Annotated in this window: 53 protein-coding genes (2 of these 53 running past the window's edge); 22 read left to right on the forward strand and 31 right to left on the reverse strand. The window is 67.1% G+C overall.

The genetic code is table 11. The features are described from left to right. From N825_RS09220 to N825_RS09230, 3 genes are all read right to left on the reverse strand, one after another. A protein-coding gene (locus tag N825_RS09220; RefSeq protein WP_037449987.1) for a tRNA-binding protein crosses the window boundary here: on the reverse strand, positions 1-41 show its 5' end (the start). The gene continues 313 nt to the left of window position 1, outside the view; the window shows 41 of its 354 coding nt (coding positions 1-41); the start codon lies at positions 39-41; the stop codon falls past the left edge of the window. Positions 42-161: 120 nt separating this feature from the next. After that, complete coding sequence (locus tag N825_RS09225; protein ID WP_037449990.1) at positions 162-614, reverse strand: phasin family protein; 453 nt, start codon at positions 612-614, stop codon at positions 162-164. 144 nt (positions 615-758) lie between these two features. Continuing rightward, positions 759-1,409 (reverse strand): TetR/AcrR family transcriptional regulator, encoded by a 651-nt coding sequence (locus tag N825_RS09230; RefSeq protein WP_051511796.1) that lies wholly within the window; start codon positions 1,407-1,409, stop codon positions 759-761. Between the two features lie 256 nt (positions 1,410-1,665). On the opposite strand from N825_RS09230, the gene N825_RS09235 reads away from it, so the two are divergent. Continuing rightward, positions 1,666-2,535, forward strand: a complete 870-nt coding sequence (locus tag N825_RS09235) for a sigma-70 family RNA polymerase sigma factor (RefSeq protein ID WP_051511799.1) — start codon at positions 1,666-1,668, stop codon at positions 2,533-2,535. A 142-nt stretch (positions 2,536-2,677) separates the two neighbouring features. Here N825_RS09235 and proC read toward each other — a convergent pair whose 3' ends face one another. From proC to N825_RS09250, 3 genes are all read right to left on the reverse strand, one after another. Then, positions 2,678-3,493, reverse strand: a complete 816-nt coding sequence (gene proC, locus N825_RS09240) for a pyrroline-5-carboxylate reductase (protein ID WP_037449993.1) — start codon at positions 3,491-3,493, stop codon at positions 2,678-2,680. A gap of 3 nt (positions 3,494-3,496) precedes the next feature. After that, positions 3,497-4,003: a type III secretion system chaperone family protein gene (locus N825_RS09245; RefSeq protein ID WP_037449995.1), complete on the reverse strand. Its 507-nt coding sequence runs from the start codon at positions 4,001-4,003 to the stop codon at positions 3,497-3,499. Positions 4,004-4,202: 199 nt separating this feature from the next. Beyond that, complete coding sequence (locus tag N825_RS09250; protein ID WP_051511802.1) at positions 4,203-4,610, reverse strand: accessory factor UbiK family protein; 408 nt, start codon at positions 4,608-4,610, stop codon at positions 4,203-4,205. Positions 4,611-4,849: 239 nt separating this feature from the next. Here N825_RS09250 and lgt point away from each other — a divergent pair, with 239 nt between their 5' ends. From lgt to pth, 7 genes are all read left to right on the forward strand, one after another. Further along, positions 4,850-5,725 carry a prolipoprotein diacylglyceryl transferase gene (lgt, locus tag N825_RS09255; RefSeq protein WP_051511803.1) on the forward strand — a complete coding sequence of 292 codons (876 nt, stop codon included), beginning with the start codon at positions 4,850-4,852 and terminating at the stop codon, positions 5,723-5,725. After that, positions 5,722-6,861 (forward strand): class I SAM-dependent methyltransferase, encoded by a 1,140-nt coding sequence (locus tag N825_RS09260; RefSeq protein ID WP_051511805.1) that lies wholly within the window; start codon positions 5,722-5,724, stop codon positions 6,859-6,861. The genes lgt and N825_RS09260 overlap by 4 nt, the downstream gene beginning before the upstream one ends. A gap of 55 nt (positions 6,862-6,916) precedes the next feature. Beyond that, complete coding sequence (pgeF, locus tag N825_RS09265; protein ID WP_037449997.1) at positions 6,917-7,687, forward strand: peptidoglycan editing factor PgeF; 771 nt, start codon at positions 6,917-6,919, stop codon at positions 7,685-7,687. 312 nt (positions 7,688-7,999) lie between these two features. After that, the gene (locus tag N825_RS09270) at positions 8,000-8,935 is read left to right on the forward strand and encodes a ribose-phosphate pyrophosphokinase (RefSeq protein ID WP_037449998.1); all 936 of its coding nucleotides are present in this window, start codon (positions 8,000-8,002) and stop codon (positions 8,933-8,935) included. Positions 8,936-8,968: 33 nt separating this feature from the next. Beyond that, positions 8,969-9,103, forward strand: a complete 135-nt coding sequence (locus N825_RS40760; RefSeq protein WP_281174357.1) for a hypothetical protein — start codon at positions 8,969-8,971, stop codon at positions 9,101-9,103. Further along, positions 9,096-9,716 carry a 50S ribosomal protein L25/general stress protein Ctc gene (locus tag N825_RS09275; protein WP_037450000.1) on the forward strand — a complete coding sequence of 207 codons (621 nt, stop codon included), beginning with the start codon at positions 9,096-9,098 and terminating at the stop codon, positions 9,714-9,716. The genes N825_RS40760 and N825_RS09275 overlap by 8 nt, the downstream gene beginning before the upstream one ends. Positions 9,717-9,720: 4 nt before the next feature. Then, positions 9,721-10,296 carry an aminoacyl-tRNA hydrolase gene (gene pth, locus N825_RS09280; protein ID WP_037450002.1) on the forward strand — a complete coding sequence of 192 codons (576 nt, stop codon included), beginning with the start codon at positions 9,721-9,723 and terminating at the stop codon, positions 10,294-10,296. On the opposite strand, the gene N825_RS09285 is transcribed toward pth, so the two are convergent. Continuing rightward, the gene (locus N825_RS09285) at positions 10,293-10,517 is read right to left on the reverse strand and encodes a hypothetical protein (protein WP_051511806.1); all 225 of its coding nucleotides are present in this window, start codon (positions 10,515-10,517) and stop codon (positions 10,293-10,295) included. The genes pth and N825_RS09285 overlap by 4 nt on opposite strands. 197 nt (positions 10,518-10,714) lie before the next feature. On the opposite strand from N825_RS09285, the gene ychF reads away from it, so the two are divergent. Both ychF and N825_RS09295 read left to right on the forward strand, forming a co-directional pair. After that, the gene (gene ychF / locus N825_RS09290; protein WP_037450004.1) at positions 10,715-11,815 is read left to right on the forward strand and encodes a redox-regulated ATPase YchF; all 1,101 of its coding nucleotides are present in this window, start codon (positions 10,715-10,717) and stop codon (positions 11,813-11,815) included. 154 nt (positions 11,816-11,969) lie between these two features. Beyond that, positions 11,970-14,384 carry a sensor domain-containing protein gene (locus N825_RS09295; RefSeq protein WP_198038244.1) on the forward strand — a complete coding sequence of 805 codons (2,415 nt, stop codon included), beginning with the start codon at positions 11,970-11,972 and terminating at the stop codon, positions 14,382-14,384. Between the two features lie 4 nt (positions 14,385-14,388). Here the strand turns inward: N825_RS09295 and N825_RS09300 are convergent, their stop codons facing one another. From N825_RS09300 to petA, 5 genes are all read right to left on the reverse strand, one after another. Beyond that, positions 14,389-15,219, reverse strand: a complete 831-nt coding sequence (locus N825_RS09300; RefSeq protein ID WP_051511807.1) for a VOC family protein — start codon at positions 15,217-15,219, stop codon at positions 14,389-14,391. Further along, positions 15,219-15,764, reverse strand: a complete 546-nt coding sequence (locus N825_RS09305) for a DUF924 family protein (protein ID WP_157619066.1) — start codon at positions 15,762-15,764, stop codon at positions 15,219-15,221. The genes N825_RS09300 and N825_RS09305 overlap by 1 nt, the downstream gene beginning before the upstream one ends. Before the next feature lie 87 nt (positions 15,765-15,851). Then, positions 15,852-16,616 carry a cytochrome c1 gene (locus N825_RS09310; protein WP_037450008.1) on the reverse strand — a complete coding sequence of 255 codons (765 nt, stop codon included), beginning with the start codon at positions 16,614-16,616 and terminating at the stop codon, positions 15,852-15,854. A gap of 1 nt (position 16,617) precedes the next feature. After that, positions 16,618-17,877: a cytochrome b gene (locus N825_RS09315; RefSeq protein WP_037450011.1), complete on the reverse strand. Its 1,260-nt coding sequence runs from the start codon at positions 17,875-17,877 to the stop codon at positions 16,618-16,620. Positions 17,878-17,897: 20 nt separating this feature from the next. Next, positions 17,898-18,467 (reverse strand): ubiquinol-cytochrome c reductase iron-sulfur subunit, encoded by a 570-nt coding sequence (gene petA / locus N825_RS09320; RefSeq protein WP_037450013.1) that lies wholly within the window; start codon positions 18,465-18,467, stop codon positions 17,898-17,900. A 258-nt stretch (positions 18,468-18,725) separates the two neighbouring features. Between petA and N825_RS09325 the strand changes: the two genes are divergently transcribed. Both N825_RS09325 and hemF read left to right on the forward strand, forming a co-directional pair. Beyond that, positions 18,726-19,277, forward strand: coding sequence for a tRNA (cytidine(34)-2'-O)-methyltransferase (locus N825_RS09325; RefSeq protein WP_281174358.1), 552 nt, complete (start codon positions 18,726-18,728; stop codon positions 19,275-19,277). Positions 19,278-19,293: 16 nt separating this feature from the next. Continuing rightward, the gene (hemF, locus tag N825_RS09330) at positions 19,294-20,166 is read left to right on the forward strand and encodes an oxygen-dependent coproporphyrinogen oxidase (protein WP_037450016.1); all 873 of its coding nucleotides are present in this window, start codon (positions 19,294-19,296) and stop codon (positions 20,164-20,166) included. 197 nt (positions 20,167-20,363) lie between these two features. Here the strand turns inward: hemF and N825_RS09335 are convergent, their stop codons facing one another. The 5 genes from N825_RS09335 to N825_RS09355 are packed head-to-tail and all read right to left on the reverse strand — an operon-like array spanning position 20,364 to position 23,554. After that, the gene (locus N825_RS09335) at positions 20,364-20,792 is read right to left on the reverse strand and encodes a hypothetical protein (RefSeq protein WP_037450019.1); all 429 of its coding nucleotides are present in this window, start codon (positions 20,790-20,792) and stop codon (positions 20,364-20,366) included. After that, the gene (locus tag N825_RS09340) at positions 20,789-22,012 is read right to left on the reverse strand and encodes a CCA tRNA nucleotidyltransferase (protein WP_037450022.1); all 1,224 of its coding nucleotides are present in this window, start codon (positions 22,010-22,012) and stop codon (positions 20,789-20,791) included. Before N825_RS09340 ends, N825_RS09335 begins: the two co-directional genes overlap by 4 nt. Before the next feature lie 5 nt (positions 22,013-22,017). After that, positions 22,018-22,320 (reverse strand): DUF6111 family protein, encoded by a 303-nt coding sequence (locus tag N825_RS09345; RefSeq protein WP_037450025.1) that lies wholly within the window; start codon positions 22,318-22,320, stop codon positions 22,018-22,020. Then, complete coding sequence (locus tag N825_RS09350; RefSeq protein WP_051511809.1) at positions 22,314-23,042, reverse strand: CoA pyrophosphatase; 729 nt, start codon at positions 23,040-23,042, stop codon at positions 22,314-22,316. Before N825_RS09350 ends, N825_RS09345 begins: the two co-directional genes overlap by 7 nt. Continuing rightward, entirely contained in the window at positions 22,982-23,554 is a 573-nt protein-coding gene (locus N825_RS09355; protein ID WP_084164579.1) for a DUF1285 domain-containing protein, read from the reverse strand. Before N825_RS09355 ends, N825_RS09350 begins: the two co-directional genes overlap by 61 nt. 181 nt (positions 23,555-23,735) lie before the next feature. Here N825_RS09355 and N825_RS09360 point away from each other — a divergent pair, with 181 nt between their 5' ends. From N825_RS09360 to N825_RS09375, 4 genes are read left to right on the forward strand one after another with little or no spacing between them, the layout of a single operon-like run. Further along, positions 23,736-24,743, forward strand: a complete 1,008-nt coding sequence (locus N825_RS09360; RefSeq protein WP_037450027.1) for an AAA family ATPase — start codon at positions 23,736-23,738, stop codon at positions 24,741-24,743. A gap of 18 nt (positions 24,744-24,761) precedes the next feature. Then, complete coding sequence (locus tag N825_RS09365) at positions 24,762-25,733, forward strand: DUF58 domain-containing protein (protein WP_063833704.1); 972 nt, start codon at positions 24,762-24,764, stop codon at positions 25,731-25,733. 4 nt (positions 25,734-25,737) lie between these two features. Next, the gene (locus N825_RS09370) at positions 25,738-28,485 is read left to right on the forward strand and encodes a DUF4159 domain-containing protein (protein WP_037450029.1); all 2,748 of its coding nucleotides are present in this window, start codon (positions 25,738-25,740) and stop codon (positions 28,483-28,485) included. 52 nt (positions 28,486-28,537) lie between these two features. Beyond that, on the forward strand, positions 28,538-30,631 hold the full coding sequence (locus tag N825_RS09375; RefSeq protein WP_157619067.1) for a hypothetical protein: 2,094 nt from the start codon (positions 28,538-28,540) through the stop codon (positions 30,629-30,631). 57 nt (positions 30,632-30,688) lie between these two features. On the opposite strand, the gene N825_RS09380 is transcribed toward N825_RS09375, so the two are convergent. From N825_RS09380 to ybaL, 6 genes are all read right to left on the reverse strand, one after another. Further along, the gene (locus N825_RS09380; RefSeq protein WP_051511810.1) at positions 30,689-32,149 is read right to left on the reverse strand and encodes a hypothetical protein; all 1,461 of its coding nucleotides are present in this window, start codon (positions 32,147-32,149) and stop codon (positions 30,689-30,691) included. Positions 32,150-32,223: 74 nt separating this feature from the next. Further along, positions 32,224-32,898 (reverse strand): nickel pincer cofactor biosynthesis protein LarB, encoded by a 675-nt coding sequence (gene larB, locus N825_RS09385; RefSeq protein ID WP_198038245.1) that lies wholly within the window; start codon positions 32,896-32,898, stop codon positions 32,224-32,226. After that, the gene (gene larE / locus N825_RS09390; protein ID WP_037450039.1) at positions 32,895-33,686 is read right to left on the reverse strand and encodes an ATP-dependent sacrificial sulfur transferase LarE; all 792 of its coding nucleotides are present in this window, start codon (positions 33,684-33,686) and stop codon (positions 32,895-32,897) included. Before larE ends, larB begins: the two co-directional genes overlap by 4 nt. After that, on the reverse strand, positions 33,683-34,852 hold the full coding sequence (gene larC, locus N825_RS09395; protein WP_084164583.1) for a nickel pincer cofactor biosynthesis protein LarC: 1,170 nt from the start codon (positions 34,850-34,852) through the stop codon (positions 33,683-33,685). The genes larE and larC overlap by 4 nt, the downstream gene beginning before the upstream one ends. Then, positions 34,849-36,177, reverse strand: coding sequence for a nickel-dependent lactate racemase family protein (locus N825_RS09400; RefSeq protein ID WP_051511858.1), 1,329 nt, complete (start codon positions 36,175-36,177; stop codon positions 34,849-34,851). Before N825_RS09400 ends, larC begins: the two co-directional genes overlap by 4 nt. A gap of 103 nt (positions 36,178-36,280) precedes the next feature. Then, positions 36,281-38,038 (reverse strand): YbaL family putative K(+) efflux transporter, encoded by a 1,758-nt coding sequence (gene ybaL, locus N825_RS09405; protein WP_051511813.1) that lies wholly within the window; start codon positions 38,036-38,038, stop codon positions 36,281-36,283. 171 nt (positions 38,039-38,209) lie between these two features. On the opposite strand from ybaL, the gene N825_RS09410 reads away from it, so the two are divergent. After that, entirely contained in the window at positions 38,210-38,434 is a 225-nt protein-coding gene (locus N825_RS09410; RefSeq protein WP_245613060.1) for a helix-turn-helix domain-containing protein, read from the forward strand. 26 nt (positions 38,435-38,460) lie between these two features. Next, positions 38,461-39,507 (forward strand): AI-2E family transporter, encoded by a 1,047-nt coding sequence (locus tag N825_RS09415; protein WP_037450044.1) that lies wholly within the window; start codon positions 38,461-38,463, stop codon positions 39,505-39,507. 69 nt (positions 39,508-39,576) lie between these two features. Here N825_RS09415 and N825_RS09420 read toward each other — a convergent pair whose 3' ends face one another. Further along, positions 39,577-40,098, reverse strand: coding sequence for a hypothetical protein (locus N825_RS09420; protein WP_037450046.1), 522 nt, complete (start codon positions 40,096-40,098; stop codon positions 39,577-39,579). Between the two features lie 228 nt (positions 40,099-40,326). On the opposite strand from N825_RS09420, the gene nhaA reads away from it, so the two are divergent. Continuing rightward, positions 40,327-41,532, forward strand: a complete 1,206-nt coding sequence (gene nhaA / locus N825_RS09425) for a Na+/H+ antiporter NhaA (protein WP_037450047.1) — start codon at positions 40,327-40,329, stop codon at positions 41,530-41,532. 50 nt (positions 41,533-41,582) lie between these two features. On the opposite strand, the gene N825_RS09430 is transcribed toward nhaA, so the two are convergent. The 7 genes from N825_RS09430 to N825_RS09460 form a co-directional block, all read right to left on the reverse strand. Then, positions 41,583-42,545 (reverse strand): substrate-binding domain-containing protein, encoded by a 963-nt coding sequence (locus N825_RS09430; RefSeq protein ID WP_037450050.1) that lies wholly within the window; start codon positions 42,543-42,545, stop codon positions 41,583-41,585. A gap of 42 nt (positions 42,546-42,587) precedes the next feature. Further along, complete coding sequence (locus N825_RS09435) at positions 42,588-43,595, reverse strand: ABC transporter permease (protein WP_084164585.1); 1,008 nt, start codon at positions 43,593-43,595, stop codon at positions 42,588-42,590. 1 nt (position 43,596) lies between these two features. Beyond that, entirely contained in the window at positions 43,597-45,144 is a 1,548-nt protein-coding gene (locus N825_RS09440) for a sugar ABC transporter ATP-binding protein (protein WP_084164587.1), read from the reverse strand. Beyond that, positions 45,141-46,412: an ROK family protein gene (locus N825_RS09445; protein WP_198038246.1), complete on the reverse strand. Its 1,272-nt coding sequence runs from the start codon at positions 46,410-46,412 to the stop codon at positions 45,141-45,143. The genes N825_RS09440 and N825_RS09445 overlap by 4 nt, the downstream gene beginning before the upstream one ends. A 664-nt stretch (positions 46,413-47,076) precedes the next feature. Continuing rightward, a complete protein-coding gene (locus N825_RS09450) occupies positions 47,077-50,229 on the reverse strand; it encodes an efflux RND transporter permease subunit (RefSeq protein ID WP_198038247.1) in 3,153 nt (1,050 codons plus the stop codon). Beyond that, positions 50,226-51,410: an efflux RND transporter periplasmic adaptor subunit gene (locus N825_RS09455; RefSeq protein WP_051511816.1), complete on the reverse strand. Its 1,185-nt coding sequence runs from the start codon at positions 51,408-51,410 to the stop codon at positions 50,226-50,228. The genes N825_RS09450 and N825_RS09455 overlap by 4 nt, the downstream gene beginning before the upstream one ends. An 87-nt stretch (positions 51,411-51,497) precedes the next feature. Further along, positions 51,498-52,136 (reverse strand): TetR/AcrR family transcriptional regulator, encoded by a 639-nt coding sequence (locus tag N825_RS09460; protein ID WP_037450053.1) that lies wholly within the window; start codon positions 52,134-52,136, stop codon positions 51,498-51,500. Positions 52,137-52,358: 222 nt separating this feature from the next. Here N825_RS09460 and N825_RS36325 point away from each other — a divergent pair, with 222 nt between their 5' ends. From N825_RS36325 to N825_RS09480, 3 genes are all read left to right on the forward strand, one after another. After that, positions 52,359-53,738: a DUF4384 domain-containing protein gene (locus N825_RS36325; RefSeq protein ID WP_051511818.1), complete on the forward strand. Its 1,380-nt coding sequence runs from the start codon at positions 52,359-52,361 to the stop codon at positions 53,736-53,738. Positions 53,739-53,790: 52 nt separating this feature from the next. Then, positions 53,791-54,873, forward strand: coding sequence for a Gfo/Idh/MocA family protein (locus N825_RS09475; protein ID WP_051511820.1), 1,083 nt, complete (start codon positions 53,791-53,793; stop codon positions 54,871-54,873). 233 nt (positions 54,874-55,106) lie between these two features. Next, a protein-coding gene (locus N825_RS09480; protein ID WP_051511822.1) for a type I secretion system permease/ATPase crosses the window boundary here: on the forward strand, positions 55,107-56,376 show its 5' portion. Its footprint extends 905 nt past the window's final position; 1,270 of the gene's 2,175 nt are visible here — the first part of the coding sequence; the start codon lies at positions 55,107-55,109; the stop codon falls past the right edge of the window.

A 56,376-nucleotide genomic window follows, 5' to 3' on the forward strand; every position in this document is an offset into this window, starting at 1 on the left:
AAATCGTCGAAGGTGATGTTCGTATCCGCGGTGTCCGCCATCGGGAAGCTCCTTCTTGATCCGTCCGTCCTCAGGGGCGCCACGCTACCGGCGGGGCGGCCAAAAAACAAGGCCGCCGCCGGTTGCCCGGCGGCGGCCTTGAATCCCCGAAAATGCGGAGATTACTTGGACGCCTTGACCTTGGCGACGACGACCTTCAGCTCTTCCAGGCTCTCGGTGACGCGCTTGTTGATCACGTCGGCGGCCTCCGAGTTGGACTTCGAGACCAGCTCGGCCAGCTCGCGGGTGTTGGCCAGCGCCTTTTCGAACGCGACCTTGACCAGGTCGGCCTGCTTGGCGACCTTATCCTCCGGCGAACCGGCGGCCAGCAGCTCGGACACGATCGAGGTGGTCTGCTCGATGGTCTGGCGCAGGATCTCGGACTGACGGCGGGCAACGGCCTGGAAGCCTTCGAACGCCAGCTGGTTGGCGGCGGTCAGGGCCTGGATGTTCTTCTGCTGAGCGGCCACCATGGCCTCGACATCGACGCCGGGGACCTTGAACTGGGACATCATCTTGGAAACGTCGGTGAACTTGGAGACGTCGACGTCGAAAAACGGATTAGCCTTTGCCATTTACCATCCCCCTAATGAGTGCCCCTTGAAGAGCGTCTGTCGTTGCCGCGCCGCAGCAGGATTGATGCCGCATCATGCAGATTGCGCAAAACTTCGTCAACTTCTTTTGTGCAGCGCAACAAAAATGTTGATGGCGGCGTTTTGTCAGACTGGGGTCCCGGGCAAAGGGTCCGAGCCCGAGGTAGAGTCCTCATCGGTACCGGTTTGGTCCCCACGCCTTCCCCGTGACCGCAGGGTCCTGGAGAATTGCTCCGCCTGCCGCAGCCGCGCGTCGAGCGCCGCCATGGTGCGCGACAGATCGGCGCTGTCGTCCGTCAGCCAGACCCGCATCACCGCCAGATAGATCACGCCCAGGCCCTTGACCCTGACGGCGCCCACCAAGCCATCCGCCGGGACGCCGGCCGCCTCCAGCATCCAGGCGAGCGACCGCCGCAAGGCGCAGGCGTGGATCGCCGCCGCGACCGGATCGCCGCGCAGGTCGCGCGACACGGCGTCGACCGCCGCCCGGTAGGGCGTCAGCGCGTCGAAACGGCGCATCATCACGTCGAACACGCGGTCCCGCAGGGTCTCCGTCCCATCGTCCTGTCCACCTTCGGACAGGACCAGCTCGTCGATCTGGCGGGTGAAACCCCTCAGGATGTCGCTTTTGCCTGGAAAAGTCCGGTAGATGTCCGCCAGCGACAGCTTCGCCTCGGCGGCGATGTCGGCCATGGTCGTGGCCCGCCATCCCTTCTGGCCCGCCAGTTTCATGGCGGCGTCGACGATTTGGCGCGACAGATCAGCTTTCTTGGCCATGATGCCTTTGAATCCCGTGCGGTTCCTCGTTCCAGCCACTAAGATTGGGCCGGCGGGCGCGATGCCAAAGGCCCCACCTGACAGTCGGGTCGTTTTCCCGCGTGTTTTCGGTGGGAGTACGCGCCAGATCCAATTGGCGATGTCATGGGAACCGGCGTGACGATCGAGGTGATCAGGAGTTGACTGTGTGCATGAGCATGCGATGCTGCCGCGCCTCCGGCTTCGGGCATGATAACCGTATCGAGCATGACGACCCATGAGCGCTTCGTTCGGCTGGGCCTCCGGTTGCCTCACGACATTGGCTCACCGGCTGCCCTATCTTTCCCCAGATGAGGAACGCGATCTCGCGCTGCGCTCGGCCGCCGGCGACGAGCGGGCGGCCGAGCGGCTGGTCGAGACCCATCTGCGCGTGGTCGTCCGCATCGCGCGAAGCTATGGCCGTTTCGGTCTTCCCGTCAACGAGTTGATCCAGGAGGGCACGCTGGGCTTGATCCAGGCCGTGCGCAAGTTCAACCCCGACGGCGGGGCGCGGCTCGGGACCTATGCGATGTGGTGGATCAGGGCCGCGATCCAGGACTACGTGGTGCGGTCGTGGTCGCTGGTCCGGGTCGGCAAGACCGCCGCGCACAAGGCGTTATTCTTCGCTTTGAAGCGGGTCGCGGCCGAGCGGAGGACATCTTCCGACAAGCTGGACGAGGCTGCGCTGACGGTTCTGGCCAGCCGTTTCGACATGCCGCCCGCCGAGGTGTCGGGCCTCGCCCACCGGATCGCCCGGCTGGACCGCTCCCTCGACGTGCCGGCCCATGACGCGGACGGTGACGAGACGGAAAGCCTGCTCGACCAGTTGCCCGCCGACCAGCCCTCCCCCGAGGAACTCGTCGAGCAACGCAGCATCGGCCGGGTCTGGCATGGCCTGATCGACCGGGCACTCGCCATGCTGCCGGCGCGCGAGGCGGCGATCATCCGCCACCGCCATATGAGCGAGGTGGCTCCGACCTTCGAGGCGATTGGCCGGGAACTGGGCATCTCCAAGGACAGGGTCCGCCAATTGGAGAAGCGCGCCCTGGCGCGGCTGCGCGAACTACTTCAGCCCCTGGCGGCCGCCCACGGCTTGCCGGGGAACTGATCGCGCAATGCGCCTAACGACTTTCAGTTGATGATGTGGTGAAACCCATGGGTCGGCTACAGCGAAGCGGCAGCCGACACCACTCCCGACGCGCCTGCTTGTCGGCTGCCGCTTCGCTGTAGCCGACCTACGATGAAATTGATTACCCAGCCAGCTCGCGCGATCGGGCGGTGGCCGCCGCGATGGCGCGGTCGAACAGCGGCTGCACGCCATCCTCCGCCATCAGGACCTCCAGCGCCGCCTGCGTCGTCCCGTTGGGGCTGGTGACGTTCCGGCGCAGGGTCGCGGCGGGCTCGCTCGACCGGATCGCCAACTCGCCGCTGCCGGCGACCGTCACCCGCGCGATCCGCGTCGCCAGATCCTCCGGCAGCCCGGCGGCCACGCCCGCTTTCGCCAGCGCCTCGATCAGCAGGAAGACATAGGCGGGCCCCCCACCCGACACGGCGGTGACGGCGTCGAGCAGCGCCTCGTCCTCGACCCAGGCGACCTGGCCGACGGCGGCCAGAAGCGTGTCGCACAGCTGCCGCTGGCCCTCCGTCACGGCGGCGTTGGCGACCGCGACGGTCATGCCGCGGCCGACGGCGGCCGGCGTGTTTGGCATCGCCCGCACGATGGCGGCATCCGCGCCCAGGCGTTCGGTGAAATAGCCGATCGTCTTGCCCGCCGCGATCGACAGGAAGACGGTGTCCGGCCGGGTGAAGCGGGCATAGCCCGGCACCACCTCGTCCATCACCTGCGGCTTGACCGCCAGGACGACCACATCCGGGTCGAAGCCAGCCGGTATCCGCGACGCGCCGGCGCACCGGACGATCTTGCGGCCCCCCGATCCCGCGTCCGCCCCGAAGGCGCCCTGCGGTTCGACGACGACGACGTCATCCACCGTTCCGGCGGCGAACCAGCCATCCAGCATGGCGCCGCCCATCTTGCCACAGCCGACCAGGAGCAGTGAGCAGCCCATCGATCAGGCCTCCCCAACCGTGTCGAGGATCGACGCCGTCACCGCCTCGGAAGCGGTCTTGCCACCGGAGATGACGAACTGGAAGGCGGGATAGAAACGCTCGCACTCCATCAGGGCGATCTCGACCAGATCCTCCATCTGCTCGACGCTGGCGCGGGGCGCGCCGCGCAGGAGCGAGGTGTGGCGGAACATGGGGGTATGCTCGTCCGGGCAGATGTCGAAATGGCCAAGCCACATCTTGCCATTGACCTGGGCCAATAGCTCGTTGAGGTCGTGGCGCCGCGCCTTGGGCGCCTTCATGTCGAACTGGCAGGAGAACTGCATCGCGCTGACTTCGGGTTGCCAGACGAAGTACAGGCGGTAATCACACCAGCGCGCGGCGATCTCGACAACCAGTTCGTCCTCGTGGGAGCGATCGAACGGCCACTCGTTGGCGACGACGATCTCCTCGACGATCTCGAGGGGATTGAGCGTTGTGGCGGACGTTTCTTCGACGGCGACAGCCGGCATGCCTGCGACTCCTTGATCGCGCGATTAACGGCGTATGCCCCGTGTCAGCCACATGGTGTCGGGTGGTTCGCAATGCCCCGAGATGGTGTATCCAGGCGGACGTATCCAAGCGGACAAGGGGCTACTACCGGCAGGACCGTGACAGAACGGTCCCACGCTCGCAATAGAATTCCGTAAAGTTGAGGACGACCTGTAGGGATCAGCCGACTTCGGAGGGCGATCCGTCCTGGCCGGTGCCCAAATCCTTGGCTGAACCCGCGGCCGACCCGGTGGATGAACCAGGGGTGGTGCCGGCGGAATGGGTGGCGGCGGGGCGCTTCGGCCCGGGCGCGCCGGCGGCCAGCTCGCGCTCTGCCACCAGTGTCGCCACCAGCGCCTCCAAGGCGGTCACCCGGTCGGCCAGTTCCTCCTCGCCCGTGCGGGCCTTGACGGCCATCTCGCGGGCGGCCTCGAATTCCTCCCGGCTGACCACGTCCATCCGGCTGAGGATCCGCTCGAACTGCTGGCGCACCTGTGCCTCGACCTCGCCACGCAGACCGGTCAGCGCGCCGACCGCGCCACCCGCCACACGGGCCAGATCGTCGAGAAGCTTGTTATCGACCTGCATGAGATCCGTATCCTCGCAAAAAGGGCCATCATTATGGACACCGGCTCCCGCCGACGCAACGCCGCATTCCGGGGCGGCGTTGGCGGACGACATTGGCCGGTGATGGCAGGGCCGTCTTGCGGCGGCGCGTCACACGGGCTTATAAGGGCGCCGAACCCCGGCGGATCAACCCGTCTCCAGGCCGGTTCCGCGGGCTACGCGTCCCGAGGGCGGTCGCCGCATCGAAACCGAACCGCCCAATGCTCGCCATCCTGTTCCCCGCCATCGACCCGGTCGCCCTCCAGATCGGCCCCATCGCGATCCGCTGGTACGCGCTGGCGTACCTGATCGGCTTCGTCGCCGGCTGGCGCTATTGCATCGCCCTGGCGCGGAAGGACGACAGGCCGCCGACGGCGCTGGATTTCGACGACTTCCTGACCTGGGCGGTGATCGGCGTCATCCTGGGGGGCCGCCTGGGCTATGTCCTGTTCTATAACACCGGCTACTATCTGAACAACCCACTGGAGGCGCTGGCGGTCTGGCACGGCGGCATGTCGTTCCATGGCGGCCTGCTGGGCGTCGTCGCGGCGATCCTGCTGTTCTCGCGCCGCCGCGGCTTCTCGCCGCTGGCGCTCGGCGACCTGATCGCCTGCGCCGCCCCGATCGGCCTGTTCTTCGGACGCCTCGCCAACTTCGCCAACGCCGAGCTGTGGGGTCGGGTGGCGGACGTGCCCTGGGCCGTGATCTTTCCTGGGGAAAGGGCCGGTGGCCTGCCCCGTCACCCGAGCCAGCTTTACGAGGCGGCGCTGGAGGGCCTCGTCCTATTCGTCGTGCTGGCGATCCTGGCGCGCCGCCCGTCGGTCCGGGCGCGCCCCGGCCTGCTGGCCGGCGTCTTCTTCATCGGCTACGGTCTGTCCCGCATCCTGGTCGAACACTTCCGCGAGCCCGACCCGCAGTTGGGCTTCCTGCTGGGCGGCAACGTGACGATGGGCCAGATCCTGTCGGTCCCGATGGTCCTGTTCGGCGTGGCGCTGATCGTGGTGGCGCGCCGCCGACCCGCCTTGGCTGGCGCCGCCGATCGGCCGGCCGCCTCCGCGGGGACGGCGCCCCATCCGGACGCGCGGGATGGCCGATGACGGCGGGCGATCCCACCCGCGATGACGATTCCGGGCAAGGCGGACTGACCGCCCACCTCCGGCGGCGGATCGCGGTCGAGGGGCCGATCTCCGTGGCGGCGTTCATGGCCGAGGCGCTGGGGCACCCCCGGCATGGCTATTACATCACCGCCGACCGGTTCGGCGCCGCCGGCGACTTCGTCACCGCGCCGGAGATCAGCCAGATGTTCGGCGAGCTGATCGGCCTGTGGTGCGCCCATACCTGGACGGAGATCGGAGCTCCCGATCCCGTCAACCTCGTTGAACTGGGACCCGGCCGCGGCACCCTGATGCGCGACGCGCTCCGCGCCGCCGCGATGGTGTCGAAGTTCCGCGACGCCGCCGCCGTCCATCTGGTCGAGACCAGCCCCGTCCTCCGCGAGAGGCAGAGGGCGATGCTGGAGCCCGTCTTGAAGGGGAACGGGCCGACGTGGCACGACACCCTCGCGACGGTACCCGACGGCCCTGTGCTGGTGATCGCCAACGAGTTCTTCGACGCCCTGCCGATCCGCCAATTCCAGAAGACCGCCCATGGCTGGACCGAGCGGATGGTCGATGTAGACGACGCCACCGGCGGCTTCCGCTTCGTGCTGGACCGGCGGCCGGGTCCCGTAGAACACGCGATCCCGCCCTCGGCGCGGACGGCGGCGCCGGGCAGCGTGTTCGAGACCTGCCCCGCCGCCACGGCCATCGCCCACGAATTGGGCGCCCGGCTCGAGAGGTCGGGAGGCGCCGCCCTGATCATCGATTACGGCCATCCGCGTTCGGCCGTGGGCGAGACCTTGCAGGCGGTGCGCCGCCATGCCTTCGCGCCGGTCCTGGACGCCCCGGGGTCGGCCGACCTGACGGCGCACGTGGATTTCGAGGCGCTGGCCAACGCCGCCCGGGATGCTGGAGCGCGCGCTTGGGGTCCCGTCACCCAAGGCGCTTTCCTCGCGGGGCTGGGCATCCGCGAGCGGGCGGCGCTGCTGCGTCGGCGGGCGACGCCCGGGCAGGCCATCGACATCGATTCGGCGGTCCATCGCTTGATCGACGACACCGGGATGGGCACATTGTTCAAGGTGCTGGCGCTGACCGACCCGCGGCGGCCGGCGCCCGCCGGGTTCGAACCGGCTTGATCCGAGACACGATCCCATTCCCGCCCGTCCCTGAACCGATCGCTGGATCCCGACCTTGATCACACTTGGCGCGCTGAACGACATCCCGACCATCCGCCACGGATTCTTCACCCGCGAGGGCGGCGTCAGCTCGGGCATCTACGGCTCGCTGAACTGCGGCGTGGGCTCCAGCGACGATCCGGCCAACGTGACCGAGAACCGCCGCCGCTGCGCCGCCGCGTTCGACTTGCCCGCGGATCGGTTGATGACGCTGTATCAGGTCCACAGCCCCGATGTCGTCACGGTGGAGCGGCCGCGCGCCGCTGGAGAGCCGCCGCCACGCGCCGACGCCCTGGTTACCTCGACGCCGGGGATCGCCTTGGGCATCCTGACGGCGGATTGCGTCCCGATCCTGTTCGCCGACGCCGAAGCTGGCGTGATCGGCGCCGCCCATGCCGGGTGGAAGGGCGCCAAGGCGGGCGTCATCGAGGCGACAGTCCAGGCCATGACGGCTTTGGGGGCAAGCGCCGAGCGGATCGTGGCCGCGATAGGCCCCTGCATCGCCCAGCGCTCGTACGAGGTGGGCCCTGAGTTTCCGGGACGGTTCCTGGACGAGGATCCGGCCAACGCCGACTTCTTCGCGCCGGCGCGGCGGGAGGGCCATTCGATGTTCGACATCGGCGGCTATGTCAGCCGGCGCCTGGGACAGGCCGGTGTCGGGATGATCCAACGCTGTCCGAACGACACCGTGTCCGAGGAGGACCGGTTCTTCAGCTATCGGCGGGCCACCTTGCGCGGCGAGCCGGACTATGGCCGCGGCATGTCGGTCATCGTCCGCCAGAACTGAGAGGCGCCCTCATGCCTTACGTGGTGATGCTGATAGCTTTCTGCGTCCTTGGATTGATGGTCAGCTGCGTGGTGTGAGCGCGGGCGGATGAGAAACCGGGTTGTCCACAAGGTTTTGGAACCCGCGGCAGCCTTCGGTCGTTGAGGTTCCATCCAAGCCCATGTGCCGGGCGCATGGGGGCCGAGACCACAGTCATGGAACATTTACATGACAGGGACGCGCTGATATGTTCCCGCCCGATTTCCCGTTGCACCGGGTCCGTTCGGGCGGAGCTGCGGTAACGGCACTATTTCCAGAAGAGAGCCGCGAAGTATGAAAGTCATTGCCGGCAACAGCAACCGGCCGTTGGCCGAAGCCATTTCGGCCGCACTGAACGTGCCGCTGACAAAGGCAAGCATTCGTCGGTTCTCGGACATGGAAGTGTTCGTCGAGATCCTGGAAAACGTCCGCGGCGAGGACGTGTTCGTCATCCAGTCGACCTCGTACCCGGCCAACGACAACCTGATGGAGCTGCTGGTCACCATCGACGCGCTGCGCCGCGGTTCCGCGCGCCGCATCACCGCCGTGCTGCCCTATTACGGCTATGCCCGGCAGGACCGCAAGACGGGTCCGCGCACGCCGATCTCGGCCAAGCTGGTGGCGAACCTGATCACCATGGCGGGCGCCAACCGGGTGCTGACGCTGGACCTGCACGCCGGCCAGATCCAGGGCTTCTTCGACATCCCGCTGGACAACCTGGAAGGCGCCCCGGTCTTCGTGCGGCACATCCAGGAGACCACCAAGGCCGGCGAGCAGCTGGTCATCGTGTCGCCCGACGTCGGCGGCGTGGTCCGCGCCCGGGCCATCGCCAAGCGGCTCGACGCCGATCTGGCGATCATCGACAAGCGCCGCGAGCGCGCCGGCGTTTCCGAGGTGATGAACATCATCGGTGAGGTCGAGGGCAGGCGCTGCATCCTGGTGGACGACATCGTCGACAGCGGCGGCACCCTGTGCAACGCCGCGACCGCGCTGATGAAGGAAGGCGCCAAGTCGGTCAGCGCCTATGTCACCCATGGCGTGCTTTCGGGTGGCGCTGTCGCCCGCGTGTCGTCGTCGCCGCTGGAGATGCTGGTCACCACCGACAGCATCCAGGCGACCGAGGCGGTCCGCGTGTCGCGCAACGTGCGCCAGCTGACGATCGCGCCACTGATCGCCGAGGCGATCACCCGGATCAGCGAGGAACGGTCGGTTTCCAGCCTGTTCAACTGATACCATATCCAAGAATTCCGCGGGACTGGCCGGATGGCCGCCGCGACCGAGACTGCGGTCGGCGCCAAGCAAGGCGGCCGCGGTACGCCAGCACCCCTGGAGGCTGGCGTCCATTCAGAGGCGGCCTGGACCGGCCGTCTCGCCACTGGAGTAGTTCGTTATGGCTGAAGCCACAGTTCTCGCCGCCGAAGCGCGCGACCGGGCCGGCAAGGGGGTTGCCCGTCAGACGCGTCGTGCTGGCCGGATCCCCGCAGTGATCTACGGCAACAAGGAAAAGCCGGTGATGATCTCGCTGGATCGCTTGAAGTTCGAGCGTGTCCTGCGCACCCCCGGTTTCTTCACCCATCTGTTCGACGTCAAGGTCAGCGACGCGTCCTATCACGTGCTGCCCCGCGACGTGCAGTTCGACCCGGTCACGGACATTCCGATCCACGTCGATTTCCTGCGCGTCAGCCGGGAAGTCAAGGTGACCGTCGGCGTGCCGGTCGAGTTCATCAACACCGACCAGTCGCCGGGCCTCAAGCGCGGTGGCATGCTGAACATCGTCCGCCACGAGATCGAGGTCGAGTGCGGCGCCGAGGAAATCCCCAGCCACATCACCGTCGATGTCGCCGGCTATGACCTGGGCGATTCGATCCACATCAGCGCGGTCACCCTGCCCGCCAACGTGACCCCGACGATCACCGACCGCGACTTCACCATCGCGACCATCGCGTCGCCGTCGGCCGTCAAGTCCGAAGCCAACAGCGGCGAGGACACCGAGGCGGAAGAGCAGGAGTAAGCCAATGCTGCTGCTGGTGGGTTTGGGCAATCCAGGTTCGGAATACGCCCGCAACCGGCACAACATCGGTTTCATGGCGGTGGACGAGATCGTCCGCCGCCATGGCTTCGGTCCCTGGCGGAAGCGTTTCCAGGGCCAAAGCTGCGATGGCTCAGTCGAGCCGGAGAAGGTGCTGGCGCTCAAGCCGCACACCTTCATGAACCTATCCGGCCAATCGGTCGGCGAGGCGATGCGCTTCTTCAAGCTCGCTCCCCCGCAGGTGGTCGTGATCCATGACGATCTCGACCTCGTTGCCGGCAAGGTCAGGGTCAAGCAGGGCGGTGGCCACGGCGGCCACAATGGCCTGCGCTCGATCGACGATCATATCGGCAAGGATTACTGGCGGGTCCGGCTCGGCATCGGCCACCCCGGCCACAAGGACCTCGTCCACGGCTATGTCCTGCACGACTTCAGCAAGACGGAGCAGGTCTGGCTCGAACCCCTGATCGACACCGTCGCGCGCGAGTTTCCGCTGATGGCGGCGGGTCAGCCCGAGAAGTTCGCCAGCCGTGTGGCGCTGCTGACGGCATCCAGCCCCTAACCCTTGCCGCCACCTTTTTTCAGCGCGTCGACAAGCTTCCGCTGGAACTTGCCGCCGTCGGTGCGGGTGGCGAGGAATTGTCGCACGACCGTCTGCGCGGTTTCGCGGTCGTAAGGCACCTTGCCCTCCCCCGCGAGTTCGAGGCGCTCGATCACCTTGGGATCGAGCGTGTTTCGCAGGGCGGCCATCTGGCGCAACAACTCCTGACGCGGATCGGACATGATGGGCCCCCCTCTTTCGATAGCGTCAGCATAGCGCAAGGCATCGGGTTTGTCCGCCTCAGCCATAGGTGAGGGGTGGGGGTCAAGGGCGGCGGATTCGTCAGCACTTTCGTTTTGCTCGCCGGTGCCGCATATAACCTGCCAAACTGGCCGCGCGACGGCCTTGGACGTATTCCTCTTGAAAGCGACGGCATCCCATGGGTTTCAACTGCGGCATCGTCGGCCTGCCGAATGTCGGCAAATCCACCCTGTTCAACGCGCTGACCGCCACCCAGGCGGCTGAGGCGGCGAACTTCCCGTTCTGCACCAAGGAGCCGAACGTCGGCCGCGTCGGCGTGCCCGATCCTCGGCTGGAGAAGATCGCCGCCATCGCCAAGTCGGCCAAGATCATCCCGACGCAGCTGGAATTCGTCGACATCGCCGGCCTGATCCGGGGCGCCAGCAAGGGTGAGGGGCTGGGCAACCAGTTCCTCGGCAACATCCGCGAGGTCGACGCCATCGTCCATGTGCTGCGCTGCTTCGAGGACGACGACATCACCCATGTCGAGGGTGGCATCGATCCGATCCGCGACGCGGAGACGGTCGAGACCGAGCTGATGCTGGCCGACATGGACGGGCTGGAGCGCCGGCTCTACACCACCCAGAAGAAGGCCAAGGGCGGCGACAAGGAGGCCAAGGTCACCGCCGAGATGATGGAGCGCGCCTTGGCCGTTCTCCAGGCCGGCAAGCCGGCCCGGACGCTGGAGGTCTCCCACGACGAGCTGCCGCTGTTCAAGTCGCTGCTGCTGCTGACCGGCAAGCCGGTGGTGTTCGTCTGCAACGTCGAGGAAGCCTCCGCCGCGACCGGCAACGCGCTGTCCGACAAGGTCGCCGCGATGGCCAAGGCGCAGGGTGCGGCTAGCGTGGTGGTCTCCGCCGCGATCGAGTCCGAGGTGGCCCAGCTTTCCGACGAGTCGGAGAAGAAGGAATACCTGGAGACGCTCGGGCTCGAGGAACCGGGATTGAACCGGGTCATCCGCGCCGGCTACGGCCTGCTGGACCTGATCACCTTCTTCACGGTCGGTCCCAAGGAGGCGAGGGCCTGGACGGTCGGGCGCAACTCCAAGGCTCCGGAAGCCGCCGGCGTCATCCACAGTGACTTCGAACGCGGCTTCATCCGGGCGGAAACCATCGATTATAACAGTTTTGTCACACTTGGGGGTGAACAAGCGGCAAAGGAAGCTGGAAAAATGCGACAGGAAGGCAAAGAGTACGTCGTGCAGGACGGCGATATCTTCCACTTCCGCTTCAACGTGTGATCTCGCGAAGACTCTAAACTCATACCCCAAACGATAGGGAGGAATTTTTTTTATTAAAAATGGGGCATTGGTCCGATTTACTGTGTTACTTGTGACGTGAATGAGTACGGCATGGGCCGGATCGATGACTTTGAGTTCAGGCATGTATGATGTGATGACCGCTGGTTTGGAAGCGTTTCTGGCGCGCCCCCGCACCACAGCATCCGAGGAGACCGGTCACGCCATCCTGAAAAGGCGAGCGGACCGCTCCGGTCATGCGGAGGTCGTCGCGGTCAATGGCCGCTTCGCGCGCCTGCTCGGTTCGCCCGCCGAGGCGGCGATCGGACGATCCCTGGTCGATCTGGTCCGCCCTGGCGACGCGCCTCACCTGCTCGAGGTCCTGTCGGTGGACGAACCGAACGTCGTGGTGCTCGACATGACGGCCGGGCCGGTGGTCCTCAGCGTCCAGCCGATCGGCGACGGCGCCGCCGCCCACATCCTGGTCACCGAGAACACCGGGCCGTCCGACGGGCAGATCAGTCTGGTGATCGATCACCTGCTGGCGGCGGTCTTCATCGTGGACGTGATGCCGGACGGCGGCTTCCGCTACGCCATGCTCAATCGGCGCCACGAGGAACAGACCGGCTTGGTCGCAGCCGACATGATCGGCAGGAGCCCGGAAGAGGTCCTGCCGCCGGACGATGCCATCAGCGTGCTCGCTCATTACCGAACCTGCGTCAAGCGCCAGCTGCCGACCACCTTCCAGGAGGTGCTCCACCTGCCGGCCGGCCGGCGCCACTGGGAGACGCGGCTGGTGCCGATCACCGGCGGCCTGTCCGACAGCAAGGTGACTCGGCTGTTTGGGTCGAGCATCGACATCTCCGAGCGCGTCGTCGCCGAGCAGGCGCTGCGCGACAGCGAGCAGCGGTTCCGGTCGATCTTCGAGCATGCCGGCGTCGGCATCGGCTACGCCGCCGTCGATGGCAGGATCATCGACGTCAACCGCACGCTGGAAGGCATGCTCGGCTATGGCCGCGACGAGTTGATCGGTCAGTCGTTCAAGCGGTTCGTCCACGTCGACGAGATCTCCCAGGTCACCGGCCGCTTCCAGGAACTGCTGAGCGGGCGCCGCGCCACGCTCCAGACCGAACGCCGGTTCCAGCGGCGCGACGGGTCCGCCCTGTGGGCTCGGACCACGGCGTCGTTGGTACGCGATCCGCTCGGCCGGCCCAAATACATCATCGCCCTGTTCGAGGATGTGACCGAGGCCCGCCGCGCGCGCGAGCGCATCCATTACCTGGCGTCGTTCGATCAGGTCACCGGCCTGCCCAACCTGTCATTGTTCAGCGAGCGGGTCGCGTCGGCCCTGGAGCAGCCCGCCCCCGGCGAGCGGATCGCTGCGCTGCTGGCGATCAGCTTCGACCGGCTCGACCCAATCCGATTCGCCCATAGCCGCACCGCCGCCGAGCACCTGATGCGCCGGCTGGTCGATCGGCTGCGCCGCGCGCTGGGACCGGGCGATGTCCTTGGCCGGATCGGCGACGACCTGTTCGCGGTGCTGCTGCCCAGCCTCGCCGACCACGAGGAGGCGGTCGCCACGGTCAAGAGCGTGATCGCCGCCTTCGGTGCCCCGATCGAGACGGACGGCCAGGATTTCCTGCTGCCGCCGGTGATCGGCGTCAGCCTGTTTCCCGCCGATGCCAGCGGGCCGGATGAGTTGATCCGCATGGCCGGGGCCGCCCTCCAGCGCGCCCGCGATCTCGGAACGTCACGCTACGAGTTGTACACGCCGGACATGGAGACCCATGCCGCCCGCCAGCTTTCGCTGGAGAGTCGGCTGCGGCGGGCGATCGACGCGGACCAGTTCGAATTGGTGTACCAGCCAAAGATCGAGGTCGAGACCCTGAAGCTGGTTGGGTTCGAGGCGCTTGTCCGCTGGCGCGGCGAGGACGGCGCCCTGATCTCCCCCGGCGAGTTCATTCCGGCTGCGGAAGAAACCGGCCTGATCATCCCGCTGGGCGAACTGGTGCTGCGCGACGCCTGCCAGCAGATGGCGGCGTGGCGCCGGGATGGTGTCGTCGACGTGCCAGTCTCGGTCAATCTGTCCGGCCGGCAGGTCAGCGATCCGCATCTCAGCCGCAAGGCGCTCGCCATCCTGCACGCCTCTGGGCTGCCGGCGTCGCACCTGAAGTTGGAGCTGACCGAGACGGCGCTGTTCCGGAGCACCCAGGGCATCCGTGATGCCTTGCTGGAACTGCATGGCGCTGGCGTCCGCTTCATGCTGGATGATTTCGGAACCGGATATTCATCGCTCAGCTACCTGAAGCGCTTCCCGATCGAGGCGATCAAGATCGACAAGAGCTTCGTCCAGGGCATGGTCGAGGACCCCGACGCCGCCTCCATCGTCAATGCCATCATCAACATGGCCCATGCCTTGAAGATGCGGGTGGTGGCGGAGGGCGTCGAGACCCAGGAGCAGCTGATCTTCCTCCGGGCCTACCGGTGCGACCGCATGCAGGGCTTCCTGTTCGCGCCGCCCACCCCCGTGGCCGAGATCCCGGCCCTGGTCCGACGGCTGGCCGGCGGCTGAAGGCTCACGACGCCGCCGACTCCAGCGCGAATTCCAGGATGACGCCGTTGGCATCCTCCGGGGACACCACGACACGGGCGCCGGGAACCGCGACGGTGCGGACGGCGCGGCTTGCCAGGAACTCGCGTGTTCCGGCGAGATCGCGGCACGTCACCGTCATGACGGCGGCGGGCTCCAGCCCCGGGTAGCGCCGCGCCATGCGCTCCGGCGAGAGGAAGCGGAGCGTGAGGGCCTCCGTCCGCACCTCCAGACGCCCCTGCCCCGCCCGGATCGCCCCATCCCCGAACAGCCTGGCGTAGGCCGGCGCCAGCGTCGCCGGATCGGTGGCCGGGATGGTCATGCCGTCCAGGCCGGTGGCGCCATTGGCGTGATCGAGCCAATCCGGCTGGCGCAGCAGCTCCGGTGTCAGGTGGGCGCAGCAGAAGGCCGACAGGCCCGGCGTCGCCTCGGGCTTGAAATGGACCAGCGAGAACCGGGGAGCCACGGTGCCTTCGGGCAGTTCCAACAGCCGGGCGAGGTCCTTCGGCGCCTCGGTGACTTCGGGAAAGGCGTCATGGACCGCGCCGGAGTCGGCGGCTCCGAAGGCCAGTCCGAGAAAGCCCTCGCCCCGCGTCTCCAGCAGCCGGTCCAGATTGTTGACGAACTGGCTGGCGTCGATGATGCCCAGCAACTCGACGTAGTCGTTCGGGAACATGACGCAGTAGTTGCCGGTGCCCCAGCCGATGTGGCGGCCGCGCGGCGTCACGGTGAAGCCGAGCCGGGTCCATGACGCCCGCGCCGCCTCCAGGTCGGCGACGCCGATGATGGTATGGTCGATGCCCGTGATCGAGTTCATCAGAACGACGAGCCCGGTCGCTTCAGGAAATCCAACTCCTCCTCGGTCGAGACGCGGCCGAGGATGCGGTTGCGATGGGGGAAGCGGCCAAATCGCTCGATGACCTTGAGGTGCCGTTCCGCGTAATCCTGATAGACGGGATCACGGACCCGGAAGCGGAACAGCTCGACGGACAGGCGTTGGTCCGCGATGTCCTCGGAATGCTCCAGCGGCAGGTAGAGGAAGCAGCGCTGGTCGTCGTCCAGGCCGTCGTCGTAGCCGCGGTCGATCGCCAGCCGGGTCAGCGCCCGGGCGGTGGGGTCGGTGGCGAAGGCGCGGACCGAGTCGCGGAAGACATTGCGGGGGACCTGGTCGAGCAGGATGACCAGGGCGAGGCAGCCCTGGGGATGGTCGCGCCACTCCGGCAAGCGATTCGCCGCGGCCTCCTCGTGGAGCGGCAGCAGCAGGCGTCCGATGTCCGCGTCGAAGGCGGCGTTCCCCTTGAACCAGTTCGGACGGGAGTCCGGCCTGAACCAGAAGCCCAACACGTCATGGAATGTCATCATCCGTCATCTTCCCCCCGGGTTGTCCCCAAATTGAAAAAGGGCGCCAGTGGCGCCCTTTCCCATGGTCCTGTCGGTCACCGGCGGCGCTTAGGGATGCGCGTCGGCCCAGACCTTGCGCTTCACGGCGTACATCATACCCGCGAAGACGAGGAGGAACAGGATGACCTTGACGCCGGTCTGCTTGCGGGTCTCCAGGTGAGGCTCCGCCGCCCAGACCAGGAAGGTCGAGACGTCATGCGCCGACTGGGCCAAGGTGGCCGGAGTGTTGTCGGCGTAGGTGACGCTGTCGTCCTGCAGGATCGGCGGCATGCCGATCAGGTGGCCGGGGAAGTACTTGTTGTAGTACATGCCATCCGGCACCGTGACGCCCTCCGGCGGCTCCTCGAACCCGGTCAGCAGGGCGTAGAGGTAATCCTCGCCATGCTCGCGGGCCTTGGCCATCAGCGACAGGTCCGGCGGATAGGCTCCGCCGTTGGCGGCGCGGGCGGCCTGCTCGTTCGGGAACGGGCTCTTGAAGTGGTCGGCCGGGATCGCCGGCCGCTCGACGATCTCGCCGGCGTCGTTCGGTGCGGCCGGAACCTGGTACTGGGCCGCGATCGCCTTGACTTCGTCCTCGCTGAAACCCAGCGCCTGAAGGTTGCGATAGGACACCAGACTCATGGCGTGGCAGGTCGAGCAGACCTCCTTGTAGACTTGGAAGCCGCGTTGCAGCGCCGCCTTGTCGAAGGTGCCGAAGATGCCGCTGTGGTGCCATTCCTGCTCGGGCGGCACGGCGGATTCGGCGGCCAGCGCCGAACCCGTGAGGCCGAGGCCGAGGGCCGCGGCCAGGATGAGCGTCTTGAACGCGCGCATGTTAGGCCTTCTCCATCGGCTTGGCGGCTGCCGCGGTCGGATAGTGACCGCCACCCTTGAGGACGGGCTCGCTGATGCTGCTGGGAAGCGGCCGGGGACGCTCCAGCTTGCCAAGCAGGGGCAGGATGATCAGGAAGTGGGCGAAGTAGTAGATCGCGGCGACACGGGCGACGACCAGCCAGATGCCTTCGGCGGGCATGCCGCCAGCGTATCCCAGCACCAGGCAGTCGATGACCAGCACCCAGAAGAACTGGCGGTAGATCGGCCGGTAGTTCGAGCTGCGCACCTTGGAGGTGTCGAGCCAGGGCAGGATGAACAGCACCGCGATGGCGCCGAACATGGCGAGCACGCCGCCCAGCTTGTCGGGAACCGCGCGGAGGATCGCGTAGAACGGCAGGAAGTACCATTCCGGGACGATGTGCGCCGGGGTGACCATCGGGTTGGCCGGGATGTAGTTGTCCGGGTGGCCCATGTAGTTCGGGGCGAAGAACACGAAGCCGGCGAACACCAGCAGGAAGATGCTGAGGCCGAAGGTGTCCTTGATCGTGAAGTACGGGTGGAACGGCAGGCTGTCCTGCGGACCCTTGATGTCGATGCCGACCGGGTTGTTGGACCCGTGGACGTGAACGGCGGCGACGTGCAGGAAGACGACACCCAGCAGCACGAACGGCAGCAGGTAGTGCAGCGCGAAGAACCGGTTCAGCGTCGGGTTGTCGACCGAGAAGCCACCCCACAGCCACGTGACGATGTGATCGCCGATGATCGGGAAGGCCGAGAACAGGTTGGTGATGACGGTGGCGCCCCAAAAGCTCATCTGGCCCCAGGGAAGCACATAGCCCATGAAGGCGGTCGCCATCATCAGCAGCAGGATGACGACGCCCAGCATCCACAGGATCTCGCGCGGGGCCTTGTACGAACCGAAATAGAGGCCGCGGAAGATGTGGATGAACACGGCGATGAAGAACATCGACGCGCCGTTCATGTGGATGTAGCGGATCAGCCAGCCCGAGTTGACGTCGCGCATGATGCGCTCGACCGACTGGAACGCCATCGTGGTGCTGGGCGTGTAGCTCATCGCCAGCGTGATGCCGGAGACGATCATGATGATCAGGGTGACCATCGCGATCGCGCCGAAGGACCACAAATAATTGCAGTTCTTCGGCATTGGGTATTCGTTGTACTCGTGGTGCAGGGCGGTGAAGACCGGCAGGCGATAGTCGATCCACCGAACCACGGGGTTTTTGAACTGCGGGGCAGCCATGTTCAGCTCCAGTTGACCAACTAGCCGATACGGATCGATGTATCCGTCAGGAAAGCGTATTCCGGCACGAGCAAGTTCAAGGGTGCCGGACCCCGACGGATTCGCCCGGCGGTGTCGTAGTGCGAACCGTGGCAGGGGCAGAACCACCCACCGTAGTCACCTTTGGGATCGGTCGGTTTCTGGCCCAGTGGGACGCAGCCCAGATGGGTGCAGACGCCCACCAGAACCAGCCACTGCGGTTGCTTGACCCGCGCGCTGTCCGGCTGGGGATCGCGCAGTTCGGCGAGGTTGACCGACGCGGCGGAGGCGATTTCCTCCTCGGTGCGGCGGCGCACGAAGACCGGTTTGCCGCGCCATGTGACCGTGATCGACTGGCCGACCTGAACCGGCGTCAGATCGATGTCGATCTGCGCGAGGGCCAGCGTATCGGCTGCCGGGTTCATGCTGTTGATGAACGGCCAGGCGACCGACGCGACACCCACGGCGGCGACGGCGCCGGTCGCGAGGTAGAGGAAATCGCGACGCGTCGTCCCCTCGCCTTCGTGGCCTCCCTGACCGCCAGCACCGGCCGGATGGATGGTATCCGACATTAGCTTTTCTCTCCTTGGCCCTGGCAAGCGCACTGCCATGCGCTTGCAAACCGGACGGACATTAACAATAGTTTTCGGCCGTGTCTGCTTCGGACCTTGCCCAAAACCTCGAGCCCAAAACCTCGGACTAAGGACCGGTTCGCGCCGGCCGCAGTTGTGACAGGGATATACCTCTGGTTCTCAGTCAAGGAAAGTCGGACTTCCGGAGACATAGTGTCGCGGTTGCCCAACTGGGTCGTTTCGTGGAAAGAATGACTCTTGATTTTTTCGGATAGTGACATTAAGGGCGTCCGGCTCGCGCTGTATCAGCCCGACATTCCCCAAAACACCGGCACCATGATGCGCATGGCCGCTTGCCTTGGCGTGCCGCTCGATATCATCGAGCCGTGTGGCTTCATCCTGGATGACCGGCGGCTGCGCCGGGCCGGTATGGATTATATGGATCACTTGGACGTGACCCGACACGCCTCGTGGGAAAAATATCTTTCCAATAGAAGCGGCGGCGAAACGACGGGCGCCGCTCCTGGAAAAATCGTCCTGCTGACCACGCGCGGCTCGATCCCCTACCTTGATTTCGCCTTCTCGCCGGGCGACACCCTGCTGATGGGCAGCGAAAGCTCCGGCGTGCCGGACAGCGTGGCCGACGCCGCCGACGCCCGCGTCAGGATCCCGATGCGGCCCGGCCTGCGGTCGTTGAACGTGTCGCTCGCCGCCGCGATGGTGCTGGGCGAGGCGTTGCGGCAAACCGCCGGGAATGGTATCGCGTTGATGGCTTCGAACCGGGACACGACCGGGCGGGCGCCGGACTGACCGCAAGAGGGACACCATGGACCGCACCGTTCCGACCGAGGATCACAAGACCCGCGCCACCGCTTGGTTCGCCGAGCTGCGCGACCGGATCCGCGCCGCTTTCGAGGCGATCGAGGACGACCTGACCGGCACCCATTCCGACCTGCCCGCCGGGCGGTTCGAAACCAAGGCCTGGGACCGGCCCGACGCCGAGGGCTCCCACGGCGGCGGCGGCGTGATGTCGATCATGCGCGGCCGGGTTTTCGAGAAGGTCGGTGTCAACATCTCCACTGTCCACGGCACCTTCAGCCCCGAGTTCCGGAAGAACATGCCGGGCGCCGTCGAGGATGGCCGGTTCTGGGCGGCGGGCATCAGCCTGGTCGCCCACATGCGTTCGCCGCTGGTGCCGGCCGTCCACATGAACACCCGCCACATCGTCACCAGCGTCGGCTGGTTCGGCGGCGGCGCCGACCTGACGCCGATGTTCCCGGCCGAACAGGACGGCGCCGACTTCCACGCGGCGCTGAAGCGCGCCTGCGACGCCCACGGCCCGGACTATCACGCCCGTTTCAAGGAATGGTGCGACCGCTATTTCTTCCTGCCGCACCGGAACGAGCCGCGCGGCATCGGCGGCATCTTCTACGACAACCTGGACTCGGGCGATTGGGAGGCCGATTTCGCCTTCACCCGCGATGTCGGCCTGAGCTTCTTGGATGTCTACCCGCGGATCGTCCGCCGCGGCATGAACGAGCCCTGGACGCCGGAACAGCGCGAGCACCAGCTGGTCCGCCGTGGCCGCTACGTCGAATTCAACCTGCTCTACGACCGCGGCACCACCTTCGGCCTCAAGACCGGCGGCAACGTCGAGGCGATCCTGATGTCGATGCCGCCCGAGGTCAAATGGCCTTGATTTTGGGATAAGTTATTTTGACACAGATTAAAGAGGATTTACAGGATGGACACAGATCTAAAATAAGCAACTGTCGCCGGAAAAATCGATTTGACCGAGATTCTATGACATAATAAATAATAGTCAGCACCCATCATTATTAAGAGCGATTTATTCCTTGAGATCTGTGTCCATCCTGTAAATCCTCTTTATCTGTGTTAAGAAAAACGATCAAAACCAGCGGGCCGCCGGTTTCTGAACCAGCCGAACAGGACGGGTGCCACCAGTTCGAGCAGGAGCACGAAGGGCCAGGGTTCGCCGCGCCAGAAGGCGTAATTGGCGATCAGGTTGGGCCAGCTCACGCCCATGACGGCGCGGGCGATCGTCAGTTCGAGGCCGACGGAGGCGCCGAGCCAGATCACGCCCGCCAGCACGGCGCGGCCGAGCCAGCCGCGTCCCGCCGTCAGCCGGGCGTGGAGCCACGCCACCGCCAGGATCAGCACGGCGCTCGACGCGATGCGGTAGGTGAAGGCGTTGACGCCGCCGATGCGATCGGCCAGCACCGAGATGGAGAAGGCGGCGTTGCCGAAGATCATGGCGATCAGCACGCCGGCCAGGATCAGGGTGACGATCAGCGACCGCATCATGCCGAACCTCCCGGGGGATCTCCCAAACGGCCGCGCAATTCGGTCAGGCAGTCCTCGCGGCTTGGACGATGGTCGCGATCCTCCCACCAACGCTCCAGGTCGCGCAAGAGTTGTCCCATCCCCTTGCCGGGTGGCACGCCCGCGTCGATCAGGTCGCGGCCCTGGAGCGGGAATTTAGGATCATCCCAAGCGGCGATCGCCAGCCCAACCTCGGCGAGGCGTTCGGGCGCGCGCAGCAGGGTGACGTCACGCACGGTCTCTACGCCTGCCTGATACAAGGCCCGGCGGAGTTCGCCATGCGCGATGGCGTCGAGTAGGCTCGGTGGGGGAGCCGCGAGCAGCGCCAGCCTGTCCGTCTCGGCGTTTGACAGCCGCAGCCGCTCGGCCACCGCCAAGGCTCCGGCGCGGTCGGTCTCCAGCAGGGCGGCGAGGCGAAGCACCGGGTCGTCGCGGTGCCGCGCGATCTCCAGCAGGCGGTGGAGCCCTTCGGGTGACGCCGGCCGCGGCAGCAGGTGCCGCGGCACGTCCAGTTCCGCCATCAGGCGCAGCACGGGCACGGGATCGTGGGCCCGCAGCAGCCTGAACAACTCGCCGTGGATCCGCTCGCCCGACAGCGTCGGCAGGAGGGGAGCCAGTTCGGCGCAGGCCTCCAGCGCCGCGGGTTCAGGCGGGGTGCGGCCGTAATGGGCTTGGAAACGGAAGAAACGCAGCAGGCGCAGCACATCCTCGGTGATGCGGGCGCGGGGATCGCCGACAAACCGGACATGGCCCGCCAGAGCGTCGCCGACGCCGCCAAACGGATCGTACAAATCGCCATCGATGCCGCAGAACAGGGCGTTCATCGTGAAGTCGCGGCGCGACGCGTCGATCATCCAATCGTCGGTGAAGGCGACACGGGCGTGGCGGCCAAACGTTTCGACATCGTGACGAAGCGTCGTGATCTCGTAGTGCGAGCCACTGGACACCGCCGTCACGGTACCGTGCGCCAAGCCGGTCGGGATCGCGCGCAACCGCGCGGCGGCCAGCAGCCGCAACACCCGTTCCGGCTCCGCATCGGTCGCGATGTCGATATCCTTGACCGGTCGGTGGAGCAGGCTGTCGCGCACGCAGCCGCCGACGAAGCGCGCCTTCGCGCCATCGGAGGTCAGGGCTTCGAACACGCGCGCGGTCTCAGGCGCCGCCATCACCGGCGGTAGTTCGATCGTGCGGACGGGTTCCATGGGGATCACCGTCCCGGTGTGGGACTGGACGGTGTGGTCTCGCCTCGGACCACGTGGCCGTCGGTCAAATGGGCGGGATGATAGGTTTCGGTCTTCGGGTGGCCACTGGTCAGGGCCAAGGTCACCAGCGACACGCCCGCCAGGGCCACGCCGCCGACCAGCAAGCCGGCCCAGGGGGCCCCGGCCAGCCAGGGTGCCGTGGTGGCGCCCGACTCGGCACCCTTGCCGCGGACCACCAGGACATAGGCCATGTAAACCAATGTCGGCAGCATCAGCGGCAGCACGATCAGGAGGATTTGTCTCAGCATCGCTCGCGCAGCACGTCGACCAGATTGACCAGCATCCCGGCCGTCGCTCCCCAGATGTACCGATGTTCGTAGGGAAAGACGTAGAAGTACCGCTGCGTGCCCTGGAACTGGCGTGTTTCCTTGCGCGCCGCTCCCGGTTTGAGGAAGAAGGCCAGCGGCACCTCGAACACCTCGGCCACCTCGTAGGGATCCGGCCGCAGGGTGAAGGGCGGGCGAACGAAACCGACGATCGGCGTGATCTCGAAACCGGTGCGGGTCACGTAGGTGTCGAGCCGCCCCGCCACCTCGACATGCTCGGGCGCCAGCCCGATCTCCTCCGACGTCTCGCGCAGCGCGCAAGCCAGCGCGTCGGCGTCGTCGGGTTCCCTGCCGCCGCCGGGAAAGCTGATCTGCCCGGCATGGGCCGCCAGATGGGCGGTCCGCTGGGTGAAGATGATGGTCATGCCTCCGGGGCGGTCGACCAAGGGGACCAGGACCGCAGCCTCGCGCAGCTTGGCCGGCGCGCCGGTGCCCGGATTGAGGTCGTGGTCGCCCCGGATGTTCAGGGTCCGGCCGGGTGTCGAGGCGAACCGGGGAATGGCGTCCCGGATGCGCTCCCTGGTCAGTTCCCCGGTGACCGGAGCGCCGATGGAGTTTTCCCCGGCGGGCGGCTCGCCGGCCGTCAGGTCGCCGTCGCCCGGTTCATTGGACGCCCCAGTGGAAAGAATGTGCCCATGCTCCATATTCCGACCTGAACTTCCTCCCCGTCCTCGCGAACGTCGGCCCGTTCCACCAGTTCATAGAAGACGGAACGCGTGATCCTGGCTTCGAGATTGTCGCGAACCACGATATAGGGTCTCGGCTCGCCGGTTCCATCATCCTCTTCAACCCTGATCGGATGCTCCGGTCCGGCGATCACCTCGGCGTCAAGGTTGGTGCCGAATATCAACCGCTGGGAAGTTCCTTCTCCCGAGACCATCAACCCGACAGCCGTGAAGGGCACCTCGTCCACCTGTATCCTGCCTCGTTCCGCCGGAGTAACCAACCAATAATCGCCCGCCTCGTCACGGCGCAGGACGGTGGAGAACAGTTTGGTCAACTCGATCCGGCGAATCGGTGAGCCATGATAGTACCACGTGCCGTCCCGATCGATCCGGATCGGATAGCTCTCGTCGGGACGTTTGTCGTCGGGCCGAAACAGACCGGCGGCTTGGTGTCCGGCGGTTTGACCCGAGGTAGGGAACGAATCGGACATCGGCTTGCTTTCCCCCTTGTGCGACCGAATTTCCTGTTAGTATCGGAAGTCGGATACGCATTTTCGCCACACTGATGATCTTAAGTCCAAACGCGCGCCGAACTACTGGGTTTCATGCCGGGTGTCGTGGCCAGGCTTCTTGAGAGCACAGGAGATCCCTGATTTGACCGCTACCGATGCGATGCGCCAAGGCGGCGCCGGAGTCGAGAATCCCGCCCAACTGCTAGCCGAGGTGGAGACGCTGGGCGGCCGGCTGTCGATGGTGCGGGACCGGATCGGCCGCGTCATCTTCGGCCAGCGCGATGTCGTCGATCTTACCCTGATAACCCTGCTCGCGGGCGGCCACGTGTTGCTGATCGGCGTTCCCGGCCTCGCCAAGACCAAGCTGGTCGAAACCCTGGGCATCGTCCTGGGGTTGGACGACAAGCGGGTCCAGTGCACGCCCGACCTGATGCCGGCCGATATCCTGGGCTCCGAGGTGCTGGAGGAGGACGAGACCGGCCGCCGGTCGTTCCGCTTCATTCCCGGCCCGGTGTTCTGCCAATTGCTGATGGCGGACGAGATCAACCGCGCCAGCCCGCGCACCCAATCGGCCCTGCTGCAGGCGATGCAGGAGCGCCGCGTTTCGGTCGCCGGCCACTATCACCCCCTCCCCCAGCCGTTCCACGTTTTGGCGACCCAGAACCCGCTGGAGCAGGAGGGAACCTATCCGCTGCCGGAGGCGCAGCTCGACCGCTTCCTGATGCAGGTCGACGTGACATATCCCGACCACGACGCCGAGCGGCGCATGCTGGTCGCGACGACCGGCATCGAGGACGAGGCCGCCGTCGCCGTCCTCAACCCGACCGACCTGATGGCGGCACAGCGCTTGGTCCGCCGCATTCCCGTCGGCGAGAGCGTGGTGGAGGGCATCCTGGACCTCGTCCGCTCCGGCCGTCCCGAGACCAGCGAGTTGGAGGAGGTCCGCACCCATGTCGCCTGGGGTCCCGGACCACGCGCCAGCCAGGCGCTGATGCTCGCGGCCCGCGCCCGCGCCGTGCTGGACGGCAGGCTGTCGCCCTCGCTGGACGACGTGCTGGCGCTGGCCAAGCCGGTCCTGAAGCACCGCATGGCCCTGAACTTCGCGGCGCGCGCCGATGGCATCACGCTCGACGACGTGATCGACCGTTTGTGCGCTCCGTTGCGCTGAGCGGGACGGAAAACCGGGATGGCATGGGACCGGAGCGGCGACAGGAGCGGTAAACCCGATCTAGCGGCGAGCGCGCTGCGGGCCCAGCACCGGTCGGAGGCGCTGGCGTCACGGCTGCCACCGCTGCTGGTGGCGGCCGATCGTGTCGCCTCCACTGTGGCGCAGGGCGTCCACGGACGGCGGCGGGTCGGGACCGGAGAGACTTTCTGGCAGTATCGGCGGTACGAGATCGGCGACAGCGCCACCATGATCGACTGGCGGCAGTCGGGCAAATCGCAGCCGGTCTTCGTCCGTGAGAACGAGTGGGAGGCGGCGCAGAGCGTCTGGCTCTGGCATGACGCCTCCGCCTCGATGGATTACCGGTCGGCCGCCAGCCTGCCAACCAAGCGGGAGCGCGCCGAACTGCTGCTGCTGGCGCTGGCCGTCCTGCTGGTGCGTGGCGGCGAGCGCGTCTCGCTGCTGGGCTCGGGCGTTCCGCCCTCCGGTAACAAGGTGACGCTCAACCGCATGGCGATGACCCTGATCGAGGAACAGTTGCCCAAGACCGGGCTGCCGAAGGTGCCTCCCCTGCCGCGTCACGCCCAGGCGGTGCTGATCGGCGATCTGCTGTCCCCCCTTCCGGAGATCCACCAAACCGTCGCCAGCTTCAGCGGGCGCGGGGTGCGCGGCCATCTGGTCCAGGTGCTCGACCCGGCGGAGGAAACCCTGCCCTTCGCAGGCCGCGTCGAGTTCGAGGGACTGGAAGGCGAGGAGGAATTGCTGATCCCCCGCGTCGAGATGATCCGGCAGACCTATCTGGAACGCCTTCAAGCCCACCGCGACGGCTTGGCCGCCTTGGCCCGCGCCGCCGGATGGAGCTTCGCCACCCACAGGACGGACAGGCCGCCGCAAACGGCGCTGCTGGCACTCCACGGCGCGATAGCGCAGGAGAGAAGCTTGGCGCCGGCCCAGCAACCGAGCCGGGCGCCAGCCCAGGAACCGACGAGCTGAACAGATGCTGGGACTGGGACCGCTAGCCTTCGCCGCACCTTGGATACTCGGAGCCCTGATCGTCCTGCCGGTGCTGTGGTGGCTGTTGCGCCTGACGCCGCCCAGCCCCCGGATCATCCAGTTTCCCGCGATCCGACTGCTCCGCGATCTGGTGGCACGGGAGGAAACCCCGGCGCGGACGCCCCTGTGGCTGCTGATCATGCGGCTGCTGCTGGCGGCGCTGGTGATCCTGGCGCTGGCCCAGCCCCTGCTGAACCCGCGGGCGGGTCTGCCTGGCAGCGGGCCGGTCATCCTGGTGATCGACAATGGCTGGGGTGCCGCCCGTGATTGGCAGGCGCGGCAGCGTGCCATGGCCGATCTGGTCGATCAGGCTGAACGGACCAACCGCGAGATGATCGTGCTGGCGACGGCACCGTCCGCCGCTGGCGAGAAGCCCCAAGCCAGCACCCTGCTCCGCGCCGCCGACGCCCGGCGGCTGACCCAATCCCTGGCGCCCCGGCCGTGGCCGACCGACAGGGCGGCGGCGCTGGAGGCCTTGCGCGGTCTTGAGGTGGAGGGTTCCGCCCACGCGGTCTGGCTATCCGACGGCTTGTCCGACGGCTCGGTCAGTCCGATGGCGCAGCGGCTCCAGCAATTGGGCGGTGCCGAGGTGCTGATGAACGGCGCCGACCGCTTGCCCAACCTGCTGCTGCCGCCCGGCACCGAGGGCACCGATCTGGTCGCCCGCGTCCGGCGGGCCGACACGACGCTGCCCACCCCCGTCACGGTTAGGGCGACCGCCGACGACGGCCGCTTGCTGGCTCGTCAGGAGGCGGCCTTCGCGCCCGGCGAGAACAGCCTGGAAGTCCCCCTTTCGCTGCCGATCGAACTGCGGAACGAGGTGACCAAGCTGGCGATAGAGGGTGAGTCGACGGCGGGCGCCACGGTCCTGCTGGACGAGCGCTGGCGCCGCCGCCCAGTGGGGCTGGTGTCCGGCAGGCCGGAGGGCGAGAACCAGCCGCTGCTGAGCGACCTCTATTATCTGGAGCGGGCGTTGACCCCGTTCAGCGAGATCCGCCGGGGCAGCGTGCTCGATCTGATGGCCCGCGACCTGTCGGTGCTGATCCTGGCCGATATCGGCGCCCTGACCGAAACGGAGAGCCAAGCGGTCGAGGCCTGGGTCAAGCGCGGCGGCGTTCTGGTCCGTTTCGCCGGGCCGCGTCTGGCGCAGCACACCGACCATCTGGTCCCGGTACGGCTTCGTCAGGGCGACAGGACGCTGGGCGGCGCGCTGTCGTGGTCGGAGCCGGCGCGGCTGGCGCCCTTCCCGCCCACCAGCCCCTTCGCGGGCTTGGCGATACCGCCCGACGTGGTGATCGACCGCCAGGTGCTGGCGGAACCGGCGATCGACCTCGCCGACAAGACTTGGGCGCGGCTGGCCGACGGCACGCCGCTGGTCACCGCCGAACAGCTCGACGAGGGCCGGGTCGTGCTTGTCCACACGACCGCCAATTCCGACTGGTCCAACTTGGCGCTTTCCGGTTTGTTCGTCGACATGCTGCGCCGGGTCACAGCGCTCAGCGAAGGCGTTTCCGGCGACGTGCAGGCCGCCACCTTCGCGCCGATCGAGGTGCTGGACGGGTTGGGTCAGTTGGTGCCGCCGCCAGCCACCGTCTTCCCCATCCCGGGCAATGGCTTCCGGCCCGATGCCCTCGGGCCGCGCCACCCGCCGGGGTTCTACGGCACGGAGGAAGCGCGCCGCGCGCTCAATCTCACCTCCCTTGTGACCGCGATCGAACCGCTGCGGCGCCTGCCGGCCGGTGTCGCTCAAGGAACCTATTCGACCCGCGGCGAGGTCGACCTGAAACCCTGGCTGTTGGGAGCGGCGATGGCGCTCGCGATCATCGACCTGTTCGTGGGATTGGTGCTGCGCGGCTTGCTCGGCAACATCCGTTTCGGACGACGCCGGGGCGCCGCCGCGGCCGCCTCGGCGATCGCGCTGACCGCCGGCCTGCTCATGTCGTGGCCCGGGACCGCCCGCGCGTCCGACGAGTTCGCGGCCAAGGCCAGCGGCGAGACCTATCTGGCCTATGTGGTGACGGGCGACAGCACGGTCGACGAGACGACGCGGGCTGGACTTGAAGGCTTGAGCGAGGTCCTCAACCGGCGCACCGCGGTGGAGACGGCGGGAGCGCTGGCGGTCAACCTGGAACAGGACGAACTGGCCTTCTTTCCGCTGATCTACTGGGCGATCTCGCCATCGCAACCCGATATCAGCGATGGCGCGCGGGTCCGATTGAACGAGTTCCTGCGGAATGGCGGAACGATCCTGTTCGATACCCGCGACCGCCAATACGGTCCTGGATCGGCGTTGACCGGCGGCGGGCCGGGAGCGCAGCGGCTGCGCCAGCTGGTCGATGGGCTGGATGTTCCAGCGCTGGCGCCGATCCCGCCGGAGCACGTGCTGACCAAGGCTTTCTACCTGCTTCAGGACTTTCCCGGCCGGTTCGGCGGCGGCGATGTCTGGGTCGAGGCGCAGGAGGCCCGCCACAATGACGGCGTGTCGTCGGTGATCATCGGCTCGGCCGACTGGGCGGGCGCCTGGGCGGTGGACGAGGCCGGGCGCCCGCGCAACGCGGTGGTCCCCGGAGGCGAGCGCCAGCGTGAGATGGCTTATCGGTTCGGCGTCAACCTGATGATGTACGCCCTGACCGGCAACTATAAGGCTGATCAGGTCCATGTGCCCGCCATCCTGGAAAGGCTCGGCCAATAATGGGGCCGGATGATGGGGCCAGTATGATGGGGCCAGAGTAATGGGAAGTCTGATGGGAGGCGGCACCGCGATCGACTTCTCGCCGCTGCTGCCGTGGGCCGTGCTGATCCCGCTGTTCGTGCTGGCCACGATCGCCGTCGTCGTGGCGATGGTCCGGCGGGCGCGCGGCACCGCGTGGCGGGCCCTGGGGCTGGCGGCCCTGGCCGTGACCCTGCTCAATCCGTCGCTGGTGCGGGAGGACCGCGAGCCGATCAAGGATGTCGCCGTGCTGGTGGTGGACGAATCGCCCAGCCAGAACATCGGCGAGCGGCGCGCCCGGACCGAGCGCGCGCTGATCGACTTGCAGGACCGGCTGGCCCGCTTCCCCGACCTGGAGGTCCGGGTCGTCCGCACGGGTGGGGCCGAGGGCGGCGTCGCCGGTGCCATCGAGGAGACGCGCCTGTTCGAGGTGCTGGAACGCGCCATGGCCGACCTGCCGCGCCGCCGCATGGCTGGCGCGGTCTTCATAACCGATGGGCAGGTCCACGACGTTCCCGGTGGTGGCAAGGGCCTGGAGGATCTTGGCCCCATCCATACCCTGCTGACGGGCGAGCGTGACGAGGCCGACCGTCGGCTGGCGATCGTCCGCGCTCCCAGTTTCGGGCTGGTCGGCAAGCCGGTCACCGTGACGGTGCGGGTCGAGGACATGCCGGGCAACCAGTCGCCCGAGGCGGTCGTCAACATCCGTCAGGACGGTGGCGCCTCCCGGCCGTTCCGCGTGCCGGTCGGCCGCGACGTGCCGCTGGAGTTCACCCTGAGCCATGGCGGCCAGAACGTCCTGGAGATGGACGTGGCGGCGGCGCCGCGCGAACTGACACTGGCCAACAACAAGGCCGCCGTGGTGATCAACGGTGTCCGCGACCGGCTGCGCGTGCTGCTGGTCTCGGGCGAGCCGCATGCCGGCGAGCGCACCTGGCGCAACCTGCTGAAGGCCGATCCGGGCGTTGATCTCGTCCACTTCACCATCCTGCGCCCGCCGGAGAAGCAGGACGGCACGCCGATCCGCGAGTTGTCGCTGATCGCGTTCCCGATCCGGGAGTTGTTCGAGATCAAGCTGGACGAGTTCGACCTGATCATCTTCGACCGCTACCGGCGGCGCGGCGTGCTGCCCCAGCTCTACCTCAGCAACATCGCGAGCTATGTCGAGAAGGGCGGCGCCTTGCTTGAGGCGGGCGGACCCAGTTTCTCGACCTCCATGAGCCTGTACCGCACGCCCCTGGGCGCCGTGCTGCCCGGCGAGCCGACCGGCGAGGTGATCGAGCGGCCGTTCAAGCCGATGGTGACGGAGTTGGGACATCGCCATCCCGTCACCGCCGGACTGCCCGGCGACGTGCCGGTGGGAGCGCCGGCGGGACAGGAGCCGAGTTGGGGCCGCTGGTTCCGCCAGAACGAGGTGACGCCGCTCCAGGGTAGTGTGGTGATGGAGGGTGCCGACAACAGGCCGCTGATGATCCTGAACCGGGTCGGTGAGGGGCGCGTCGCCCAGATCGCCAGCGACCAGATCTGGCTGTGGTCGCGCGGCTTCGAGGGCGGCGGTCCCCAGGCCGAACTGCTGCGGCGGCTGGCGCACTGGCTGATGAAGGAGCCGGAGCTGGAGGAGAACGACCTGCGCGCCAAGGTCGAGGGCAACAGGATCACGATCGAACGCCGCAGCCTGGAGCCAGACCCGCGTTCGGTCGAGCTGACCAACCCGTCGGACGCCGTGCGCGGTATCGACTTGGTGGAGGATGGCAGCGGCCTCGCCACCGCCAGCGTGCTCGCGACCGAACCGGGCATCTACCGGATCACCGATGGCGAGCGGACGGCGCTGGCCGTGGTCGGCGCGGTCAACCCGCCGGAGCTGGCTGACGTTAGGACAACTGGCGATCCCATGACCCCAGCGGCGAACGCCAGCGGCGGTGGCATCCACTGGCTGGCCGACGGCGACGTGGATGTCAGGCGCACCCGCGCCGACCGTGACCAGACCGGCAACAACTGGATCGGGCTGCGCTCCAATGGCGACTTCGTCGTGACCGGCGTCAGCGAGGCCTCGCTGCTGCCGGCTGGGCTGGTGGTGCTATTGGTCGTCGGCGCCCTGCTCGCCGCTTGGCGGCGTGAGGGGCGGTAGGGTTGGAAATCGTTATTACAGGTCGAGTGAGGGCACGTTGAGCATTGAGCCCATAGCTTAGCGGGGTGCCGCCAGCGTCTTGGTGGCGTCGGCGGGCAGGGTCGCGATCTTGTGCATCAGCTTGTCGGCGAGGTCGCGAGGAATGCCGGCGCGGCGAAGGCGGCCGCCCAACTCGCGGCGGACATCGTCCGGCGGCACATGGGCCGGCGCCAGATCACGGGCGCTCTTCAGGTGGTTGAAGATGCGGGACAGGCTGGCGAACAGGAAAACGCCCTTCTGGCGCCCCAGATCGGTTTCCGCCAGATCCAGCAGGAAACCGATCTGCGCGCCCGGTCCCTTTAGAGCGCCGCAAAGCTGCTGGACGGCGGCCTCGAACGGCAGGTCGGTCTCGCCGAAGCGCATCGCCGTCTTCGATCGCCGGACCAGCGCCAGACTGATCTCCGGCCCACCCCGAAAACCGCTGAAGCAGGCCAGTCCGGCGACGATCCGGCGCAGCGCCGACACATCGCCGAGGGCGCCGTCCCGTGTCAGCGGATGCGCTCCGTTCAGCCCGGCGGCGACCCGGCGCAGCAGGGCCGCCTCGACCTCGGGCAGATGCCAGCGCGCCAGCGCGTTGCTCAGGTCCATCAAGGCGGGCGTGAAGGGATGGCGGTCGTCCAGCTTGCCATTCAAGGTCGCCAGCAGGCTGGCCAGGGCGGCGCCCAGGTCGGGAGCGTAGCCGATCAGCGCCTTGATCGGATCACGGCCGTCTATCGTCTCCGACAGGACCTGATCGACCCAGGTGATGCCCTCCACCGCGCTGTCATCCTCCTCCAGGACGGCGATCAGGGCGCGTGTCTTGGCGGCCCAATCCCGCTGCCCATCCAGCAACTGGCCGAAGGCGTGGCTCACGACGCGGTCGTGCTCGGCCGGATCGCACGCCTCCTTGACGCGCGCGTGGAAGGACCCAAGGCCATCCCGCACCAGCAGCTTGCCATGAACGGTCAGATCGTCCGACTTCCGCGCGAGATCCTTCAGCGCCAGCCATAGGGCGCCCAATTCCCGCTCGCGCTCGGCGACGAGCGGCGCCACGTCCTTGGCTTGGATCTTCGCCAGCCGGGTGATCCCGGAATTCAGCAGCATGCCCTCCCGCTCGATCATGCGGAGGGCGAGATAGTTGTGCAGCGTCTGGCAGGGAATGGCGATCTCGCGGTCGGCGTGGCGGCGCGTCAGGCGCAACAGCGTCATGCGGCTGGGGTGGCCGAAGACCTCCAGCACGGTGGCGCAGGAACTGGCGTCCTCGATCGCCGTGATGCCGACGACCTCCGCGCCGCCAGCCTGCGACGTGCGCTCGAAGATGATCTTCTGGGTGTGCTTGCCGGTCTGGATCACCTGGACCCGGCTGAACTTGGCGAGGCTGAGAAGGTAGGTCGCGCGCTCCACCGCCTCGCGCTCGGTCTCGAAGATGCCGTCGATGCTCGAGTGGCCCATCCGCTCGGAAACCACCTCGAACAGGGCATGCTTCTTCCACGAGAACATCGCCGCAGGGGATCCTTCCTTATCTCATCGACCCACCCTTTATCGCACCATATACGCGAAGGAAAAAATCGCAATTAGTCTTTTATTTTACCCATCATTTTGACCGCCGCCGCGGCGGCGCCGAACCCGTTGTCGATGTTGACGGTCAGCAGACCTGGCGCGCAGGAGGCAAGGGCCGAGTGCAACGCCGCGGTGCCTCCCGCCGAGACCCCATAGCCGACGGAGGCCGGGACGGCGATCACCGGCGCGTCGACCAGTCCGGCGAGCACGCTGAACAGCGCGCCCTCCATGCCGGCGACGGCGATCACGACGCGGAAGCCGCGGATCTCCTCCAGCCGACGCATCAGCCGCCACAGCCCGGCGACACCGACATCGGCGATGACAGGGGCGGAGAAGCCCAGGAACTCGAGTGTCCGCGCCGCCTCGCTGGCGACCGGCAGGTCCGAGGTTCCGGCCGCGACGATGCCGACGCCGTCACGCACCGTTCCGGCCGGTGGCGGGCCGCCACACCAAGCGGTGCGGGAGATCGGGTCATAATCGAGGAGAGCGCGGCACTCGGGAGCCAGCGCCTCGACGGCGGCGGGCTCCAGCCGGGTGAACAGCAGCCGCCGCCCAGCCGAGGCCGCCGCGATCAGGATCGCCTGGATCTGGGTCCCCGACTTGGACGCGCACAGCACCGCCTCGGGGACGCCCGTGCGCCGCTCCCGCTCCCAATCCATCTCGAAATCACCAGTCGGGGATTCGCTCACGGCGTGGTCCGCAGGAAGGCGGAGCCCCGGCGATAGGGCCGGACGCCGCTGAAGATCCGGCCGGTTTCGGCGCATAGCCCGGCGGTCAGGCGTTCCGCCTCGCCAAAGCCGGCTGGCGTCTCCCCCAGTTCGAGGGCGACGCCGCCATGGGTGATCCGGCACCGCACGCTGGCGCCCGCCGGCATCAGGGCGGCGACGGCGGTTTCCACCCGATCGACGAAGGCGAGATCGTCGGCGTCGATCGCGATGCCGGTCTCGACCCGACTGGACAGGCACGGCTGGGCCGGCAGTTCGGCCAGATCGTCCAGCCCATGGAGCCGCGCCAAGGCCCGCACCGTCGCCTTGTCGATGCCCGCCTCGACGAAGGGATGGACGACGCCGCGCTGGGCGGCGGCTTTCAGGCCGGGACGGTAGTCGCCCAGATCGTCCAGGTTGGTGCCGGAGGCGACGGTCCCATCGGTCACCGCGCGGATGCGGTCGTAGAGGTTGGACTTGCAGAAGTAGCAGCGGTCCACCGGATTGGCGCGGTAGCGTGGATCGGCGAACTCGCCGGCGTCCGACACCGTCAACGCCCAACCCTCCCGCTCGGCGTGGGCGCGGACGCGTGCCGTGGCGTGGGGTGGCACGGCCGGCGAGACCGCGTGCAGCATGGCGACGCTGGACGCCGAGAACCGGTGGGCGACATGGGCCAGCGTCATGCTGTCGACGCCGCCCGAGACGGCTATCACCAAGTCGGGATGGCGGTCGATCGCGGTGACGAGCCGGGATTGAACATCGGCGATCGTCATCCCTCGGCCTCCGCCTTCATCGCCCGGCGGGCCGCCAGGGAGTCACCACGAGCCAAGTCGTCGCTCTCGGCCTTGCCGGTGACGGTGCCATCCGGCCGATCGACCCGCTTGACCAGGACCGACGCGCCGTCGATCTGGCGCGGCAGCACGGCCCGGCGCTCGGTCCGCCAGCGCAGGCCGATGGTGGAGGTCTCCAGGAAGCAGCGCTCCTGGATCGATGGCAAGGCGTCGGGACAGACCAACAGGCGGAACTCGGTCATCGGGCGGCCCTTCTTGCCGATCACGGACGCCAGCGCCAGATCGAGCACGCCGTCGCAAGCCCGGAGCCGGTCGGCTGCGACGCCGATCTCCTCCCCCGTCATGTCGTCAATGTCGAAGCTTACGACCTCGACCGTCTCCCGATCTCCCATGGTAGCCGTATCGAACACGAGGGCGCGCAGGATGTTCGGCATGCCGGGCAGATCGCGGGTGCCTGCCCCGCTGCCGCTGGCCTCCAGCCTGCCGCCCTTCGTGGCCCCGTCGCCCTGGACGAGATGGCGAAGGATGGCGGCGCCGGTGGGCGTCACCCGCTCGCCCGGCAAGCCGTCGTCGCGCCATTCGAACCCGGTCAGCAAGCGCGTGGTGGCGGGTGCCGGCACCGGCAGGACGCCGTGCGCCGTCCTCACCCTGCCGCCGCCGAGCGGCAGGTCGGAAGCGCTCCATGTGGCGTCGAGCGCCGCGATGATCGAGCCGGCCGCGACGACGTCCATCAGGGAATCCCAGTCGCCGATCTCGTGGAAATGGACATCCTCGACCGCCACGCCGTGGATCGCGGCCTCGACCTCGGCCAGCAGCGTCAGGATCGCGACCGCATGATCCGCCGTGCCGTCCGACAGGCGTACGCCGCGGATCAGCTCGACCATGTGGCGGAACCGGCCTGAACCGTCGTGTCCGTGGTCATGGTCGTGATGATGCCCATGGCCGCCCTCCAAGCCGAAGCGCGAGACCGCGACGCCGCCGCTGGCGCCGCGCGAGAAGACCGGCGCGCCGGTCCCGCCGGGCAGGACGGCGGACGCGTCTTCCAGAACCCGGCGCTGGAGGTCCGGCATGGCATCGACCAGGGCCGCCACGAACATGTCGCCGGCGATGCCGCCGACGACATCCAGGTGGATATGGCGAGGGCTCATGCCGCCTCTTGGACCGGACCATCCTGGCCTGGGGCCTCATGGACCGGGACGACGTAGGGGCCCTCGGGAATCACCGCGACGCGGCTGTCACCATGGCGCGCGATGCTGTCCGCGATGGCGGCGTCCAGGTCGCCGATCACCTCGACGGCGGTGATCCGGCGCTCCTCGGGGTCGAGGCCGGAGGTGTAGAGCTGGACCCGGCCGATCCGCATCGGCTTCAACTGCATCTCGGTCTGCCACTCGTCGACCTCGGCCAGGGTCTTGGCGGTCAGGGTCGCGAGGAACCGCTCGGCGCCCAGTTCGACCAGCCGGGCCTGCGACTCGCGGAACTCCTTCGATCCCATGCCCTCCGAGCATTCCGACGCGATGATCAGCGTGCCGCCCGGCTCCAGGATGTCGAGCGGCGTCACCATGCCCTTGACCGTCTGGTAATAGGTCTTGTCCAGCGGATACCCGGCCGACGAGGTCACCACCGTCTTGAACCGCTGCGGCACCTTGATCCGCGTCACGTCCTGGATGAACCCGACCGCGGCCAAATGGCTGGCGATGATCTCGCCGAAGGTGACGTGGACAAGGTCGCGGTCCTCGTCGATCACGGTGTTGAGCGCGTAGATCTCGCCGATCGTCCGGACGATCTCCAATTGCTCCTCGTGCAGGGGGTTGCCCGCCAGATTGCACTGGACCGCCAGCGGGTCCTCCATGAAGCGGGCCGAGTGGAAGGTGCGGATCGTCTCATGCCCGGCGACACCGGGAGCGACCACCTTGCGGCCACCTGACCAGCCCGCCATGAAATGCGGCTCGACCAAGCCGGTCGCGATCCGGAGGTCGGCGTCATGGAAGCGCCGGTCGATCTTGACCGGCGTGCCGCGGGTCGCCGTCCGGCCCAGATCGACGTGATCCTCGTCGCGCATTGCGAAGTGGTTCTCGACCGTCACGTTCTCCAGCACCCAGGGATCGCCGACCAACTCGGCCAATTCCGCACCCTCGTTGGGGCGATGCAGGCCGGTGGCGACCAGGACGTTGATCCGCTCCTTGGGGATGCCGGCGGCGATCATCGTCTCGATCATCGGACGCAGGAACAGCTTGTTGGGAACCGGCCGCGTGATGTCGCAGATCAGGATGCAGGCGCTGCCCCGGCCCTTGGCCAGGTCGGACAGCGGGGCCGCGCCCACTGGATTGTCGAAGGCGGCGCGGATGGCGCCGTCCTGGTCGGCCAGTTTCGGCAGCGTGGCCTTGCGGATCACCGTGACCTCCGCCTGCTCGGGCAATCCGACGGTCAGGTGACCGCGGCCGAAGGCGATATCGACGGTCTTGAACGGGGGCATGGCCATCTCCTCAGCGGGTCGCGTTTTTTTTCCGGCCCCTTCATATGGGGACGCCGGCATTCTGGACGATAGGCACCGCCAGGGAAACAGTCCGTCGCGCGCATCATTCCCGCGGGATGGCCCGCGGGATGGCGGGCTCGACGATGCCGGCGGCGACGATCTCGGCCGCGTCGTCCTCCTTGATCCGCTCCAGCATCCGGAGCGCTATCTCGCGCTCGCCCATGACGGCCAAGGTGGCGCCCAGACTCGTTAGGTGCTCGACGGCGGCGTCGGTGTGGGCGCGGGCGACGATCTCCAGGGTCGGATTGGCCCTCCGCGCCTGCTCGACAACCTGCCCCGCCTCGAAAGCCTCGGGAACGGTCACGATCAGCCGGCGCGCGCCTTCCAGGTTGGCGGTGGCGAGGATCTGGGGATCGGCGGCGTTGCCGATCACGACCTCGGCGCCATCGCGCCGGGCTGCCGCGATCTCGTCGATCCGCTCCTCGAACACCAGAAGTGGCCGTCCGGCGGCGCGCAGGCCCGACCCGACCAAGGAGCCGACGCGGCCATAGCCGACCAGGATGTCGTGGCCCGACAGGGTGGTTGGAGACAGAGGCGGCGTGGCGGATTCGATCCGATCGCTGGGGTCCGCGAGTGGGAACTCGTCCGGCGAGTTCAGCATCTTCTTGTCCGGCGTCTTGCGGCGCCGCTCGACCACGGCGAAGATCAACGGGTTCAGCATGATCGAGATGATGGCGCCGGCCAGGATCAGGTCGCGGCCCTCCTCCGGCATCACGCCCATGCCGACGCCAAGGCCGGCCAGGATGAACGAGAACTCGCCGATCTGCGCCAGACTGGCGGAGATGGTCATCGCCGTGCCGGTCGAACGGCCGAAGACCTTGACGATGCCGAAGGCCGCGATCGACTTGCCGACCACGATGATCGCGACGGTGGCGAGCACGGCCCAAGGCGAACGGACCAGCACGCCGGGGTCGAACAGCATGCCTACCGACACGAAGAACAGCACGGCGAAGGCGTCGCGCAGCGGCAGCGCCTCCTCGGTGGCGCGCTGGCTCAAGGGGCTTTCGGCCAGCACCATGCCGGCGAAGAAGGCGCCCAAGGCGAAGGAGACGCCGAACAGCGCCGCGGCGCCATAGGCGATGCCCAGCGCGACCGCGTAGACCGACAGGCGGAACAGCTCCCGCGAGCCCGTGTGGGCGGCGTAATGCATGATCCAGGGGATGATGCGCCGCCCGGCCACCAGCATGATGACGACGAAGGTCGCGACCTTGACCAGGGTGAACCCGGCCGAGAGGGCGATGGCCCGCCAGTCGGCGACCCCCTCCTGATCCGCCAGCAGTCCGACCACGGCCGGCAGCATGACGAGGACCATGACCATCGCCAGATCCTCGACGATCAGCCAGCCGACCGCGATCCGGCCGCGCTCGGTGTCGAGCACCCGCCGCTCCTGCAGGGCGCGGATCAGGACGACGGTGCTGGCGACCGACAAGGCGAGGCCGAACACGATACCGGCCCCCATCGTCCAGCCCAGCGACCAAGCCAGCGCCATGCCCAGGCCGGTGGCCACCGAGATCTGGACGACGGCGCCGGGCAGCGCGACCTTCCTGACCGACATCAAATCCTTGAACGAGAAATGCAGGCCGACCGCGAACATCAGTAGGATCACGCCGATCTCGGCCAACTCGTTCGCCAACCCCTGGTCGGCGACGAAGCCCGGCGTGAAGGGTCCGACGACGATGCCAGCCAGCAGGTAACCGACCAATGGCGATATGCGGAATCGATGCGCCAAAAGCCCCAGCACGAAGGCTAGGGCGAGACCAATGGCGATCACCGCGACGAGTGGCGTGTCATGCCCCGGCACTATGCAATTCTCCTCAAATATCAATCATCAGCAATGCTCCTGCCATAGCTGATAGATGGATCCCAAACGATCTGTTTCAACCAAAATGACGCATCTTGACCTTTTCATCCGTGCGCCCATCTTGACGCAATGCCGCTGACCCCCGAACAATGCCGAGCCGCGCGAGCGCTCTTGGACTGGACCCAGGACGAACTGGCCGCCCACGCCGAAGTGAGCCGCAGCACCGTGCGCGGCTTCGAAGGCGGTCAGCACGACCTCCAACGCGCCACCACCGCCGCGATCCGCCGCGCCCTGGAGTCAGGCGGCGTTATCTTCCTGGACGCCGAGGACGATTGTGGACCGGGCGTCAGGCTGGCGGGGGCTGGAGTCGAGGAGGACGAGGAGCCGGGCGGTTAGCTTCACAGGATGGACGGGCGGACGATATGAACATCATCACCGCGTGGTTCCACCGGAATTTCGCCAATCCCCAGGTGGTGCTCCTCGCCATCCTGCTGATCGCCGGCTTCGGTGTCCTGACATTCGCCGCCGACACCCTGGCGCCGCTGATCGCCAGCATCGTAGTGGCTTACCTGCTTGACGGGATGATCACGCTGCTGGAGCGGCGCGGCGTGCCGCGCGGGTTGGCGGTGGGTGTCGTGTTCACCGTGTTCTTGGCGTGCCTGCTGGGGATCTTCCTGATCCTGCTGCCCCTGCTGCTGGTCCAGGTGGCCCAGCTCGTCCAGCAGCTTCCCGCCATCCTCGCCCGGACGCAGGATCTGATCCTGGGACTGCCGGAACGGTATCCCGACCTTTTCGAGGACCAACAGATCCGCGAGTTCCTGGCGTCGTTGCGGAACGACCTGATAAACATGGGCCAGCGCATCCTGAGCGCCTCGGTCTCGTGGCTGCCGGCGCTGGTCAACGTGGTGGTCTACCTCATCCTGATGCCGATGCTGGTGTTCTTCTTCCTGAAGGACAAGGCGCTGATCCTCGGCTGGGTCCTGCGCTTCCTGCCGCCGGAAAGGCCGCTTGCGGAGCAGGTCTGGCGCGAGGTCGACGCGGAGATCGGCGGCTATGTCCGCGGCAAGATCTACGAACTCCTGATCGTCTCGGTGGTAACCTACCTCGCCTTCGCGCCGCTTGGCCTCCAGTTCGCCCCGCTGCTGGCGATCACGACCGGCCTGTCCACCTTCATCCCCTATATCGGGGTGGCGCTGGCCGCCATCCCGGTCGCCGTGATCGCCTACGCCCAGTGGGGAACCGGGCCGGACTTCCTCTGGGTGATGGGCGCCTACGCCGTGATCCAGCTGATCGACGGCAACGTCCTGGCGCCTCTCCTCCTGGCGGAGGTCGTCAACCTGCACCCCACGGCGGTCATCGTCGCCTTGCTGGTGTTCGGCGGCATCTGGGGCTTCTGGGGAATCTTCTTCGCCATTCCGCTGGCAACTCTTGTCCACGCCGTGCTGAACGCTTGGCCGCGGGTCAGGTGAGCGCCGACGGCTTCCGCCGCCCCCACGCAGGGCGGGGACGGCGGATCGGACTTGGACCCGACGGATCCGTCAGTCGGAATCGCGGCGGGCTTGGCTGTCCTTGACCGACTGGGAGGCCCGGCCGATCTCCCGCGGATCGAGCGTCGCCGGCGCTTTCTGGTTCTCCACCATCTTCATGGAGCCGTTCGCGGTCCTGTCGGAACTCGGATGGTGGCGGACACGGTTCTGGCGCTTCAATTCCAAAGCGCGCTTGGCGATGTCGCTTTGGCCTTCATCGGTCTCGGCTTTCTCGATCCGCGCCAACTCGCGGTTGACCCGTTTCAGGGCACCGGTGAAAATCTTCCGTTTGGTCTCGGTGCCGGAATTGTCACTGGCCGGCGCGATGCCCCGAGGCTCCGCTTTTCCACGCATCTCACGGCGTTGTTGCTGGGCGCGGTCCCGAGCCTTACTCCTGTAATCCCGCAGTACTCTCAAGACATCCGATAGCTCTTTCTTGGAAAGCCCACAGATGTTTGGATAATGGGTGCGCTCGACAATTTCAAACTCATTGGAGGCCAGCATCCGTTTCTCGGCGGATATGGGAATTCCCATTGTTTTATCTCCATTCTCATGTCGAGAAGCCCTATTTGGACTTCGATCGTCGTTTTCCCAGTCCCTCCAAACGCCTTTGTTGTCGAAATTCCCGAGCATAGACCCATCTGGACGGGAACCCGCCTTCATCGCGCGGGCGTACCGGTCGAAGACCGGACGGTCCGCGCGGTGTGAGACGTTTCCGCGCGTCCCGCACCTCCCATTCCCCTGATACGGAAAAGACAGAGAATGGCATCCAACACTTCGCCCCGGTGGTCGCGGCCCTTATCGATGCTTCGCCAGTTCATCCATATGGAGGCGTCCGGTGGACTGGTCCTGATGGCGGCGGCGGCCGCGGCCATGGTGGTGGCGAATTCACCTTTGGCGCAGACCTATTTCACCGTCCTGAATTCCTATGTTTTTGGATTGAGTGTCGGCCACTGGATCAACGACGCCTTGATGGCGATCTTCTTCCTGCTGGTCGGTCTGGAGATCAAGCGCGAGTTCCTGGACGGCCAGCTGTCCACCTGGTCCAGGCGTGTCCTCCCCGGCGCCGCCGCGGTTGGCGGCATGCTGGCGCCAGCATTGATCTACATCGCCTTCAACCTGAACACGCCGGAGACCCTGGCCGGATGGGCGATCCCCGCCGCCACGGATATCGCCTTCGCCCTGGGCGTGCTGTCGTTGCTGGGTTCGCGGGTGCCGATGTCGCTCCGCGTCTTCCTGACGGCCCTGGCGATCCTCGACGACCTGGGCGCCGTCCTGATCATCGCCGTCTTCTACACGGCGGATTTGTCGTTGTTCAACCTGGGGATGGCGGCCGTCGTGCTGCTCTGCCTGATCGGGCTGAACCGGTTCGGCGTCGCCAAGCTGTGGCCCTACCTGGTACTGGCTCCCGTCCTGTGGTTCTTCGTGTTCCAGTCCGGAATCCACGCCACCCTGGCCGGCGTGGCGTTGGCCCTGACCATTCCGCTGACCCAAAGCAAGGGCCGCCCGGACGACGCCCACTCGCCCCTGCACCGCTTGGAGCACGCGCTGGTTGGTTGGGTCGCCTTCCTCGTCATCCCGATCTTCGGCTTCGCCAACGCCGGTGTCTCGCTGGCCGGACTGGACGCCTCGATCCTCACCGGGCCCGTGCCGCTGGGCATCGCGGTGGCCTTGTTCGTCGGCAAGCAGATCGGCGTGTTCGGCGCCGCCTGGGCCGTCATCCGGCTGGGAGCCGCCGACCTGCCGATCGGCGCCACCATGGCGCAACTCTATGGCGTGGCCCTGCTGTGCGGCATCGGCTTCACCATGAGCCTGTTCATCGGCGTGCTGGCTTTCCCGACCAGTCCCGAACTGGTGGATTCGGTCAAGGTCGGCGTGCTGGCGGGCTCGCTGGTGTCGGGCTTGGTCGGCTGGGCGGTCCTGATGAAGGCGCCGCGCGAGGCCATGCCCGTGACCAAGGCGGCGTGAGCTCGGTTGGCTGGCGGCTCCGCGCGGAGCCGCCAGCCCAGGGTTCGTCGTTAGAACGGCGAGTCCGGGAAGTAGAACTCCTTCGCGTTGTCCTTGGTGATCAGAACCGAGGGGATAATCGTGGTCGCCGGCAGCGCCTCACCCTTCAGACGGGCTTCCGCCGTCATCTTGATGGCGTCGTAGATGAATTTCGGCGAGTAGGACACGTTGGCCTGGATGCGCGGGTCCTTGGCGTCGATCAGCGTCTTGATCATGCCCTTGGCCCCGGCGCCGCCGAACACGATCTTGATGTCGTCGCGCTTGGCCTGCTCGATCGCCTTCAGCACGCCGATCGCCATGTCGTCGTCGGCGGCCCAGACGGCGTCGATCTGCTTGAACCGGGTCAGGTAGTCCTGCATCACCTTGAAGGCGTCGTCGCGGTTCCAGTTGGCGTATTTGGCGTCGAGCAGCTTGATGTCGGGATAGGCCTTCATCACGCCGTTGAAGGCGTCCATCCGCTCGTTGTCGAGCGTGGTGGCGATGCCGCGCAGCGCCACGATGTTACCCTTGCCGTCCAATGTCTTGGCGATGTACTCGGCCGGCACCTTGCCGAACGCGGTGTTGTCGCCGGAGACATAGGCGTCCTGCGCGCTGGTGTCGGTCAGGCCGCGGTCGACCACCGTGACGTAGACGCCCTTGCCCTTGACCTGCGCCACCGGCTTGGTCAGCGCCGCGGATTCGAATGGGAAGATCACCAACGCGTTGATCTTGTTGGCGGTCGCCAGGTCCTGGAGCTGGTTCGCCTGCTCACCGGCGTTGGCCGCCGTCTTGATCGTGACCTTCAGGTCGGGGTTCGCCTTTTCCAGCTCCTTCTTGGCCTCGTTCGCCCACCAGACGATGCCGGCGGTGAAGCTGTGGGTGGCGGCCGGGATGGCGACGCCCAGGTTCACCTTGTTCTGGGCGAAGGCGGCGCCGGGTGCGGCGAGCGCCACCGCGGTGACGGCGATGGCGAGCAGGTGTTTCTTGAGTTTCATGGTCGTTATCCTCCCCGGATGATCGAGTTGTTGGTTTTCGGGTCATTTCCGCCGTTGCAGGAAGGCGACGATGATGATCACGAAGCCTTGCACGGCGGCGTTCAGGTAGACGCTGATGACGCTGGTCAGGTTCAGGATGTTGCTGATGACCGACAGCAGCACGGCGCCGATGACGGTCCCGATGATGCTGCCCGAGCCGCCCTTCAGCGCGGTTCCGCCGACGATGACGGCGGCGATGGCCTCCAGCTCCCACAGCAGGCCGGTGGTGGGTGACGACGATCCCAGCCGCGGGACATAGAGCAGGGTCGCGATGCCGACGCAGGCGCCCAGCAGGGCGTAGGTCATCACCTTGATGCGGTCGACGTTGACGGCGGCGTAGCGGGCGACCTGCTCGTTGGAGCCGATCGCCTGGACGTAGCGGCCATAGGCGGTCCGGTTGAGGATCAGCGCCCCCGCCACCGCCACGATCAGGAAGACCCAAACGGGGATCGGCACGCCGATGACGCTGGTGTAATAAACGGGGCTGTAGACATCCGACAGCGTGTCGTCGAGCGTGATCGCCCCGCCGTTCGAGAAATAGGTCAGGTAGGCTCGGAAGATGCCGAGCGTGCCCAGGGTGACGATGAACGGCTCGATCCGGCCGCGCGTGATCAGCAGCCCATGGGCCAGCCCGAACACCCCGCCCAGCACGACCGAGGCCGCCATGCCGATGGCGACCACCAGCACCGGCTGGTCGATCGATCCGGCCAGCGTGTTCATCAGCAGGATGACCATGCCGGCGATCAGCGCCGCCATGGAGCCGACCGACAGGTCGATGCCGCCCGAGATGATCACGAAGCACATGCCGACCGCGATGATGCCGATGAAGGCGGTGCGGGTCAGCACGTTCATCGCGTTGTCGAGCGACGCGAAGTCGGGGTTCAGCAGGGTCCCGGCGACGCAGAGCAGCACCAGCCCCAGGATCGGACCGACGGCGTGCAGCCGCGAGCCCAGGGAGCGGGCGCGCTGGAAACGCGGTGGTGCTGGTTGGTCGAGTTGCCTATCCACCATCTCAACGCCCCGCGGTCATGGATTCTTCCTCACTGGGTTTGTCCCCATTGGCTTGGTCCCGCTGGTTGGTTCCGGTGGCATGGGAGATCAACTCCTCCTCGGTCAGGTGTTGGGCGTCGACCATGGCGCGTAGGCGTCCGCCCCGCATGACGGCGACGCGGTGGCACAGCCCCACCAGCTCCATCAGTTCCGACGAAACCACCACGACGCCGCGGCCCTCGCGCGCCAACCGCTGGATCAAGAAATAGATGTCGCGCTTCGCTCCGACATCGACGCCGCGGGTCGGCTCGTCCAGGATGACGACCTTGGGCTCTGGATGCAGCACCTTGGCGAGCGCCAGCTTCTGCTGGTTACCGCCCGACAGCGACGCCGCCTTGACGTCGAGCGAGCCGGTGCGGATGCCGAAATCCTGGACCGCCGTCTTCAGGGCCCGCGTCTCCGCGCCAGGCTTCAGCCACGGCGTCGCGTAGGTCTCCAGCGCCATCAGGGTCAGGTTCTCGCGCAGGCCGAAGCCGACATGCAGGCCCTTGCCCTTGCGGTCCTCGCTGAGATAGGTGATGCCCTGATCGACCGCGTCGCGCGGGTTCCGGATGCGGATCGCGCGGCCCTCCAGCTCGATCCGCCCGACCTGATGGGGACGCAGGCCCAGCAACCCCTCGAACAGTTCCGTCCGCCCGGCGCCGACCAGACCGGCGAACCCCAGGATCTCGCCCGGCTTGACGTCGAAGGCGATATCGGCCGCCCAGCCGGGAACCGTCAGCCCCTCGACCCTGAGCAGCGGCACGGCGCCGGTGGGGGCTGGGTCCTTGTCGGGATAGAGGTCGGAGATCTCGCGCCCGACCATCAGGGTCGCCATCTGGTGCCGGGTCAGCTCGCGGGTCGGCTGGCGGGTGACGAAGCGGCCGTCGCGCATCACGATCACGTCGTCGGTGGTGCGCTCGACCTCGTCCAGCTTGTGCGAGATGTAGACGATGGTGACGCCGTCGGCCTGGAGCCGGGCCATCAGCGTGAACAGCGCCTCGGTCTCGCCGGGGGTCAGGGAGGCGGTCGGCTCGTCCATGATCAGCAGCCGGGCGTTCCGCGCCAGCGCCTTGGCGATCTCGACCAGCTGCTTCTCGGCGACGATCAGGTGGCGGACCGGCGTGTCCGGGTCCTTGTCCAGCCCCACTTGGCGCAGGACGCGCAGCGTGTCGGCCCGCATCGCCGCCTCGTCCAGCCACCAGCCGCGCTTCCGCTCGTGTCCCAGGAAGATGTTCTGGGTGATGGTCAGGTCTTCGGCGAGGTTGAATTCCTGGTGGATCAGGACGATCCCGGCGGCCTCGGCGTCGCGCGAGCTTTTGAACGATCGGGGCTCGCCATCGATGTGGAGGGTGCCGCCGGTCGGCCGCTCGTAGCCGCTGAGGATCTTCATCAGAGTCGACTTGCCGGCGCCGTTCTCGCCCAGCAGTCCATAGACGCGGCCCGGCGCCAGATCGAAGCTGACGCCGTGGAGTACCCGGACGGGGCCGAACTCCTTGACGATCCCGTCGAAACGGACGGCGATGCTCATGCCCGGCCCTCCTCTGGCTGGAAGCCGCGCGTCCGGCTCCAACCGCGCCCCAGGTCCCTGCCCCAGCCCCTCATGGCCTCGCGCATCCCCAGCACGCCGGCACCGACCAGCGCGGCGTCCTCGCCGGACGGCATGTACTGGATCTCCAGGTTGCGGGTCGAGAGCGCCAGCGAGCGCTGATAGACGCTCTGCCGGACCGAGGCCAGCAGCAGCGGCCCGACGCGGGCGGCAGGCCCGCCGATGAAGACGTGGGACGGGTTGAAGAAATTGACGACCGAGGCCAGCATCTGCCCGATCAGCCCGCCCGCGCGCTGGATGATCATGTTGGACGCGACGTCGCCCGCCCGGCTGGCTTGGGCGACATCCTGGAAGTCGATCGAGCGGTCGGGGCTGGCGGCCCGCGATTCGGCCAGCATCCCCGCCAGCATCGCGCTCTCGCCGGACAGGGCGGCCTCGACGCCCATCCGCGCGATGGCGGGACCGGCGGCCATCGCCTCGACGCAGCCGATGTTGCCGCAGTGGCAGCGGGGGCCATGGCTATCGACGCAGATATGGCCGACATCGCCGGCGGAGCCGTTGGCGCCTCGGTAGACCTCGCCATGGCAGACGATGCCGCAGCCGATGCCGGTGCTGACCTTGATGACGAGGAAGTTTTGCAGCGTCCGGCGCAGGTGCCAAAGCTCGCCCAGCGCCATCAGGTTGACGTCGTTGTCGACGAAGATCGGCGCCGCGTAGTCGGATCTCATGTCGGCGCGGATCGAGAAGCCGTCCCATTCCGGCATAAGCGGCGGCGCCACCAGTTCGGCCGCCTCGAAATTGACCGGGCCGGGAACGCCGATGCCGATCCCCAGCACTTGGCGCGGATCGGCGCCGCATTGGGCCAGCAGATCGCGCATCGCCGCCCTGACGCGGGCCAGCACCAGCCCCGGTCCGCGCCGCACGTTGATGTCCTCGCCGTGACGCGCCAGCACGTGGAGATCGGGGGTCATGACCGCGATGTCGAACCGTGTGGCGTCGAGGTCGACACCCAGCACGACACCCAGCCCTCGGTGGAGCCGGATCGTCTCGGCGCGCCGCCCGCCGGTCGAGTCACGGGGACCGGTTTCCTCGATGATGCCCTGATCGAGCAGGCTCGCGATGATTGAATTGGCGCGTGTCTTGGAGAACGCCGCCCGTGTCGACACCGTGTCGCGGGACAGTCCCGGAGACCAGAACGTCAGGTCCAGCACGGCCAATTCGCTGGCCGACAGGTCAGACCACGGGTTCATGACGGCTCACTCGGTCGACTCCCCTTGCCAGCCGTCTCATCGCGGCTTGGAGATCAGGCTAGATGCGAAGCTTTTGACCGTCAAGCGACAACTTCGGCCTGATTATGCGATGTTTGGCCTTTTTTGGTCTAAAGTCGCGGCCGTTGCGAGGGGTGTTGATAAGGTACACCCACCTTGTCTGTTGATGTATTCTGCGCCCCTGGATGCCGGGTACCCCGGTGGTGGGCCATCAGCCCGGTCGAGCAGGCGGCGAATGTCATGGCTATGCGACAAGTGATCAACGCCATTGAAGACGAAGATCTTCCGATCACGGCGATAAACGCGGCCGGAGGCGCTTTCGATTGGTTGGCGGAAGAGCCCGACCTGTACGATGACGCGGACTTGGTAGAACGCTATCGGCCATGATGACCGCCCCATTTCGAGCGATTATTGCTACCGACTTTTCCGCTCCCTGATCTTTCCGCAGGCGAACGTCGCCCCGCCCTTGTCGTTTCCATTGATAATGATCGTCGGGGAATGTTGTGGTGGCTTGTACCAACAGTTATGAATAATGACCAGTCTCGAATGAACGTCCCACGGTAGGTCGGATAAAGCGAAGCGGCATCCGACCTACGAGAAGTCTGACAAACTCGCGACCATTCATATTATTATTCTGGAAAGACGTTTAGGTGATGCCGATTCCACTTGGCTCGCCACTCATCGAGCGATTTTTGGCGTCAGCCCCGTTTAGGGTTCGAGGCCCGATCGCCTGATCGCGCTCCTTGGATTCGCTCGGCCGGACCTTGAACCAGATCGCGTAGAGGGCCGGCAGGAAGACCAGGATCAGCACGGTGCCGCCGGCGGTGCCGCCGATCAGGGTGTAGGCCATCGAACCCCAGAAGACGGATGTCGTCAGGGGGATGAAGGCGAGCACGGCGGCCAGCGCCGTCAGGATGACGGGGCGGGCGCGCTGGACCGTCGCCTCGACGACGGCGTGGTAATCGTCCATGCCCTCCCGCTGATTGGTGTGGATCTGGCCGATCAGGATCAGCGTGTTCCGCATCAGGATGCCGGACAGGCCGATCAAGCCCAGGATCGCGTTGAAGCCGAATGGCTGGCCGAACAGCAGGAGGACCGGCACGGCGCCGACCAATCCCAGGGGCGCGGTCAGGAACACCATCGTCATCGCCGCCAGCGAGCGTGTCTGGAGGATGAGCACCAGCAGCGTCAGCGCGATCATGATCGGGAACAGGGGAGCCAGCGCCGCGTTGGCCTTGGCCGAGTCCTCGATGTTGCCGCCCATCTCGATCCTGTAGCCAAACGGCAAGGCCGCGATCACCGGCGCCAGCGCCCGCCATATCTCCATCGAGACCTGCGGCGGCTGGAGGGTCTCGTCGATGTCGGTCTGGACCGTGATCGTCGGCGTGCGGTCGCGGCGGCGGAGGATGGGGTCTTCCGCGCGGACCTCGACATGGCCGATCTGGCTGAGCGGGATCGGGTGGCCGTCATGGCTGGTCAGCGTCAGGTCGCCCAACCGTGCCGGGTCGAGCCGTTCGGGACCGGAACCGCGGGCGACAACGTCGACCGTCCGGATGTCCTCGCGCACCTGGGTGACAGTCACGCCGGTCAGCAGGAACTGAAGCTGTTCTCCGGCGTCGCCGGGCGTCAGTCCGATCAGCCGCAAGCGGTCCTGATCGAGCACGAAATGGACGGTGGGCACGCGCTCGCCCCAGTCCTGGTTGACTTGCCGGGTGTGCGGATTGGCGCGGGCGACCGCCTGGACCTCGCCGGCGATGGCGCGAAGCTTGGCGATGTCGGGACCCATCACCCGGAAATTGACCATGAAGCGGGAATACGGGCCGAACACCAGTTGCGTCGCGCGCAGCCGCGCCTCCGGCGCCAAGCCCTCGGCGATCCGCTCGCGCAGGCGGAGCTTCAAGCGGTCGCGGGCCTCGGCGTCCGGGGTCAGCACGATCACCTTGGCGAAGGACGGATCGGGCAGTTCGGGATTGTAGGACAGCACGAAGCGGGGGGCGCCCCGGCCGATATAGCTGGTGACGATCTCCGCCTCCGGCTGCTCCCTCAGCCAAGCCTCGACCTTGGCGGTCGCGGCGCTGGTGGCGGCGATGCTGGTCCCTTCCGGCATCTGGACCTCGACCAGCACCTCCGGCCGGTCGGAGTTCGGGAAGAACTGCTGCTTGACCAACCCCATGCCGGCGCCGGAAAGAGCCAGGGCGCCGACGACGGCCGCCGCGACGCCAAATTTGTGGCGGATCGACCAGCGGACCATGCGGCGCAGCCGCTGGTAGTTGGGCGTAGCATAGATCTGGGCGTGCCCGCCGGGGATCGGCTTGATGTCGGGCAGCAGCTTGACGCCGAGATAGGGGGTGAAGACGACCGCGACGAACCACGACGCGATCAGCGCGAAGCCGACGATCCAAAAGATGTTGCCGGCGTACTCGCCGGCGGTCGACCGCGCGAATCCCACCGGGGTGAAGCCGATGACGGTGATGACGGTGCCTGACAGCATCGGTGCCGCCGTGTGGCTCCAGGCGTAGGCGGCGGCCGCCGTCCGCTCCATGCCTTCCTCCAATTTCACCACCATCATCTCGATGGCGATGATCGCGTCGTCCACCAGCAGGCCGAGCGAGATGATCAGCGCTCCCAGCGTGATCCGGTCGAACGCGCGTCCGGTGTCGAGCATGACGACGAAGACCGCCGCCAGCGTCAGCGGCACCGCCGCCACGACCACGAGTCCGACCCGCCAGCCGAGGCTGACCAGGCTGACGATCATGACGACGCCCAGGGCCACGAAGAACTTGAGCATGAACTCGTCCACGGCCTCGCGGATGTTGACCGCCTGATCCGTCACCTTGGTCAGGCTGACGCCAGCCGGAAGCTCCGCCGATATCCTCAGCCGCTCCGCCTCCAGCGCCTCGCCCAGGTCAAGGCCGTTCCAAGCGTCCTGCATGACGATGCCGAGCATCAGCGCCGGCTCGCCATTGTGGCGGATCAGGAAGGTCGCGGGGTCCTCGTAGCCGCGCTTGACGTCGGCGACGTCGGACAGCCGCAGCGTGCGGCCACCGGAAACGATCGGCGTGTCGCGGATCTTCTGGAGATCGTCGTAGGCTCCGTCCAGGCGGACGAAGACCTGGGGCCCATTGGTGTCGATCGACCCGGCCGGGGTGACCGCGTTTTGCCGCTGGAGAGCGTCGAAGATATCCCGCGCGCCGACGCCGAGCGTCGCCAGCCGGGCGTATGAGAACTCGACGAAGATCCGTTCCGGACGTTCGCCCAGGATGTCGACCTTCTTGACGCCCGCCACGTGGAGAAAGCGCTGGCGCAGTTTCTCCGCCTCGCGGGTCAGCAGCCGGGGCGGCATCCCTGGCGCCTCGACGGCGTAGAGCGCGAAGGTCACGTCGGAGTATTCGTCGTTGACGAAGGGGCCGAGGGCGCCCTGGGGCAGGTCGCGCGCCTCGTCGCCCAGCTTCTTCCGCGCTTGGTAGAACTGTTCCGCCACGGCGTCGGCGGGGGTGTCGTCGCGCAGCGAGACGGTCATCAGCGCCAGCCCGGGCCGGGTGAAGGTCTCGACCTTGTCGTACCAGCGCAACTCCTGCACCCGCTTTTCCATCGGTTCGGCGACGAGGTCCCGCATCTCCTGGGCGGTGGCGCCCGGCCAGACGGCCGAGACCGTCAGCACCTTGATGGTGAAGGTCGGGTCCTCGGCGCGGCCCAGCTTGAGGAAGGCATACCCGCCGGCCAGCGTGATCGCGACGATCAGGAACAGCGTGATGGCCCGTTCGCGGACCGCCAGCGCCGAGAGGTTGAAGCCCATCATCGCGAGGCCGCGCGGAGGGAAGCCCCATTGGCGGCGATTGTAATCGCGGTGTCGGGACCGCCGTCGACGCGGACGCTCTGGCCCTCGTGCAGGAACCGGCCGCCCAGCGCCACGACCTTGTCGCCAACCCCAACACCCGCGTCCAGGACGACGCTTTCGCCGCCGATCTCGCGTATCCGGACAGGGCGGAAGGAGACCGAGGCCAGCGCCTCGTCCAGCACCCAGACGCCCGGCCCCTCGCCGCCGTCGGTGATCGCGCCGAGCGGCACCGACCCGGCGGCGGCGGAGAAGGCGGTGGACGACGGTTCGGTCAGATGGACGGTGACCGTGGCGCCCAGCGGCGCCCGCGCGGCGTCCCCCTCGAGCACATAGCGCGCGTCGTAGGTCCGGGTGACGGGGTCAGCCGCGTCGGATAGTTGGCGCAAGCGCGCCGGCGATCGCGTCACCGCGCCGTAGAGGGTCGCCTCGGCCACGGATCCCAGGGCCGGGCGCAGGGTTTCGGGCAGGCTGATCGCCGCCTCGCGGGGGCCCGCGTGGGCCAGCCTCGCCACCACCTGCCCCGCCGTGACAACTTGCCCCGGTTCGGCCAGTGTCTCGACCACCGTGCCGTCGGCGTCCGCCACCAGGGTTGCGTAATCGCCATCGTCCTCGGCGACCTTCAACTGGGCCTCCGCCGCCGAGAGCAAGGCCCTGGCGCCGTCCACCGCCGCCTTCGCCTGATCATAGGCCGCCTTCGACACGGCGCCGGTGGTGACCAGACCGCGATATCGCGCCTCGTCGGCGGCGGCCTGGATCACCTTCGCCTTGGCCGCCGCGACATTGCCGATCTGGGCGGCGATGGCGTGGGCGTATTCGGCGCGGTCGATCCGCATCAGCGGTTGGCCGGCGCGGACGCTCTGGCCGGTATCGACCAGCCGCTCGATCACCTTGCCGGAGACCCGGAAGCCCAGGTTGCCCTGGACCCGGGCGGAGACCGTGCCGGTGAACCCGCGCGTCGCGGCGGCCGCCGGCTGGACCGTCGCGACCCGCACGAGCTGCGGTCCGATGCGTGGGTCGGCGGCGGGATCCTTACCGGAATTGCTGGCGGATTCGGATGGCGAGCAGGCGCCGAGACCAAGCGCCGCGATGAGCGCCGCGACGGCGAGGCCGGAACTGGACGGAAAGGAGGAAAAGCGGGACATGGCTAGACTCCACGGAAGCCGTAGATCCGAACCTAGATATGAGTGACGAAATTGTCAACTCGTCACTCATCACTTTTCTTCAGGTGGTCACGCGCTGAGCCCGCGCAGCACCAGATTGGCCACGATGGTCGTGCGCTTGTCGAGGTCGTCCAGGTTCTGTTCGAGGAGGATCGGATGCCAAAAGGGCAGCAGCGTCTGCGTGATCGCCTCGCATGTCTCGTCGAGCGGCGACTTCCGTTCGAACTCGCCGGTTTCACGGCCGGCGGAGACGACGCGCCGGATGATCTCCAGCACGGCGGCCTCGTGGGTATCGACCAACCGCCACTTCTCGGCCATGGACGCCAGGACGATGTCGTGAAGCTTGCGGTCGTTGAAGAAAAGCTCGGCGCTGAGCTTGCCGATCGTCCGATAGATCCGGCGCAGACGGTCGGACGCCGGCTTGCCGTCATCGTCGGCGATGGCGGCAAGCTGCTCCTGGATCGAGCCCAGGCACTGGCCACAGACGGCCTCCCCGATCGCCTGCTTGCTGTCGAAGAACTTGTAGATGTAGGCGGTCGACAACCCGATAGCCTTCGCCAAGTCGGCGACGGTCGTCTTGTTGTAGCCGTAGTGCCGGAAATGCCCGTTGGCCGCCGTCAGGATCTGCTCGCGCCGCTCATGTTCCGCCGGCCCGCGCTGGCGTTGCGGCGAGGACTGGGAGGTTTGGTCGTCAGATGATCCGTTCATGGACCCTGGATACTCCAATGCGGCGGTGAAAGCACGGCGCGGCGGCCGGAACGCTCTCCGAATTTAGGCATTCGGTGACGGTTTTGCAAACTCGTCACCAAGTCCCGTGCGGGAACAACCTCGCGTCGCCCTCTTGTGAAGCCATTCATAGCGCGCGCGGCGGAATCCTCTTAAATCCGATCAACGCTGGAAAAACGCGAAACTCCGGATCAGGGGGCTTGGATGATGACGGCGCGGATGACATCGGTCGCGGAAGACTACCCCGGCAACGCCGAAGAGACCTTCAACGCCGTCCTGATGTCGGCCATAGCCGGATGCAGGTCGATGGCGGTCATGGCCCAGCGTGACGAGGACGCCGACACGGTGACCCAGGCGGTGGCGTCCCGCATGGAGAGCGCCGGGGCCGGCGTCATGGTCGCCACCGCCCAGCAGAATGCCTCCCTCGCCGATGTGATCGGTCAGATCGTGGCCGCCACCCCCGGCGATGGCGATGGACCGGCGGGGCTGGCGGTCAGGCTTCTGCGGAAGGACGACGCCGGCCTGCTGATCGTCAAGCGGGCGCACGCGCTGGCTCCCGAGGCGTTGGATGGGCTCTTGGAGCTGTCCCAGACGCAACTTGAGGATGGCCGTGTCCTGCAAGTGCTGCTGTCCGGCGCAACCGCGCTGGAGACGCTGCTGGATCGTCCGGAGGGGCGGCCGATCGCGGTGTCCCGCTGGCATCTGACCGCCCGTTCCGAACCAAATTTCCCGATGGCGGCCTCGCGCGTCGATGGCGAGACATGGCAGCCGCGGCCCGTCCAGCCCAGCCCTGGCCACGAGCCCGAACCCGTGAAGGCATCGCGTCTGACGCGCGGTTTCGGCATCCTCGGAGTGCTGGCGGTCATGGCCGCGGCGGCGGGATGGGTCACGTCGGACCGGCCCCAGCCGGAAGCCACCGTCGCGGCGGCGGAAATGCCCGAAATGGCCGAGATGACCGACGTGGCCCCACCCGAAGCGGCCCCTCCGGAAATCACGCCCACCGTCGAGGTGGTCGAGAGTGCCGCCGCTCCGCTTCCCATCGAACAGGCTCCCGCCCCGCTCCCGGAACTGGCGGTCACGACCGACCATGGCTCCAAGCCGACGCTCAGCGCCGGGGAAACGATCGTCGTCCGGGTGGAGACCACTACGGACAAGTTCGTCTACTGCTACTACATGGACGGCTTCGGCAATGTCGCCCGCCTGTTCCCCAACCGCTTCCAGTCCGACGCCTTCGTGCCGGCCGGCCAAGCGGTCGAGATCCCGCCCGGCCCGGAACGCCCCTTCAACATCCGCTTGGACACTCCAGGGCAAGTCGAGGCCGTCTCGTGCCTCGCCTCCACCACCGAGATCGAGCGGGGCAGGATCAGCGGCGCCGACGCCGAGGACTTGCTGCCGATCCCGGGGCTGGGGCTGGAGGACCTGCTGAACGACTTCGCCACGCTGTCCGACACGGGTCTCCGGAGTGTCACGATGCCGATCACCGTGGTGGCGGAACAGCAGGCCGTCGCCGGGCCCTATTCGCTGTCATCCGATTCCTCGGAGACCGGGCCGATCACCCCCTACCGGAGCGTCGAGCCCCGTTGATCGCGCTGACCGGATGGGCCAAGGTGCCGGTAACCGATCGGGGTGATGGACGATGAACCAGGTGTCTCCGGCCAAGGCTGAGCCCAAGAAGATTTGGCCCAAGAAGATTTGGAACGTCGCGGTCGTCGGCGCCGGCTTGGGCCGCGCTCATATCGAAACCGGCTACGAAGTGCACCGGGACAAGTTCCGCGTCCTCGCCCTGTGCGATCCCGACGAGGGACTGCTGCGCGAGGTCGGTGACAGCTTCGACATCCCGCGCCGCGTGGCCTCGCTGGAGGAAGCGCTCGCGATGGCGGATGTCGACATCGTCGACATCTCCGCGCCCCTGGACTCGCGGGCCGGGTGTATCATCGCCGCGCTCGAGGCTGGCAAGCACGTGGTTTGCGAGATGCCCTTCGCCGGCCCATTGGCCGGGACCGATCGGGTGATCGCGGCGGAGGCCATGTCCAAGGGGTGGGTGATGCCGATCCTACCGCACCGTTTTGGCGACGGCGTCCAGAGGGCGAAGAGGATCATCGATTCGGGGATCGCCGGAAAGCCCTGGCTCGCGACGGTGGAAACGTTCTGGAAGCCCGCTCCGACCGAGAAGACGACGCCGAGGCGGGGCCAAACGACGACGGAGCCCGCCGGAGTGCTGGTCTCCCACGCGCTCCACAACCACGATCTGCTGACCTTCCTGATGGGCGATGTCGAGACGGTCCACGCCCAGACCCGCGCGCGCGCGAACCAGATCGGGGTCGACGACTGCGTGGTCGCGGCCCTGGTCATGAGGTCGGGAGCGCTGGCATCGTGCTCCGCCACGCCAACGCCCCACGACGAATACGGCCGCCTGCGCCTCACCTTCGAGAATGTCGTCTTCGAGTTCGAGTCACGGCCCGACCAGCCCGGCAAGGCGCGATGGACGGTGACCCCGGCGTCGTCCGAAATCGAATCCTGGATCAACGCGGAATTAGCGGACTGGACGCCGATCCACCCGGGTTTCGACGGGCAATTGAAGCCCTTCCACGAGGCCCTGACCACGGGCGGCCCGATGCCAGCGACGCTGGACGACGCCCGCCGCTCGGGCGAACTGATCGCGGCGATCCAGCGCTCGGCGGAGACCAACGCGGCGGCCTATCTGAACAGGTTGCAATAGATCAGTTAAATTATCAAAAAGTAGTTGTCTCCTAGAGATTTTGTCACATTGCGGGCGTAAGGATTCATGAATACCCTTCAGGGGAAGGCATGAATCCTCACTTGGGAAATTCACGCCAGTCACCTGGACCTCGCTTGCGGGACGCTCTCGACAGGCCACCCCTCTCCACCCCAGCGTCCCAGCCGCCCCGGCGCCTCGACGGATCGGCGCCTTGTCCGGAAGTGCCCCACTCCATGACCGAAGTTTCCGTCCCGCCCCCGGCTTCCTCCAACGCGGACGCCGGACCCGACACCGGCTTGGTCTGCCTCGTCCTCATCCTGCGCCTGCTGGGCATCGCGGCGTCGCCCGAGGGGTTGAAGCACCAGTATGGTCGGGGCGATCAGCCCATGCGGGCCGGTGAGCTGCTGCGTTGCGCCAAGGAGCTTGGCGTCAAGGCGCGGTTGACGCGGACCAGATGGGATCGCCTGGCACGGACGCCGCTGCCCGCCGTCGCGCGGCACCGCGACGGCCGCTTCATCGTGCTGGCGCAGGTGGCGGCCGACAAGGTGCTGGTCCAGGACCCGCTCCAGCCGCGCCCACTGGCGCTGTCGCGCGCCGAGTTCGAAGCCGGCTGGACCGGCGAGCTGATCCTGCTGACTCGCCGCGCGGCGTTGACCGACGCCAACCGCAAGTTCGGCATCGGCTGGTTCGTCCCCGCCATCATCCGGTACCGGGCCTTGTTCACCGAGGTGCTGGTCGCCTCGTTCTTCCTCCAGGTCTTCGCGCTGATCTCGCCGCTGTTCTTCCAGGTCGTGATCGACAAGGTGCTGGTCCACCGCGGCCTGACCACGCTCGACGTGCTGGTGCTGGGATTGGTGATCGTCTCCGTGTTCGAGACGGTGCTGGGAACGCTGCGCACATACGTGTTCTCCCACACCACCAACAGGATCGACGTGACGCTGGGAGCGCGGCTGTTCCGCCACCTGCTGGCGCTGCCGCTGTCGTACTTCCAGGCGCGGCGGGCGGGTGACAGCATCGCCCGCGTCCGCGAGCTGGAGAACGTCCGCAACTTCCTGACCGGATCGGCCCTGACCCTGGTGATCGACCTCGTCTTCACCGTCGTCTTCCTGGCCGTGATGTACTGGTACAGCCCCGTGCTGACCTGGATCGTGCTGGCCACCATCCCCTGCTATGTGATCCTCTCGCTGCTGGTCACCCCGGTGCTGCGCCGCCGGCTGGACGAGAAGTTCGCGCGGGGCGTCGAGAACCAAGCCTTCCTGGTCGAGACGGTGGGCGGGGTCGAGACGCTGAAGGCCATGGCGGTCGAGCCCGAGATGCACCGCCGCTGGGAGGAACAGCTGGCCGGCTATGTCGCCGCCGGCTTCCTGGTGTCCAACCTGGGCAACATCGCCGGCCAGGCGGCGCAGCTGATCAACAAGCTGGGTGTCGCGGCGACGCTGTATTTCGGCGCCACGCAGGTGATCGACGGCGACCTCAGCGTCGGTCAGCTGGTCGCCTTCAACA

The sequence above is a fragment of the Skermanella stibiiresistens SB22 genome, assembly GCF_000576635.1.
Classification (GTDB): Bacteria; Pseudomonadota; Alphaproteobacteria; order Azospirillales; family Azospirillaceae; genus Skermanella; species Skermanella stibiiresistens.

Excerpts from the sequence above, each read along its gene's own strand:
- N825_RS36325 (WP_051511818.1), top strand. The coding sequence starts at position 52,359 with ATGATGACGGCGCGGATGACATCGGTCGCGGAAGACTACCCCGGCAAC.
- N825_RS09355 (WP_084164579.1), bottom strand. The coding sequence starts at position 23,554 with ATGTCCGATTCGTTCCCTACCTCGGGTCAAACCGCCGGACACCAAGCC.
- pth (WP_037450002.1), top strand. The coding sequence starts at position 9,721 with ATGCTGCTGCTGGTGGGTTTGGGCAATCCAGGTTCGGAATACGCCCGC.
- N825_RS09260 (WP_051511805.1), top strand. The coding sequence starts at position 5,722 with ATGACGGCGGGCGATCCCACCCGCGATGACGATTCCGGGCAAGGCGGA.
- N825_RS09365 (WP_063833704.1), top strand. The coding sequence starts at position 24,762 with ATGGCATGGGACCGGAGCGGCGACAGGAGCGGTAAACCCGATCTAGCG.
- N825_RS09270 (WP_037449998.1), top strand. The coding sequence starts at position 8,000 with ATGAAAGTCATTGCCGGCAACAGCAACCGGCCGTTGGCCGAAGCCATT.
- N825_RS09305 (WP_157619066.1), bottom strand. The coding sequence starts at position 15,764 with ATGATGACATTCCATGACGTGTTGGGCTTCTGGTTCAGGCCGGACTCC.
- N825_RS09400 (WP_051511858.1), bottom strand. The coding sequence starts at position 36,177 with ATGCCCCCGTTCAAGACCGTCGATATCGCCTTCGGCCGCGGTCACCTG.
- N825_RS09455 (WP_051511816.1), bottom strand. The coding sequence starts at position 51,410 with ATGTCCCGCTTTTCCTCCTTTCCGTCCAGTTCCGGCCTCGCCGTCGCG.
- lgt (WP_051511803.1), top strand. The coding sequence starts at position 4,850 with ATGCTCGCCATCCTGTTCCCCGCCATCGACCCGGTCGCCCTCCAGATC.
- N825_RS09350 (WP_051511809.1), bottom strand. The coding sequence starts at position 23,042 with ATGGAGCATGGGCACATTCTTTCCACTGGGGCGTCCAATGAACCGGGC.
- N825_RS09225 (WP_037449990.1), bottom strand. The coding sequence starts at position 614 with ATGGCAAAGGCTAATCCGTTTTTCGACGTCGACGTCTCCAAGTTCACC.
- N825_RS09460 (WP_037450053.1), bottom strand. The coding sequence starts at position 52,136 with ATGAACGGATCATCTGACGACCAAACCTCCCAGTCCTCGCCGCAACGC.
- N825_RS09440 (WP_084164587.1), bottom strand. The coding sequence starts at position 45,144 with ATGAGCATCGCCGTCCGTTTCGACGGGATCGTCAAGGAGTTCGGCCCC.
- N825_RS09415 (WP_037450044.1), top strand. The coding sequence starts at position 38,461 with ATGAACATCATCACCGCGTGGTTCCACCGGAATTTCGCCAATCCCCAG.
- N825_RS09380 (WP_051511810.1), bottom strand. The coding sequence starts at position 32,149 with ATGTTCTCGTGGAAGAAGCATGCCCTGTTCGAGGTGGTTTCCGAGCGG.
- N825_RS09375 (WP_157619067.1), top strand. The coding sequence starts at position 28,538 with ATGGGAGGCGGCACCGCGATCGACTTCTCGCCGCTGCTGCCGTGGGCC.
- N825_RS09275 (WP_037450000.1), top strand. The coding sequence starts at position 9,096 with ATGGCTGAAGCCACAGTTCTCGCCGCCGAAGCGCGCGACCGGGCCGGC.
- N825_RS40760 (WP_281174357.1), top strand. The coding sequence starts at position 8,969 with ATGGCCGCCGCGACCGAGACTGCGGTCGGCGCCAAGCAAGGCGGCCGC.
- larC (WP_084164583.1), bottom strand. The coding sequence starts at position 34,852 with ATGAGCCCTCGCCATATCCACCTGGATGTCGTCGGCGGCATCGCCGGC.
- N825_RS09370 (WP_037450029.1), top strand. The coding sequence starts at position 25,738 with ATGCTGGGACTGGGACCGCTAGCCTTCGCCGCACCTTGGATACTCGGA.
- N825_RS09250 (WP_051511802.1), bottom strand. The coding sequence starts at position 4,610 with ATGCAGGTCGATAACAAGCTTCTCGACGATCTGGCCCGTGTGGCGGGT.
- N825_RS09435 (WP_084164585.1), bottom strand. The coding sequence starts at position 43,595 with ATGGTGGATAGGCAACTCGACCAACCAGCACCACCGCGTTTCCAGCGC.
- larE (WP_037450039.1), bottom strand. The coding sequence starts at position 33,686 with ATGACGATCGCCGATGTTCAATCCCGGCTCGTCACCGCGATCGACCGC.
- N825_RS09345 (WP_037450025.1), bottom strand. The coding sequence starts at position 22,320 with ATGCTGAGACAAATCCTCCTGATCGTGCTGCCGCTGATGCTGCCGACA.
- hemF (WP_037450016.1), top strand. The coding sequence starts at position 19,294 with ATGGACCGCACCGTTCCGACCGAGGATCACAAGACCCGCGCCACCGCT.
- N825_RS09315 (WP_037450011.1), bottom strand. The coding sequence starts at position 17,877 with ATGGCTGCCCCGCAGTTCAAAAACCCCGTGGTTCGGTGGATCGACTAT.
- proC (WP_037449993.1), bottom strand. The coding sequence starts at position 3,493 with ATGGGCTGCTCACTGCTCCTGGTCGGCTGTGGCAAGATGGGCGGCGCC.
- N825_RS09235 (WP_051511799.1), top strand. The coding sequence starts at position 1,666 with ATGAGCGCTTCGTTCGGCTGGGCCTCCGGTTGCCTCACGACATTGGCT.
- N825_RS09430 (WP_037450050.1), bottom strand. The coding sequence starts at position 42,545 with ATGAAACTCAAGAAACACCTGCTCGCCATCGCCGTCACCGCGGTGGCG.
- petA (WP_037450013.1), bottom strand. The coding sequence starts at position 18,467 with ATGTCGGATACCATCCATCCGGCCGGTGCTGGCGGTCAGGGAGGCCAC.
- N825_RS09450 (WP_198038247.1), bottom strand. The coding sequence starts at position 50,229 with ATGATGGGCTTCAACCTCTCGGCGCTGGCGGTCCGCGAACGGGCCATC.
- N825_RS09285 (WP_051511806.1), bottom strand. The coding sequence starts at position 10,517 with ATGTCCGATCCGCGTCAGGAGTTGTTGCGCCAGATGGCCGCCCTGCGA.
- N825_RS09445 (WP_198038246.1), bottom strand. The coding sequence starts at position 46,412 with ATGAACCCGTGGTCTGACCTGTCGGCCAGCGAATTGGCCGTGCTGGAC.
- N825_RS09245 (WP_037449995.1), bottom strand. The coding sequence starts at position 4,003 with ATGCCGGCTGTCGCCGTCGAAGAAACGTCCGCCACAACGCTCAATCCC.
- N825_RS09340 (WP_037450022.1), bottom strand. The coding sequence starts at position 22,012 with ATGGAACCCGTCCGCACGATCGAACTACCGCCGGTGATGGCGGCGCCT.
- N825_RS09230 (WP_051511796.1), bottom strand. The coding sequence starts at position 1,409 with ATGGCCAAGAAAGCTGATCTGTCGCGCCAAATCGTCGACGCCGCCATG.
- N825_RS09360 (WP_037450027.1), top strand. The coding sequence starts at position 23,736 with ATGCGCCAAGGCGGCGCCGGAGTCGAGAATCCCGCCCAACTGCTAGCC.
- N825_RS09335 (WP_037450019.1), bottom strand. The coding sequence starts at position 20,792 with ATGATGCGGTCGCTGATCGTCACCCTGATCCTGGCCGGCGTGCTGATC.
- N825_RS09295 (WP_198038244.1), top strand. The coding sequence starts at position 11,970 with ATGACCGCTGGTTTGGAAGCGTTTCTGGCGCGCCCCCGCACCACAGCA.
- N825_RS09475 (WP_051511820.1), top strand. The coding sequence starts at position 53,791 with ATGAACCAGGTGTCTCCGGCCAAGGCTGAGCCCAAGAAGATTTGGCCC.
- ychF (WP_037450004.1), top strand. The coding sequence starts at position 10,715 with ATGGGTTTCAACTGCGGCATCGTCGGCCTGCCGAATGTCGGCAAATCC.
- N825_RS09310 (WP_037450008.1), bottom strand. The coding sequence starts at position 16,616 with ATGCGCGCGTTCAAGACGCTCATCCTGGCCGCGGCCCTCGGCCTCGGC.
- N825_RS09300 (WP_051511807.1), bottom strand. The coding sequence starts at position 15,219 with ATGAACTCGATCACGGGCATCGACCATACCATCATCGGCGTCGCCGAC.
- N825_RS09420 (WP_037450046.1), bottom strand. The coding sequence starts at position 40,098 with ATGGGAATTCCCATATCCGCCGAGAAACGGATGCTGGCCTCCAATGAG.
- nhaA (WP_037450047.1), top strand. The coding sequence starts at position 40,327 with ATGGCATCCAACACTTCGCCCCGGTGGTCGCGGCCCTTATCGATGCTT.